Below are 57,671 nucleotides of genomic sequence, written 5' to 3'. Positions count from 1 at the left end.
CTCCATTTGGGCAGTAACTTTTCCAATCCGGTTCTGGTTCCTTCTGATGATCTCTTTTGGAGCCACACCATAGGAAATGTCTGCAATTTCATTTAACCTGAAAACCTGGTCGCCCGAGGTGATCAGGATCGAATTGATCTCATCGATTCCTTTCTCAGGTACCTTGATGGTAATGTCCTGCATTTCACCGCTCTTTTCGAGCTGTCCTGCATTCATCCCCTCGAGTTGTTCCTGAATTTGCGAAATAACCGTGCTGATATTCAGGTTGTACATACCGGCACGCATGCGGTCGACATGTACTTCTACTTCAGGAGCGCCATCTTCTATTGAAGTTTGAATATTGAACAAACCCGACATTGCCAGCATTTTTTCTTTTACTTGGTTGACGATGTTTTCGATCTCGTCGAGTTCTTCACCGCGAACTTCAACAACTACAGGCGACTCATCTGTTCCTAGTATCGACTGGAGTGCACTTTCCTCTTGCGAGAAAGTAAGTTCCAGGCCTTCAACATTGGCGGTTAAATTCGAAAGTGTTTTCACAATGCTTTCGGATGAAATGGTCGATTCCTTTTTCAGAATTACGGTGATTTGTGCGGTATTTTCTCCTTCAAATACGGCAGTTTCGTCACCGGCAATCCCGGTAGATGGACCTGCCTGCGAGTAGATAATATCCAGGTTATCACCCAGGTACCCCATTAGGATATCTTCTATATTTCTTACCGTTGCTTCGGTTCGCTTCAGTTTTGTCCCTTCCTGCAATTTCAGATCAATCGTCAACTCGCGGGTTTCAGTTTTGGGCATAAACTCCGTACCGATATAAGGTACAAGCAGCAATGAACCGCCAATAGCAACCGTAGCTAAAATTATTACCAGCCATTTTACATTCAAAACCCGGTTCAGAAAGCGGCCGTAACCACCCACCTGAATCGATTTGGCTTTTATCGGAGCTTTTTTGTGGCGGTAAAAACGGTGGTACATCATCGGGATAAGAAAGATGGCTACAACCAGCGACGAAAGAAGCGAGAATGCCACTGTCCAGGCCTGGTCTTTGAATAGCTCGCCCGATGCACCATGCAGGTACACGATGGGTAGAAATACTACAATTGTAGTAAGCGTTGATGCTGTAATTGCACCGCCAACCTGCGCAGTTCCGGTTACGGCAGCATCCTTAACACTCATGCCGTTTTCGTGGTTTCGGAATATATTCTCCATCACTACAATGGCATTGTCAACAAGCATACCCGCGCCGAGCGCAAGTCCTCCCAAAGTCATAATGTTAATGGTGAGGTGGTTGAAATACATCAGGTTAAAAGTAGCAATGATGGAGATCGGTATAGCGATACTAACGATCAAGGTAGTTCCAAAGCGACGTAAAAACAGGAACAGAATAAAAACAGCCAGCAGAATTCCCAGCAGGGCAGTTTCCTGAACTTCGCCAATGGCCGCACTAATAAAGCGTCCCTGGTTTGTTACTTTGGTCAATTTATATCCCGGTAAAGCTTTTTCGATATTCACAAGCGCTTCATCAATTTGCTCAACCGATTTTACGGTATTGTATTTGGTTTCTTTGTAAATCGACAAACCGAGGCACCGTTCGCCGTCGATATGTACAATGTTGTTCGGCTCTTTATTGGCTTCACGAATAAATGCTACATCTTTCAGATAAACCGGAGCCATTTCCACATCCGTTCCAGTTTGTTCTGTCGCTTGTGTCCTGACGGCTTTGTAACCCACGATTAGATTTTCGAAATCTTCAGTGGTCTGTAACATAGAAACACCTTTAACAATATACTGGATTCCCAAATCGCTGATGCGTCCGCCGGAAACATTCCGGTTAAAATTTTCGATGCGCGATGCAATTTCATCCATTGTCAGGTTCTGCGATTCCAGGCGATATACGTCAGTTTCAATAATGATCTCGCTTTCTTCCTGCCCCGAAAGTTCAACTTCGGCCACACCTTCTAAACGAACCAATTCGTTGCGGATGTAATTTTCCGCGACTTTTCTGAGTTCGTTCATGTCGGTAATTTCTTCGTGAGTTAATCCAATGGTCATTACCGGAGTTGTATTCGGATCGTGCTGGGTAATTTTCAGCTCATCGATTTCAGAGTTTTGAGTCAGTGTATTTAAGGCCTTTTGAAGATCAAGGAAAGCTTCGTCCATGTCTTTGTTCCAGGCATATTCAACCGTGATTTGTGCCGAACCTACCCGCGAAACCGATGTCACCTGGATTACATCCGACTGTCGAATCGCCAGTGCTTCGATGTTTTCCACAAACTGTTGTTCCATTTCTTCGGGTGGCCTCTCTCCTGAGGTCACCTCCACAAAAATGCGGGGCGAATTCAGATCCGGGAAAAGGTCAACACCGAGTTTATCGTAAGAAATGTATCCAAGGAGCACGACTCCAAGGACCACCATAAGCACGGTTACCGGGTAATTGACAGAAAATTGTGTTAATTTCTTCATGATATATCGTTAGAAGCACGAAGCACGAAGCACGAAGTACTGCTGACTTCCTGCTTACAGCTTCCGACTTATTATAAAATTACTTTTACTTTTGAATTGTCGCGCAGTGTTTCAAAGCCTTTGATGATCAGGCGATCGTTTGCGCTCAGTCCTTCCACAATTTCTATTTCATCCTGGTTAGAAATTCCGGTTGTAATTCGTCGGTCGTCGGCCGTGTTGTTACGTTCAACAACAAACACATATTTTCCACGCGAGCCCGACATGATCACATCTCTCGGGATCACAATTACGCTGTCCTTCTGAGCCGTAACAATGTTGGCTTTAATGAACATTCCGGGACGCAATTTCAGTTCAGGATTGTCAATTTCCACCTTGCCGGCAAAGGTACGTGTTTCGTTACTGATCACCGGAGAAAGTTCGGTTACATGCCCAATCAGTGTATCTTCGGTAAGTGTGTAGTTGGTGATCAGTGCTTCCTGACCGAGTTTAATTTCAGAAATATTTTTTTCGGGTAGGTTGATCTCCACATACATTTTGTTGTAGCTCATAAGCTTTACCATGCTCTCGCCGGTGCTAACTCGAACGCCTTTGGTGTAATATGGGAGTTCAACAATAACGCCTGAGAAAGGTGCAGAAACCTGCATTTTTGCCATCTGGATTTGTGCACTTTCGTAACTGTATTTGGCATCGATTGTCGAAACTTCGGAGTTACGCAGTTCGCGTAGTGTAACACCACCTTTTTCATACAGCGATTTTTGTTTTTCGTATTCCTGCTCCGATATTTCCAGGTTCAGTTTTTTCGACTCCATGGCAAGCCCGTTTTCGTACTCCTCGTTTTCGAGTTTAATAATTACCTGGCCTTTTTCAACACGGTCGCCAAGTTTGAATTTGCGCCCTGTTTTTGGATTGATCTGCAGGTAGTACTCGCCTTCAATTTCTGAAGTCAGTTCGGTTTCAGAAACCGCTTTTGCCGTTCCCGTTGTTGAAATGAACTGTTGAATGCTTTTAAGTTTGATGTTCTCAACAGATACCGGTACTGCAAGGTCCGACGATTCTGAAGAGGATTGGTTGTTGCAGGAAACAATGGTGGCAACAACAAAAGCAAGGAAAAGTAATTTTATATTCTTCATGGTTCAATTTTTTTCGGATGTTATTTTTTTTCTTCGTTCAGGTACAATTCGGATGGCAGAATAGCTTCCTGGCTCTCGAAATCGTACAAAGTCTGGATTTTCAGATTTAATAATTCAATTTTATAGTTGATAAGTGCCTGGCTGTATGAGATTTTATTTTGCGATAACTGGGTTTGATAAAGGTTAAGATCCATACCGGTTAAATCGCCGTTTTCGTAACGTTCGAGGTTGATCTCGTAAGTGAGTTGTGCATTACGCTCGTTTTGCCTGGCAATATCGATTTGGGTAAGCTGGTTTTGCAGGTTACGGTACACCTGGCGGATATCAACCACAATTTGCTTTTTCTCTTGCGAAAGGTTGAGTTCCTGTGATCTGATCGCGGCTTCAGAGGCTGCAATTCGTGCTTTCTTTTCACCCCAGTCGAAAATCGGGATATTAAAGGTCAGACCAACAGAAGGACTTCGGGTGGGTTGATCGAAAATTTTACCCAGCTTTTCGTTATCGCCGGTTATACCGACACGAAGATTGAGTTCACCCATAAATTCATTCAACGATTTGGTTTCAATGAGGTCGAACTGGCTGTTTTCGACATCGATTTCACGTTGACGGATTTCCATTCTTGAATTCAGTCCGTTTTCGATAGCCAGATCGAGGTCGACAGGAACAGGATTTGCAGAAATGTCGGCCAGGATCATAATATCCTGGTACAAGTCCATTCCGAGATAAAGTTTTAGCTGGTCTTTGGCATTTTCGAAGTTTACCTCGCTATTCTGAACAGTAGATTTTGCCGTTGATAAGTTCAATTCTGCCTGGTATTGTTCTTCTTTGGCAGCCAATCCGGCATCTACTTTATTTTTTATGATGTCGTAACTTTTTTGGGTATTGGCCAGTTCTTCTTTGGCAATGTTCAAGTTCATTTGTGTCATGTACACATTGTAAAAGAACTCGGTTACGTTTCGTTCCAGGTTCAGGCGCTGCATGGCATAACTGATCTCTGCATTTTCGAGGTTCAGTTCCAACTGGCGTAACTGAACTTTTAGTCGGTTATAAGTGAACAGCGGTTGATTGAAGTTGAGGTACAAGTTATTGTAGAAAACCTCACTTTCGTTGGTTGAATTGCTAAGGGTTGAATTACTGCTCGACCATCCAAATTCATTGATGAGCGATACAGTACCATCAGTTGGCAAAATGGGCTGCGAAACCCTGAATACCGTATTCGATTCAAAGTTTTCGTTGGTGTACCATTCTGAAAAGCGGGTATCGAAACGCCGTTGATTGCTGTAATTAACCGGATTTACCTCGAGCGAAAACCGCGACTTTAAAGCAGCGCGCTGAGCTTCCAGTGTTTTTTGGAAACGTTCGAGGTTCAGCAACGATTGCTGCAGATCCGGACTGCTTGTTTCGGCAATGGCCATCGCCCGGTTAAGTGTTAATGCTTCCTGGGCCTGTGCGGTGTAGCCTGTTAGCCCAAACAGAAGCAAGAGAACTGTTACTTCTTGAAGTAGTTTGAATTTAGTTCGTGTCATTATCTGTTTATTATTTTAATTTACAATTCAACCAGCTTAACAGCATCGGCAACTACCATGCGTTGCTGGGTTTTATTCGTGAGTTCAATCTTAGCTGTGTCCGCTGAGAAAGAATAGGAACCGAGGTGTATCCAACCCGTTTCTGCACTTTGCACATCAAGTGCAGCTTCTTCCGCTCCGTCGTCGCTGTGAATGATGAAATTATAATTGCCTTTGTCTTCTCCTCCTCGACGATGCGTTCGCACTTTATACAAGTGATAATATACATCGTAGTAACCGGCTTTTTTTAGCGGAACTTTCCAGGTAGCTACCTGGTCGCCATCGCCCCCCCGAATGTAGTAGCCCGAGCGAACATATTTGCCATAGAACTCATCGCTGGTAACAGCCGTCCAACTTGTTGCCGGTCGCCACCAACTGATGCCCTGGTACTTACTTGTTTTTTCATCTTCATGAATAATGAGCTTTTCGAGCAAGCTTATGTTTTCGTTTTTTGTTACTGAAAATTCGGGATCTTCGTTGTCGATGATAATTTCGCCCGGTTGTGTTTGCTGAACCGGAGTATCAACAATGCGCTCGCCTTCCACCGGTTTGGCTTTCGGATCTTCTTCGACATCTCTGAAAAACTCGATCATGGTTTGCGGGATGTTCTTCGAGGTCATGGTATTTACTACTACCATTCGCGGCGTACCATCAAGCAGGTAGCTCAACTCTTTTGTTTGATGTGATTCCAGGTAAATCAAGTTATCGATCATGTCGTTGTCGCCGCCTCCCGGTCCACGTCCACCACCACCCATTCTGAAGGTGAGTTTTACCAGTCCTTCTATGTCTGAAAAGTTAGTTATCTTCAAGCTCACCATGGTTTTCATGGCATCGCCGCTTTTTACTTCCACCGCCTTAATAGGAGATATTAAGTAGCCAGGCAGCGATTTTGCCTTAAACCAATCGTTCATCATTGGTATCAATTCAATTCCGAATTTTTCGTAGATCATGTGATCGAAATCCTGGAAAGAAATGTTTTTGTAACGGTTCTCGTCCAATATTTTTCTAAGGAAATCTTCAAATTCCTTTTGCCCGGCTTTCCACTCGATCATTGAGAAAAGTACATCGCCTTTCAGCTTAATTACATTGTCAACAATATCTTTCTGGTCGGGATCAGCGAGTATTTCTTCGAAGGTTTGATCTTGCAATGCCACATTGGCCAGCACATCTTCGCTTTCGCCATTCATATTGCTCATAAAAATCGAGCGCATGTCCATGGCTTGTCCTTTCAGATAGGCTTCGAAAATCCTGTTGGTTATCGGCCATCTGTCAGACTGGATGTTGTTCTGGAAATTGTATAACATTGGGAAAATGAAATACGGATTGGCTACTTGCTTCATTTCCATCTGTCCACGCGAGAAATTCCTGTCTTCTTCGTTTTCTTCGGTGAACTTACGCATGAAACCCTGAAATACGCGAATTTCTTTATCCAGGTCGGTCAAATCCTGGTCCCGTCGTCCCCAACGGCCAACACGTTCTTTTTGTTTTTCGAAATCGGCATCGCGCATGAGGTAGCCTTTTTCAGGAATGAGCACCTGTTGTGGCTGAACAACCTCCTGAACCGAAGTCCACATGCGTCGGTAAGTTTTAAATTGGGCAGGCACTTCAATCAGGTTGAAACGCGTTCCAGAGTAGTCGAGATTATACGAGCGTTTAAAATCTTCAAAACGTTCGTTGATAATGGCAGATAAAGTATCTTTCGATTCGGGGAACTGATCAGAAAAATAATCATGTCCGTCGACATACCAAACACCAAAGGTAACACTGTCCTGATCCAGCGTCTTCTGCTTGTAATTTCCAATGGCCAGTGAAAGCTGAGTGAGTGGATTTTCGTTTATACAGGTAAATTCTCCGTCCGATGTTTTTTCAATTTCACCCTGCGAAACCACCTGCAAACCAGGTGCAGTTTTTACTTTTAAATGGTAATTTACAAACTGAGGGTGATTCCAGCTTACATCTTTTGTACTGTAGGTTACTCCGGTTTTTGGATACCAGTTGGCTTCTTTGGTCAGCAGTACATATTCCGGCGTGATAAATGCGTATCGCTTGTCGACATTTAATACGAACTTGCCGTATTTCTCTAAACGGATCTCTTCTTCAATATCCAGGTAGCAGTAGGTTTCGTCGATTGTTCCGTTATACGTGAATTCGATTTGGGCTGAATCGCCTGCCGGAATATTGATATTATCAGAAAGTATGATCAGGTGTTTCTCGCGCTGGTAGGGTACATCGTTGTTGTTCAGTTTAATACCGGAAACTTTTAATCCCGCATTCAAACTAAAAATAAGTTTATTAAGCGCCTGATTTTTATCGTTCTGAATGGTTAACCGGGAAACTACATCGATCGAATTTCCTTTATGAACAACATCAAGATCGTGTGAAAGTATCGTTGGATAAGGTTCATCTACATATTTATTATTGAGTTCTACAATTTCGGCCCGTAATTTCTCATTCTGTTTAAAGGTCGTAATGTGTTCAACTCCAAGATAACCGGCGCCGGCAATAAAAATAATACTGATCACCAGCGAAAACCAGGTCATCGTCTCCGATTGGGGCAAGCGTTTTAACAGAAATATAGTCAGAAAAATAAAGCCAACTCCAAGCCCAAAATACATTCCACGGTGAACGAGAATTACATCGAGGTTTCCGAAGCCCACAATATCAGAACTCAACATGGGAATGTTAAAGGCCATGTAGTCGAAAATATAGTAGAACTTAGCCTGAAGCAGGAAAAGCGTAATACCAATGTATCCCAAAATCAGAACAAAGGTTATTGCCTGGTTACGAATTACACTCATTAACAAAAACGAAAGGCCCATAATAAAAACCAGTGTGGGGATACTGATAAGAACAAGGTAAACACCGTAAGACTCCCAGTTGATCATGGTTCCCTGCGCCAAGGCATTGAAAATAAGTGCCATGATCACCACCGCGATGTTCAGAATCATAAAGACCTGCATATTTCCCAGGGTTTTACCGATCACGTATTCGCCGTTGGTCATCGAACGCATATAGATTACTTCGGTCGTATCCAGTTTTTTATCTCGTTTCAAAAAGTCGGAGGCCAGGAAAACAGCGATAACAGCCTGTGCGATGTTCAGAATCAACAGGTTGAAATACGGGATGGCGCTTGGGATAGCGCGGATTGCCCATCCTTCATCGCCGCCGCCTTCAATGACCATTCCGAAGTTCATTCCGAACAGAACCAAAAGCGACAGGATACTGAAGATCCTGAAAAACCAACTACGAAAAAGCGTTTTACGTTCGTACTTGGCAATTGAAAATATATTGTGTAATGAAATCATGTTATCATCTTTATCAGGCCTTTGACCACTGGTTAAGTTTGTTTTCCATAAAATGTACATAGGCATGTTCGAGGTTTGGGCTGATTTGTTTGCCCTGGTAACCATTAATGTCGTTGCTTACTACCTGAATCTCCCAGCCGCCATCGATAGGAATAGTAGAAATAACCGGATACTTCTCGTTGATTTCGAGGTATTCGGTTTCGGTGGCTTGAATCTGCCAAACATTTCCCTCGGCTTCTTTTACCAGCTGTTCGGGCGAACCGTTAAATGCCAGTCTACCTTTATTCAGGAGGGCCATGTTATCGCAAGTACTCGAGATGTCGCCAACAATGTGGGTGGAAAGGATGATGATTACATCGCGTGTACTGATGGTGGAGAGCAGGTTACGAAAGCGGATACGTTCTTCGGGATCGAGACCGGTGGTGGGCTCATCCACGATAATTACTTTTGGATCGTTAATAAGCGCTTGTGCAATTCCAAGACGGCGTTTCATACCCCCCGAAAGTTTGTTGGCATTACGGTCGCGCGCTTCAAATAAACCCACTTCTTCCAGCATCTGGTCGACAGCGGTGCGACGAGCTGCACTGTTTTTCAGTCCTGCCAGACGTGCTGTATAATCGAGGAATTCGTAGGTTTTAAGTTTTGAGAAGAAGCTGAAATCCTGTGGTAGGTAACCCAGCATCGAACGAATTTCACGACGGTTTTTCGACAATTCCATATCGTTGAAATAGACTTTGCCGCTTGTAGGCTTCATAAGCGTTACAAGTATTCGCATGAGTGTAGATTTACCTGCTCCGTTAGGACCAAGCAAACCAAACATGCCGTTCGGAATTTCAAGGTTCAGGTTGTTAACCGCGTAACTACCCCCCTTGTATACTTTGTTGAGATTTTCAATTTTTATATGCACAATGCTAAATTCATTTTTTACAGAACACTGACTTTGACTCAGGAAGTATTCAATCGTTTAAAGCATCGGTCAATAAAAAACGTGAAAATTACAATTTAGAATGAAGAGACTGGCTGATCAAACATGATTACTGTTATATGTATTTCTTAGGTAGTTGAAAACCATTGATATGCCGGGTTCCCCTTGTGATTTTTGCAGATGGATTATTTTAATGCAATACCAAAAAACCCTGTCTGAAAACGCCAAATGCGATTCAAACAGGATTTTTTTCTGAAAAAATTGCTGTTATAATTCTGCTAGAAACTTGTGGTCGGTAATATGGTCGGTTACTACAACTTCGTATTCACCCGATTTCAAACTCGATAAATCAAGGCGTTTCTGGATAGCCAGATCATCACCCAGTTTAAATCCATCGACGTGTTGACCGTTTTTGTAAATATTTACATAAACCGGTTTTTGCGGGCTGTTAAAAAACGAGATGTTTAATTTCTTTTCCTCCAGGCAAAAATAGGGTTCGTAACAGCGCAACGGAGCACCAACGCCTATTTCTTCGCCTTCTACCATGAGGGTGCGTTTCACGCTTCTGTTACCGTAGTTTACACACATACAGTAGCTTCCATCATCCAGTTCAGAAAAATCGAATACCTGATTGTATTCTTTTTCTTTCTGATTGGTACGTTTGAAGTACAAAACCTCTCCGTGGCAATCGGTTAATGTTACTTCGAGTGTTGCTGCAGAAGGCGCTTTGTAAGCCAGCATGGCTTTATTCGCCTCTACAGGGATCACATTCATTGAGGGGAAGTCGGTGGCATTAACTGCTGATGCAATAAAAAATGCCAGGACCATTAAAATCCAGGTTCTTGTTTTCATGACTGTTTTCTTTTAAAAATTGTTTTAATTATTTTCTATGGCCTTATAAAACTACGAAGAAGAGAGGCGCCAGTCAACTAAATTCGGCTAAACAGCCCGAAAAAAAGACAAAAGGGTAGTTAATGAAGGTGAACGGCATTCGAAGATATTAATTGACGTTGATTTGTTGTCAATTTTACATGCGCCTGTTTACGGGGTTTTGGGAAAAGAATGTAAGGAAGGGGGTGTAATGCTGTTAGCGTTTCATAATGCCGTAGCAGATGATTTTCAGAATGGTGTCGACGCTACGCTCCAGATTTACATCGCCATAGTTGCCGGCTGTTAAAGGCATCTCAAGTCCTTTAATGGCGGTGGTAATTCCAATGGCAGCCAGGTTGAAATCGTATATCTCGAATTCGTTTTTACGAACTCCCTCAATCAGGATTCGTTTGATCATTCTGATTTCATCCTGTTCGTATTTTAACTTTACTTCGTCGATAAAACCAACAGCTGTAACATCGTTCTCAATAGCGTGATAGAAATTGGCCAGGTTGCGAAAAGTAGCCAGTTTGGTGAGAATATAATCGCGCAGCTTATCCACGGGATCGGTATTTCGGTTAATTACAATCTCGAGCTCGTAAGCCAGAATTTCAACCTCTTTCATGATCACTGCCTGGAAAAGATCTTCCTTACTTTTAAAGTAATAATACAACGAACTTTTTCCTTTCCGGACGGCATTGGCAATGTCGTCGAGTGTGGTTTTTTTAAAGCCGTATTTACTGAAGATTTCGCGGGCGATTTTCAGGATGTTCTCGCGATTCGCATCCTTTTTGTTACCGTTTTTGCTTAATTCCTGCATGTCAGATTTTAAACGAAAATATGAACAAATATAACTATTTATTTTACCTGCGAAACTAATTTTTGAATTTTAAACTTTTAGGGACGATAAAAGTCAATTTTCCTCAAAACACCTTTATTCGCTTGATTCTGAAAGCATTGTTATTCGAAAGTGTCCTATTTGCCTTCTTTTGCCAGCCTGAAATCCAGTTGTTTCCGTTCGAGATTGGTGCGCCACACTTTTACTTGGATGTTTTCGCCCAATTGGTAAGTTTTATGGGAATGTCGCCCTACAAGCGCATAATTTTTTTCATCGAAAACATAAAAATCGTCATCCAATTCGGCAATAGGTATCATGCCTTCAATTTTATTTTCGAGCTCAACATAAATGCCCCAGTCGGTAACTCCCGAAATAACACCCGGGTAAATTTGTCCCACATGATCCTGCATGAATTCAACCTGCTTGTATTTGATCGACGATCGTTCGGCATTGGCAGCTCGTGTTTCCATATCGGAAGAATGCTTACAAAGTTCCTCGTATTTTTCTTCGTTTGCCGAGCGTCCTCCGCCGAGGTAACGGTCGAGGAGGCGGTGCACCATCATATCAGGATATCGGCGAATGGGAGAGGTAAAGTGGGTGTAATACTCAAAGGCCAAACCGTAATGACCGATATTCCGCGTTGAGTATTCTGCTTTGGCCATCGAACGGATCGCAAGAGTTTCCACTACATTTTGCTCGCTTTTCCCTTTTACTTTATTCAGGAGGTTATTCAACGAAGTGGCAATGGCTTTTGGAGTGGTGAGTTGAATACCGTGCCCAAATCGCTGAATAAACGTATTGAGCGAAACCAGTTTGTCGGGATCGGGTTTGTCGTGAACCCGGTACACAAAAGTTTTGGGCTTTTTATGGCCCCAAACTTTGCCCACAAATTCGGCAACTCGTTTGTTAGTCAGCAACATAAATTCTTCGATGAGCTTGTTCGATTCTTTGGCCTCCTTAAAGAATACGGTAAGCGGTTTGCCGTTTTCATCGATCTCAAACTTCATCTCGATACGATCGAAAGCAATGGAACCGGAGTTAAAGCGTTTTTCGCGTAACAAAACGGCGAGTTCATTTAGTTTGAGCATTTCCTCTTTAAAATCGCCTTCACCGGTTTCAATAATTTCCTGGGCTTCTTCATAGGTAAACCGTCGGTCGGAATAAATTACGGTTCGGCCAAACCATTCTTTTAATACTTCGGCTCTTTCGTTCAGCTCAAAAACGGCCGAGAAACACAATTTTTCTTCCTTGGGCCGCAATGAGCATACTCCGTTCGATAAACGTTCGGGTAACATGGGCACCACACGGTCGACCAGGTAGACTGAGGTAGCCCGGTCGCGGGCTTCGCTTTCAATAATCGAATTGGTTTTAACGTAATGCGTAACATCGGCAATGTGGACACCGACTTCCCAATTGCCGTTTTTCAGTTTCTTCAGCGAGAGTGCATCGTCAAAATCTTTAGCGTCGGCAGGGTCGATAGTGAAGGTGGTTGTTTTTCGGAAATCGCGACGGTTTTTGATTTCTTCAGCCGGAATTTCCATCGGTATTTTTTCGGCAGCTTTGTCAACATTTTCAGGGAAGTGATGCGGCAACTCAAACTCAGCCAGAATGGCGTGCATTTCGGCGTCGTTGTTACCGGTATCGCCCAGCACTTCTTTTATAACACCAAAAGGGCTGCGTGCTTTCGATGGCCAGTCGGTAATTTCGGCAATCGCTTTTTGTCCGTCTCTGGCTCCGTTTAAATGTTCTTTGGGGATAAAAATATCGAAACTGACTTTTCCTGCCGGGATCAGAAATGCAAAGTTGCGTGATACCTGAACTGTTCCGACAAAAATTGATTTGGCCCGTTCAACAATTTCTATCACTTCACCTTCAAGATCGTGCTTTTTACGTCGGGCAAAAAGTCGGATCTGTACTTTGTCGCCTTCCATAGCGTGTTTCAGGTTGCGCGATGAAATAATCACCGGCCGGTCGAGTTCGTCGCTTACAACATTGGCGAATCCCTGTGGCTGCATTTCAACTATTCCGGTTGCAGTTCCGGTTTTTGCTTTCAGTTTATATTTGCCCCGTGAAATTTTATCGAGGTAATTGTCGTCGGCAAGTTCCTCTAAAACAATATTAACCAGTTTGCGTGTTTCAGGATCTTTTATGCCGAGCGTGCCCGAAATTTGCCGGTAATTAACTGCTTTCCCGGGCTCTTCGTAAAGCATCGACAGAATGGTGTTTTTGAGTCTTTTCTTGTTAAATGTGGTGGATTTCTTTTTTTTGAACCGCCTCTTGTTTTTCTTTTTCTTAGCCATTTATAATCTTTCAATATGCAATCCAAGTTAATATAATTCCGGAACACGCAACAGGATAATTCGAATTACTTTCAGAAAAAATGCAGTAGAACAAATACCTTTTTGTGGTGCCAATTCAGCATGGATTGTGCTTTTGCTATACTAACTTTATTTAACAAAGCACACGACAAAGAGTTAACAGGAATTTGTATGTTTGTAGACCAATTTTAGGACATGAAGTTTAAAAGCAAAATACCTTTTGCAATCGTTGCAGTTTTAACCTGGGTGGTTTTCATTTCGTCGTGTGCGAATATTGGTATGCCAAGTGGCGGGCCGAAGGATACAATTCCACCGGTTTTAGAAAGTACCGATCCTGAATTACGAGCGTTGAATTACAAGGAGAATGATGTTCGGTTTACTTTTAATGAATACATTAATACCGACGAGATTTCGGAAACCCTGGTCATTTCGCCACCTTTATCAAAGCGACCAACCATCCGTACAAAATCGAAAACGCTGATCATTCAGTTTAACGAAGACCTGAAAGACAGCGTAACCTATTCTCTCGATTTTAAAAATTCGCTGGTGGATAACAACGAAAAAAATCCGATAGAGAACATGCGGTTTTTGTTTAGCACCGGTCCGGAGCTCGACACGCTGCGGATTGCCGGTCAAGTTGTGGATGCTTTTAATATGGAACCCATCGAAAAAGGCCTTGTATTGTTGCAGCGTAATTTGCACGACTCAGCGGTTTTCAAAGTGATTCCCGATTACATTGCACGAACGGATGAAGAAGGCATGTTTTTGATGGACAATATTGCAGGTGGTGAGTATCGCTTGTTTGCACTGAACGACATGAACAGCGATATGATGTACAATGAGGGCGCGGAAGAAATTGCTTTTGCCGACGATTTGATTGTACCTCGTGCCGAGTTTCACGAAAATAGGGATACCATTGTTGAAGGTCTCGATTCGATGCTGATTTTAGGGCACACTCACTTTTATCCTGATCCTGTCTATCTGCGTTATTTTATGGAGGATATTTTTGAGCAATATGTTGAAACTGCAGAACGTGAGGCAAGAAACAAGTGCGTTTTCATTTTTAACGAATCAGTGAAAGATACTTTTAATGTGCGTTTGCTGGATTACGATGTGAAAGACTGGAACATCATGGAATATAACCCAAAAGTGGATTCCATTGTCATGTGGATTGCCGATACCACTTTGGTGAAACAGGATTCACTGTTTATGGAACTCTCTTACATTCAGCTCGATTCGGTTGGTCAGCCCTACGTTTACAAGGATACTATGCTGATGGAGTCAGAAAGTCTTAAAGCTGAACCCGAGAAAAAAAGAAAGCGTGACGAAGACGAGGAGGAAGAAGAAAAAAGTCCAAAGCCGGTTCCGCAGTTCAACTGGGTAAACAACATTTCAGGAACCATGGAATTGAATTCTACTATTCGAATCACTTCGCCCGAACCGATTGTCAGTTTCGATAGTACCATGATCTTGTTGTACCTGGCTGAGGATACGCTTAAAACACCGTTGAAATATGAGTTTAATAAAAACAAAAGGGCGTACCGCACTTACAATATTTCCTATCAATGGGAACCGCAAACCAGGTATACTTTAAGCATCGATTCGGCGGCTTGTTTTAATATTTACGGTATTTCGAGCAAAGAATTTACCAAAAGCTTTAATACACGTGAAGAAGATTATTACGGCGCACTCACCTTCGAATTTTCCAATGTGCCTGGACCAATGATCGTGCAGTTGCTGAAGAATAACGACGATGAAGCGGTGGTCCGTCAAAAGACATTCAATGAGGACGGCACGGTTGATTTTCCACTGCTTCCACCTGAAAAATATAAAGTAAAGGTGATTTACGATGCCAATGGAAATGGCAAATGGGATACTGGAAGTTACCAGGATAAATACCAGCCCGAACGTGTTTCCTACATCAACGAAGTAATAAAATTACGTTCGAACTGGAGCGAGACTCACGAGTGGGATGTTGCTCCGGATCCGGCCTTCCAAAAAAATATTATCGATAAGGAACTGGAAGAGAAGAAACGCAAGGAAGCACTTGAGAAAGCCCGTAAGGAAAAAGAGCAGGAAAGAAATAACAGCATGTTCAAACCCGGATCTTCGGGTGGTATTTCCGGAGGAGGGATCGGGCAATAATCAGGGAGATTAGTAATTAATTCCTGTAATTTTTGTATGTTTAATCAACTTAAAAACTAAGAAGATGGCAAGTGTCAGAAACCTAAAGAAAGACATTGACTTGATTATGTCGCTCACCTTAAGTGACTGTTTTTATGTGATGGAGTACAATTCGAAAGTTGACCAGGATGCTATATACCAAATCGCCGGGGAGGTGGTGACCAAGCATCGCGATTTGCGTCTTCGTGCCATGCATCCCGATGGAAAAGACAATCCGAAAATGGTAAAACAGTATTACAAAGGTCTCGTAAACGACATGCTTATGGCTGCCGATTCGGCGCTCGAAAAGCTCTCCAAAGAGGTAAAGAAAGCTGCAAAATAAAACCTACTTCAGATTAAAAATTTTATGGGCTACAACCTCACCTTTATAGTAGGTTGTTATTTCCCATTTTCCCAATTTGTCTTCAAGGGGCTCCCAGATGCAGTCGCCCAAATAAAACCGGTAATCGTTGGTGCGTATAAATTGCTCGCCGGTAAACGCCGGACGAATGTTTCCTTCATCGTCGGTAAACGGAGGATGATCGATCCTGAACTCCACGACTTCTCCCTTCCCGTTCTTAATGTGCAGGACATAACCAAATTCAGTTCCGATCCTGGCTTCAATATCAGTTTTGATATCCATTATCTTTGGAATTTCATGGCTATCGCGGTTCCATATAGAATATTCCCCGTAGCTGTACATCTTAAAAGTTGGTCTGCGTTTTCCCATTGTCAATATTCCGCAAAAATAAAAAATCTCTAATTCAGATTAATTATAATCTGCCAATTTTGCGTCAAATTCGTGTAGACGAGGTATATTTTTTGGGTTGAGAATCGGAAATATTTAGTGATCGTTTGAAATGGATAAACGGAGCTATATTAAAAATCACGACGAAGAAGAAAAGACGATTTATGCAGCTCCTGTTTTTAATTAAATAGTTTTATCCCGAAGTAAAGTGTTCTTGGTTTCGAAGGGCCATAAATATAACCGCTGTCACGATTTTTGCCACTGTCGAAATCGTCCTGGTAAGCATTGAACAGGTTGCTGACTCCACCAAAAAGTTCGATAGATGAATCGATGCGTTGAAGGTCGAAACGGTAAGCAACTTTAAGGTTGGTTTCCATAAATGACGGTGACTTAAAAAGTTCATCCTGTTCGGGTGTTCCGGCATCGCCCGCAAGACCATAATGCGGAACCAGCATACTTCCGGTATAAACTCCCGAAAGCGAAGTGCTTAAACGATCAGTCGGCGTCCAGCTTAGGGTATAATAACCGTAAATTTCCGGCGTTCGCAAATAATCCTTTTCGCCGGGCAATTCTTCCGACCAGGCTACCGCCTCGTCATAGGTGCTTTTTTGGGCAGTGAGGCCGCCTTCGACTTGCAATGTTCGGTTAAAATTGGCCCGGGCTTCAAAGGTAGCACCATAAACCTGGCTGTTTCCCCCGTTTCTTTTTTCAAGAATGGAATTTCCATCGGCTTCAGTTCCAATCTCCTCGAGAATAAAGGCATCGTTCAGTCGCGTATAAAATCCTTCCAGTGTAAATCCTACAATGTGCTTTTCGTTGGGTTTGTCCCAGTTAAGTGATGCACTTACACTTTGCGAGCGCTCTTCTTTTAGATTGTCGGCTAATTCAACGGTTTGAATACCGCCGCCTGCAAAAGCAATGTGCATATCGGCATCAAATGCCTGTGGTGCGCGGAATCCGGTCGACCACGAAACCCGAAGTTGAGTGTTCAGGTTGGGTTTAAGTAACAGGGAAACCCGTGGATTCAGAATAAGCTTGTCCACAAAATTGTGTTTGTCGGCTCTGATTCCGGCCAATAAAGTTGTTTTGCGAGTTATTGACCAGTCGCTTTGTACAAAAGCACCCAGGTTTTTGGTTTGCTGATCGATTAAATAATCATACGCCGATATCTCGTCAAATACATCATCGTAAACATATTCAGCCCCAAAGGTGAAAATATTGGTTCCGGCACCAACAAAATCATTGACAGCGTGATTTAATTGCGACCCGAACTGGATGGTTGAGTTTTTAGAATGTCCGTAAGGCGGTGCGTTGTTGTAATCCTGCAATTCCTGTCCGCCATCGGGCGAAATTCCGGTGAAATGCTTTCGTTTTGTGTACTGTCCGGCGCTGTAGATAATCAAACTGGTGTTATTGCTAATCGTATTTTCATAACCTGCACCACCCATAATAATATTGTGTGTTCGTTCTTCCGATTGTTTGGCCAGATAAGCCGGTCCATCAATCATCTCGCCACCGTAACGGTATTCATTCGTTGCCGAAAAATTAGCTTCAATTTTCTGGTCTTCATCAATCAGAAAAAATGAATTAATACCGAAAGAGTTGTTGGTAATTTCCGGGAGTTCCGAAAAATTATCACCGTTGTGGTCGTAGGCATCACGTTCGCGATGAAAAGCATACATGGCCATTCCGGCATTTCTTTTTTGAGAAAGTGCTGTCAGCGTTCCGTTTACATTATAATCCAGTGCATCGCCTCCAATTATCTGGTTTTTCGAAGTGACCTCATACGAATTCCGCTCCGGAAGTTTGGTAATTATATTCACCGTTCCTCCAATCGCACTCGATCCGTAAAGTGCGGAAGCCCCGCCGCGCACTACTTCAATGCGTTCAACCAGTGCAGTGGGCAACTGTTCCAATCCGTAAAGTCCGGTTAGCGGACTAAAAACGGCACGGCTGTTGATTAGTATCTGGCTGTAAGCCCCGCCCAAACCGTTCATACGAAGCTGTGTGTAATTGCAGGTCTGACAATCGGTTTCCATGCGCAGGCCCGGTTGAAAACTCAGTGATTCGGAAATAGTTTGTGCGGCTACTTTTTCAATGGTTTTCCCGTCGAGAACATTAACAATAACGGCGCTCTCGGTTTGTCGTTTAAAGGTTTTCGTTCCTGTTACAACAACCTCATCCATATGAATGACGTCTTCTTCCAGATCGAATTTTACTTCAATGGTATTACCGGCTTCAAGTATAACTTTTTCCTTTTTTTCTTTGTAGCCCACCATTTTGGCCACCAAAGTATATTCACCAACTGGTAAATCTACCAGCATATAGTGGCCGGTAACATCTGTGGTTGTGCCATATTTTGTTCCCTCCAGAAAAATATTCACGAAGGGGATATGTTCACCTTCCGAAACCACGTGGCCGGTAATAACCGCATCGCTGTGATCGGTTTGCGAAAATGTGATATTCGAGCAGAAAAGGCTCAATAATAAGAAGAGGAGAAAACTTATTTTATTCATGTTGATTTTCGATGTATTTTATTTGGCGACAAATGTAAGACCGATTCTCTATTTAAACAATTAATTTAGAAACATTCTAAATAGATAAATTGTTTTGATGATTGAAAGTGTCGATGGTCGGGCTTAAAATATCTTATTTTGTTTTAGTTGGCACCGGGTAAAAGATTATTAAATTTGCTGCGTTATTAAAACCGACTTGATACTGCAAAAATGAATAACGAAATAAATACCGGTACTAAAAAGAAGGACCTAAGAAACAACATCATTGTCATTGCATTGTCAGTAATTCTGGTGGTAGTTGTGGTACTTTATTTTCTGCAAAACCGTGAGCATAAGTCTATTGTGAGTGAGATCAACACCGAGAAAGATTCCATTCAGTTTGAACTGACTCAGATTGCATCCAGTTACGATTCGCTGAAAACCGAAAACGACACCATCAACGAGCAGCTTTTTGTGGCACAGGCCAAAGTTAAAGATCTGCTTTTGGAAGTGGAACAAACCAAAAAAGTGAGTTATTCCAAAATCTCGGATTATCAGAAACAGGTGTCTACACTTCGTGGAATTATGCGCGATTTTGTAGTGCAGATCGATTCACTGAACCGGCGTAACGAACAATTGATGGCTGAAAACCTGGAAGTGAAACAGCAATACAAGCAGGTAGAACAGAAAAACCAACAGCTGAACCAGGAGAAAGAGCGTTTACAACAAAACCTGAAACGAGCTTCGATGCTAAAGACACGTGATCTGATGGCTGAACCGATAAATTCCAGAAGTAAAGTCACCAAATTTGCACGAAGAGCCGAAAAGATTCAAATTTATTTTGTATTGGGACAAAATGTTGCGACTGAACGGGGAGCCAAAAATATATATGCCCGCATTATGCGTCCCGATCAACTGTTGATGAGCAAATCAGAAGACAACCTGTTTCAGTTTGAAGACCTGAAGATACAATACTCGGCCATGCGTGAAGTGGTGTACGAAGGGAAAGACTTGCCGGTGGCCATTTTCTGGGACAACACCGGCGAGCCCGAATTAATGACCGGAACTTATACCGTGAATTTATTTGCCGACGGTTTCGAGATTGGTGAAACAACATTTACACTTCAGTAGCAGTTGTTGGACTTTTTTTAACTGACGCCTGATAATCTGTTCTATGGCAACTTTCCTGTTTGATGAAATTATTTTTGGCCCCGTTGAGAGCCGGCGTTTAGGAGTTTCACTGGGAATCAACCTGCTGCCCATCAATGCCAAAGTCTGTTCGTTCGATTGCATTTACTGCGAATGCGGATTTACTCCAAAAGAATACGAAGAAAAAGTTACGCTGCCTACCCGCGAAGAAGTTCGTGAAAAGCTGGAAGCTAAACTCTTTGAGATGGGGCAGGAGAAACGCCTGCCTGATGTTATTACTTTTGCAGGAAACGGTGAACCAACGCTTCATCGCGAATTTGCCGGAATTATTGATGACACCATTGAGCTGCGCGATAAACTGGCCCCGAAGGCACGAATTGCCGTACTTTCGAATGCTACAATGTTGCACCGCAAACCGGTTTTTGATGCGTTACAGAGGGTTAAAGACAACATTCAGAAACTGGATTCGGCCTTTGAGGACACGGTTCGGATTCTGGATTGCCCCAAAGGTGTATTTGATCTGCAGAAAACAATCGACAAACTTATTGCTTTCAACGGAAAGGTGATCATTCAAACCATGTTTGTGCGTGGTTCGTTTAAGGGGCAGACCATTGATAACACCTCCGAAAAAGAAGTTTCAGCCTGGTTGCAATTGCTTAAAAAGATAAATCCCCTGCAGGTGATGATTTACACCATTGCAAGGGATACACCGGTTGAAACCCTCGAAAAAGTCCCTCTCGAAGAACTGAATTCAATTGCCGAACGAGTCCGTAAAGCCGGGTTCGATGTTCAGGTTTCAGGGTAAGTTAGTTTAAAGTTTAATGTTCAAAGTTGTTTTCGGATACTATGAACTCTAAACAAGGAACTTTGAACTAAAGTGTTGTTCTATACCACTCCGAGCTTTTGCCCATCCAGCGGATGCCTGCAACAAAACCTTTTAGTTTCAGCAGTTCATTGCTTTCCAGCCAGCCATAACAATCGTAAGTTTTACCTGATTTCGGATCGTAAATACTGCCGTCCTTCCATTCTTTCTTGTCGGCATTGTAAACAAATCCGTTCAGAATCTGCAAGCCCACAATCGAACGATCCCGTAGCTCCGGATCAGGATTTTCATCGTCTTTTGGTGGCTCTCCGTTCTCGTATTTCTCCGGAATCATATAAACAACGGTTCCGATGTATTTTCCGTCTTTTTTCTCCACCTCAATTTTTGAGGTTTTTTCTTCGTTCCACCACACACCAACAATTTTATCGGCTTCCTGGGCAAAGCTGGTCAGTGCATAAATCCCAAGGAAAAAAAGAATGATTAGTTTCTTCATAATGCTTAAATTTAGGTCAATAAATATAGAAATAATTGAAGTTCATGCTTTAAAAACCTTTTCTTTTTTCAAGTGTTCATAGAAATCAACAACAGCAAATTCCACACGAATATCAACATAACCTGACATGTATATGAAGACGATAAAGCGCATTTTAACCGGAATATTAGTTTTGGTGATACTCATCGTTATTTCCGTTATTGTATTGTTGCAATTCACGAAAAAGGCAGCTATTCCGGATTACGACAAAGATTTTGTTTTGTATGGACTGAAATCGGAAGTTGAAATTCTTCGCGATGCACACGGTATCCCTCATGTTTACGCTCAAAACGAAGACGACCTCTACCGGGCCGTAGGTTTTGCCATGGCGCAGGACCGGCTTTGGCAGATGGACCTGCTCCGACGAGTGACACAGGGAAGATTGTCCGAAATTCTCGGGAAAGATCAGGTTGAAACCGACCTGATGATGCGGGCTTTGCGTATCCAGGAAAAATCGCAAAAGATACTCGACAGTTCCGATCCCAAAATTGTGGCAGCACTCGAAGCTTTTTCCGACGGCGTGAACCAGTACATTGCGCAGTTTCCACTACCTCCCGAGTTTAAAATTCTGGGCTATCAACCCGAATGGTGGAAGCCGGTGCACTCAATCAACCTCATTGGTTACATGTCGTGGGACTTATCGGCGGGCTGGCAAACCGAGTATTTTCTGCATCAGTTGTGCGCTGAAGTTTCGGATGAAAAAATAGCAGAAATGATCCCCAATCTCGAAAATCACAAAACGCTTGTTTATCCCGAGTTTGGCTTGAATCAAATTTCAGGTGAATCCACTTTACTTTCCGCTTCTCAGAATTTAAAAGATCTTGGTATCGAAATTTTTAACGGGAGCAACAACTGGGCAGTAGCCGGCAAAAAAAGTACCAGTGGATTGCCATTAATGGCCAACGATATGCACCTGGGATTATTCGCACCGGGAATTTGGTACCAGATGCACCAGGTGGTCGACGGAAAAGTAAACGTTACGGGCGTTGTGTTGCCGGGGCAGCCTTTTATAATAGCCGGGCACAACGATCGAATTGCCTGGGGAATGACCAATGTGATGGTGGATGACCTGGACTTTTATATGGAAAAACTTAACGAGGATTCTACAAAATACCGGTTTGATGGCACCTGGAAAGATTTTGATATTCATCATGAAACGATTAAAACAAAAGAAGGCGACTTCCTGCAAGTTGATCTGAAATTTACGCATCGTGGCCCGATGGTTAACCGTTTTAAAAAAGAAAAAGAAACACCGCTTTCTATCCGCTGGCTGGGCAACGAAATGAGTAACGAAATACGATCGGTTTACCTGTTGAACCGCGCAAAAAACTGGGACGACTTTCGAGAAGCTTGCTCTACGTTTACATCTGTTAGTCAGAACATTGTTTATGCCGATGTGGATGGAAATATCGGTCTGCAATGCAGTGCAGGTTTACCCATGCGTGAAGGCTCTGGCATTGCAATTTATCCCGGCGACAGCAGCAAATACGACTGGAAAGGACTGGTCCCGTTTGAAGAATTGCCCTACGAATTCAATCCCGATCGTGGCTATGTTTCTTCGGCCAACAACAAAACCGTTTCAGCCGATTATCCATATTACATTAGTTATTGGTTTGCAACACCGAGCCGCATCGATCGCATTCGGGAAATGCTGGAAGCCAAGGAGAAACTCGGAATTGATGATTTTAAAGCCATGCATAGCGATTTTAAATCGAAAACGGCTGAACACATGACACAGTTGTTTCTTGCATCCTTGCAGAAATCCAGTGAATTTTCTGAAACAGAACAGGAGGCAATGAATCTGCTTGCCAACTGGGATTATAAGCTGACACGCGAAAGTCAGGCCGCATCAGTTTTTGAGGTCTTGTATCGCCAATCGATGCTGAACCTGGTAAAAGATGAGCTTTCTCCCGAGCTTTTTGAAAAAATAAAAGGGCAGCGGATGTTGCTCGAAAACCTGATGATAAATGTACTTCAGGATAAAAAATCGCAATGGATCGACGATGTAAATACATCGGGAAAAGAAAGCTTTGATGATGTAATTGTTCAGTCTTTTAAAGAAACGGTTGAAGAGTTGAACCAACAACTCGGTTCCGATGTCGAACAGTGGCAATGGGGAACATTGCACAGTTTCACGTTGAGTCACCCGCTGGGAATTGTGCCTGTATTGAATAAGGTTTTTAAACTGAATCGGGGACCTTTTGAAGTGCCGGGCAGTTACCACACCGTTTGTCCGTATTCTTATTCGTTTACCAATTTATATGAAACCAATCACGGGGCGTCGGAGCGGCACATTTTTGATACCAAAAACTGGGACAATTCACAGACGATCATTCCAACGGGTACCAGTGGAATTCCTGCCAGCGAGTTTTACCTCGATCAGACTAAATTATACCTGAATAATCAATACCACGATGATCCGTTTAGTAAAAAATCGGTTGAAGAAACTGCTGCTTTCAGCATGAAACTAAAACCGGAGTAAACACTGTTTGGCAGTTTGGTGTTTTTAGTGAAAGGACTTCAGGAGCATGGGAAAAAAGAAAAAGAAAAAAAGTGCACCGATATTTGTTATTTCCGGTGGCCGCGGAATTGCCGGAAACAACCTGGTTCAATCCATTTTGATCCAGTATCCGAACAATAAAATTCCGGTTGAGATTTTTGGCGATGTCGATTCCGAAGACAAGGTTTTCGATATTGTAATGAAAGCCAAAAATGACGGTGCATTGGTGACCCATACCATGGTTAATCCCGACCTCAGGTACAAAGTGAACGAGTTGTGCAACGAATTTAAAGTTGAGGTGATCGATCTGATGGGTGAACTGGCCAACTACCTCGATCGAACACTGGATGTGGAACCGCTTCAACATCCCGGATTGTATCGTGAATTGAACCAACAATATTTCGATCGTATCGAATCGATCGAATTTACGTTATCGCGCGACGACGGTATGAATCCGCAGCGACTAAAAGAAGCTGAAATTGTATTGACCGGAGTATCGCGTGCCGGGAAAACTCCGCTGAGTGTTTACCTCGCCATGTACGGCTGGAAAGTAGCAAATGTGCCGCTTGTTCCCGGAGTACAACCACCCGATGAATTGTTTAGTATCGATCCGAACCGGGTTTTTGGTTTACACATCGGAGCCGGGCAGTTGATTACTCACCGCGTAAAACGCATGCAGGACTGGACCAATCACCGCAGCGAATCATACATCGATCAGCGCTCAGTGCGGGAAGAGATCAGAAATGCCATGTTTGTTTTCGATCGCGGAGGATTCACCGTTGTCAACGTGTCTAATAAACCGATTGAAAGCACAGCCAACGAAATTCTGAAGCACATGTCGAAACGGTTTATGTACCGTGGCCGCAAACTCGAATCACCTTATCACGATCAAAAACCGGATTTGCCCGAATAACAACGCAAGTTTTTTTTAAGACCCGTGTCATACTGTTATTGTAAACTTAATTTCATAATACGTATGAGCGGAAAATTTAGCTGGAGAGCGTTTATCAGTTTTGGATTGACCTATGCAATGGTGATACTTTTAGTGTCGGGTTTAATTCTGTATGTATCTCCTCCGGGGCGCTATGCATACTGGGTAAACTGGACTTTGTGGGGATTGACAAAAGAAGAATGGCAAGGCTTGCACACACTTTTTTCATTTAGTTTTATTATACTTTCCATATTCCATTTGTTTTCAGCTAACTGGAGAGCTTTTCTGAGCTATTTTCGTGCAAAAAGAAAAAACGGATTCAATAAGAAGAAGGAGTTTGTCTTTTCTACCTTGTTGATTTTAATTGTCTTTTTCGGAACCTTCTTTTCCATTCCACCATTCGAAAATGTGATGACATTGGGCGAGGATCTTACCGAATCGTGGGAAAAAACCGAAGACCGGGCACCGGTGCCTCATGCCGAATTGCTTACTCTGGCAGAACTGGCCGAACAGCTTCACCTGGAATCGACCGATGAAATGACACGGAAGCTCGAAAACCATAAGATTATATTTAAAGACGTGCAGACACAAACTTTGCAGGAAATGGCGGCAGCCAATAGTACAACTCCTGTGGAACTCTACGAAATAGTTTCGAAAAGAGCCGGGAATTCGATGCAGGGATCGGGTGTTGGACGAAAAACGCTTGAAGATTTTGCAGCAGAGTTAAATAAGAATGCCGATGATCTGCTTGTAATTCTGAAAAATAACAACATTGAGGCAGATAAAAAGCAAACGCTTCGGACCATTGGAGAGTACAATGATATTTCACCGCGCGATGTGTACGAATTGATAAGTAAATGATTTTAAAAACGAGGCAATTGTAGTAAATTTCACAGGCGAATGTCGGATCACGAAATCATAGAACAGCTGAAACAGGGCAACGAGCAGGCTTTTAAACGACTGGTTGAAAACTATCAAAAACTCGTTGTTAACACCTGCTATGGAATGTTGCAGATTCGCGAGGATGCCGAGGATGTGGCGCAGGACGTTTTTATTGAAGTTTATCGTTCTGTTGAAAATTTCAGAGCCGATGCCAAATTATCCACCTGGTTGTATCGCATCGCAGTCAACCGGTCTTTAAACCACATTCGCGACAATAAAAAACACCGCTGGTTCAGTTCTTTCGATTCGGATGTAAAGGCCGAAAATAAAAAGCTGTTGCAGGTTGAATCGAGTCGTACTGATCAGCCGGAGTTCGAATTGGAGAATCAACAGCGGTCCATCATATTGCATGAGGCGATAAACAGTTTGCCGGAAAATCAAAAAGTTGCTTTTTCGTTGAGCAAATACGAAGAACTTTCGTACCAGGAAATTGCCGAAGTGATGGAACTCTCGATTTCGTCGGTTGAGTCCTTGTTGTTCAGAGCAAAGAAAAACCTGCAAAAAAAATTATATACCTGCTACAAAAAAAAGTGCATGTAGCGCAAGTTTAATTAAAAGATTGTGTCTTACTAATAAATACTGAAAAATGAAGTGTAAAGATGTACAGAGTAAATTAATTTTCTTCCTCGATGAAGAGCTTCCGATAAAGGAAATGCAGGCTGTTCAGGAGCATTTGAACGACTGCACCGATTGCGCGCTCTTTGCTGAAGACATGAAGAAGACACTCAGTATTTTGGAAACTGAAAAAACGCCGGAGCTCAATCCGTTTTTCTACACCCGTGTGAAAGCGAAAATGGAAAATCGGGAAACAGAACGGGTAATCAATCGCCGACCAGTGCTGGTGAGAGTTTTACAGCCGGTTGCGTTTTCAATTGTACTATTGATTGGAATTTACGCCGGAATAAAATTGGGTGCCAGCGGTTCGGCAAAAACGTCAAATACAGTCTTGGCTCAGCAGGAAATGATTCCATATTGGAACGGACTGGATGCGGAGCCCATCGAAACATTCTTAATGGAATAGAACATGACAACAAAAAATACATACCGCATATTGGTTTGGGTGATTGTTATTTTGGTGGCAACCAACCTGTCGATGGGACTGTCGTTTTGGTACCATAAACACCAGGATAAAAAGGCAGTAGAAACAGTAACCGAGAAACAGGTTCAGATGCCATCGGAACAACGCACCCGTTTTTTTCGCGACCAGTTGAATTTGAGTATGGACCAGGTGGATGTATTTCGCGAATTAAACCGCACTTACAATCAGAATGCCCGTCAGATTTCAAATCAGTTGGAACGATTACGAATAGAGATGGTAGAAGAAATGGCACAAGACGAGCCCTCGGAAGAAATGCTCGATTCAATCTCAGACAAAATAGGAGAATTGCATAAAGAATTGAAAAAGGAAACAATTGATTATTACCTGGGAATGAAGTTGGAGTGCGACAGTACACAACAGGAAAAACTGGAGGAATTGTTCCTGAGCCTCTCAAAAACAAAAGAAGATGTATCGCTGCCAGGAAGAGGACGCGGTTTTGGACGAAAACGAATAGAATAAAAACCAAATAAAAGATATAATCTGCCCGGAACGTCGGGGAGGTTTCAATAAACAAAAGTTACAAATTTTAAATACTAAAAACATGAAAACAAGCAACTTACAAAAGTTTGCCTGGGTGTTCTTTGCCCTGGTATTAACAACAACAAGCGTTTTTGCACAAGGTTGGAGAAGAGCCAACATGGTACAATCAAATCAGAATCTGCCTTGTCTGACTCAGATTTCGAATCTGAGTGAACAACAATTAGAAAGCATTCAGGAACTGGAAGCGGATCACCAGGAAGCTATGGGTGAATTACGTGAACAACGACGTTCGACACTAAATGCCGTTGAGAAAAGTGAAATCAGAACAGAAATGTTGAAAAATGTGGAAGCACACAGGAATGAAGTGAAGTCATTATTGACTCAAGAACAGCAACTTCAATACGATCAGTTGCAGGCCTCCCTCGATAATGGCAGAAATCAGGTCTACAACCAAAGACGGGGAAATGCCAGTTTCAATCGACAAGGTCGTGGCAACGGTAATGCCGGTTTTCGCGGACAAGGGAATGGATGTGGAAATCGCACCTACGCCAGAGGCCAGGGACAGGGTCGTGGAAATCGCGGATGGAACCAGGGACGACGCGCAAATTGTATTCGATTAGATAATAACAAAAGTCATTCTGCCGAATTGATGATAGATTAATAAACTTTAAAAATTTTAAAAGATGAAAACAAAAATTGTATTTGGATTAATGGCAGGATTGGCAATGCTTTTCAATGCCTGTTCAGAATCGGCAACCGATGTAGTTGATGAAGAGATTTTAGCCAGTGAAGAAGTAAAAAGCTCGGAAGTAACAGTTCTGCTGGGCGACAGCTGTGATTTTTCGGCCGAATTAAGCGACGCCGAAATTGAAGGACTTTTGCTGATGCGCGAAGAAGAAAAGTTTGCCCACGATGTGTATGTAACGTTTTATGAAGTTTACGGGATACCTGTATTTAATAACATTTCGAAAGGCGAAACCGCACATACTTCAGCCATGCTGCATTTGATTGAAGGATTTGGATTGGAAGATCCTTATGTTGAAGGTATAGGGAATTATTCGAACCCAGCATTTACTGAACTTTTTGCGCAATTAACCGAGCAGGGCAGTGCCGGCCTGGTTGAGGCTTTAAAAGTCGGTGCATTTATCGAAGAATACGATATTGCCGATTTGGAGGAGTTGATTGAATCAACTGAAGATGCAACCATTAAACGGGTTTACGGTAACCTGTTGCGTGGATCAACATTTCACATGAAGGCTTTTACCGCTGTTTTAAACAGCATGGGCGAGAGCTATACCCCAACAGTTATTTCCCAGGAAGAATATGATGAAATTCTTGAAGGTAATGTGAATGATGATGACGGAGACAGCAATGGAACTTTTGTCCCGGGAACGGGAGAATGCAACGGAACAGGACCAAACGCCTGATGTATTGAAGTTGAAGATTTCCTGAAACAGGTAATTGAAAAGGAAAGGCTCCGGATTTTTAATTCGGGGCTTTTTTTGCACAAGTTTTTCGCTGTTCCGGTGTCAAAACAATAAATAAAATTCTTAGAAATGAAGACATTAAAGTTTTATGTTGGCCTTTTGTTGCTGACGTTTATTTTTTCTGTTTATACCACGTTTGCAAACACTTTAAGCGAAAAGGAAAAAGCAGGATTGCAATTGATGCGTGAAGAGGAAAAGCTGGCGCACGATGTTTACACGGTACTTTACGAGAAATGGCAGTTACGGCCATTCAGTAATATTTCACAAAGCGAAACCCGTCATTTCGAGGCGGTAGGGGTTCTGCTCGAAACCTACAATTTGGAAGATCCTGCTTTTGAGAAGCCCGGGAAGTTCAAAAATCAGGAACTGGCTGCGCTTTACGATTCGCTGGTTGCCATAGGTTCGGAAACATTGGTGGCAGCGCTCGAGGTGGGAGCCTTTATTGAGGAAGTGGACATTAAAGATTTGCAGGAATTGCTTGATGCAAAACCCGAATCACAGATCGCCACAGTCTACGAAAACCTGCTGTGGGGTTCAAAAAATCATCTTAGGGCATTTACCCGCAATTTGTCTATGCGTGATCAAGAGTACACACCCAAAGTTTTATCGGCAGCAACTTATTCTGAAATTGTTGGAGCTAAGCAACAGCCCGGTTGTGGTGGAAACGGGATGAAGCAAAGAGCAAGACGCGGTTGCAACAATGGTGGCCCCAATTGCAGGAACAGATAAACGAATTAAAAATGAAGCGTTTAAGATTACCGGACCTGCTGAAAGGAATTGCCATCTTTTTTATGATCCAGGTGCACATCATGGAACTTTTTATCGATTATCCGGGACAATCATCCGTAGTAGGCAAGATTTCGCTTTTTCTTGGCGGGCCTTTTACTGCCATGGTTTTTATGATGGTAATGGGATATTTTGTGGCGGCAAGTAAAAAATCTCTCCGACAAAATATGTCGCGAGGTATAAAGATATTCGTACTTGGGTTTTTGTTGAATATCGGTCTCAACTTTCATTTGTTGCTTAAAATAAAATATGCCGACTGGCCGTACAATTCTTGGGAATATATTTTTGGTGTCGATATTTTGTACCTGGCCGGATTGAGCATCATTATTCTGGCAGTGATAAAGAGGCTTCCAAAAAAATTACAGCTTCCGGTTTCTTTTGGTCTTTTGGCTGCTGTGTTGCTACTTACCGGTACGATGAACATCTGGCTCACTTTTCCCGAGAGAAATTACATCACTCCTTTTATCGGCGGTACTTATTCCTGGTCGTATTTTCCACTGTTTCCCTGGCTGGCTTATCCGCTGGCCGGTTACTTTTTCTTTTTTGCTCAAAACGGCATTCAGCAATTCATATCCGGGAAAAAAGTGTTCACGTCCTCCGCTTTTCTCCTTATTGTTTTTCTGTTAATGTATTTCAGTAAAATGGGCTTTGATACCACCATTAATTTGCAGGCCTACTATCATCACACATTGAAATATGGAATTTGGGCATTGGGATTGCTAATCATCTGGAGCAGTATTTTTTATTTGATCGTAATAAAATACCAGGCCAGCCTGTTTGAGAAGTTCCTGGCCTGGATGGGAAAAAACATCACTTTAATTTATGTGGTACAGTGGCTGATTATCGGAAATATTGCCACTGCGATATTTCAAACACAGCCGCTAAATCGCTTTCCACTCTGGCTGTTCGGAATTCTCGGAGTAACTCTATTTGTGAGCTGGTTACTGGCTAAAACAAAGATCAGGCTGGCATAAGTTTCATTGGATTACCAGTTTTTGAGATGGAGATTTTTGTCCTTCATTCTCAATAAAATAGAAATAAACTCCACTGGCCAGCGATGAGACGTTTAAATCAAGATGATCGGAATATCGATCTACATTAAAATGATTGATCGGTTGACCTGAATTATCCACCAGATGCAAAGTTGCTGAGAAAAGGTTAGCCGGAAGTGAGTATACTACTTTTACCGTCTCAATTCCCGGATTCGGATAGGCGTTCAGCGACCAGTCTTCATTCGAATCAAAAACAGAAGCATTTACAAGCGGAGCTCCGGGCAATGAATAAATGTTGGTCCAGATCACTTCCGGGAAAATTGAAAAATTGTAACAATACGAAAAAAGTTTGTATTCATTTTCACCCGTTTTGTTGATGTAATTGTACAAAGCGCCATCGATGAACACAATCTGACTCCCATCTTCGTTGATAATTTTGCTGTCGTATTCGTAATAATCCGATCCCGAATAATATTTGTAATAGGAATAAAGCAGTTCAATTCCGGCATCATTATCGAATGTTTTTTCAGATAGAAATTTAACATCAAACAGAAAGCAGCCGGAAGGAACCGCGCATGAAATGGTTTTGTACAATGAATGGTCCATGTTGTAGATCCGGCATTCGGCGCGCGGAACATCCATAATGTAGTACTTGTAACCAAGCGTTTCAAAATTCACAACCGTTGCAGAGTAGTTGTAGGTATGATCGAGTGTAACCTGTGCATACGTGCCAAAATAAAGCACAGTCATTAATGCGGATAAGATTAGTTTTTTCATGGTATTGATTTTATTGGATGAGATTGAGTCCCTCGTTTGCCGAAGCATCGTTAGGATTATAAAGTTTTACTTTGTTGAACAGCACCTTCGCCTGGTTGTAGTTACCCAGAAAATACGAAGTCCAGCCCAGCATCAGCAATCCATCGTAACCAAATGGATAGAGATCGACCACCTTTTTGAACAGCGGATAGGCTTTGTCGTAATCTTTTCGTCCGTAGTAAACCAGCCCGAGCCGGTAAATCGCTACCGTATTGTTCGGGTTGATTTCGAGTATTTTATCATACAGGTCTATCACTTCGTCCCAGCGTCCCAGCGCTGCTTTGGGCAGTATCAGTCCAAAACGGGCTTCTTCTGAATAGGGCTTCAGTTTTTGTGCTTTATTGTAGAAAATGATTGATTCATCAAAAAGGCCGGCGTTGTAGTTGAGCCAGCCCAAACGCAGGTTGATCTCATACGACGATTCATCGTATACCTTTTTTAGTGGATCCATGGCGGCTGAAAAATCACCGCCTTTCTCAAATTCATAACTTTTACCGAAAGCATTTTCCAGTGCCTCCTGATTTGACTGTGCAAAAACGCTTGTTGCCGTTGCCGCAAAAAGGAGCAAGGCAAGTAGTTTATTCCTTAAAATGTCCATGATATTCCTGCTGTAATTGTATGTTTTATATAACTGTATTCTATTTCATTGTCGAGGGCGGTATTTCGGTAAACCCGATATTTTTCGAACACATCCTGGTTGAGGTAGCGCACCACGAACTGGTACCTTTTCGCAAAAGGGAAATAAATGCTTCCCATGTATTTTCGTGTTGAACGGCCGGGGAAGTTGGCTATTACATAACCTCCAGACTCGATAAAGTTTTTCATCTCGCCGTTCAGGTAGTTGCCGTAAAAATGGAACTGCCCCAACTGAAATCCACCAGAGAATCCAAAAGTGTTGTAGCCAAAACTGTTTTCATTATCGCTTTTGAAATAAATGCGCGGCGTGAAATAAAGATTGCTGTTTGACAGCGGATACCAGGTTAGCCAAAGCGATGCCTGAGTAAGTCCTTCGTCGGCTATGTTGGCGATATTGATTTCTGCTCCCGGCGAAAAATTACCCCGGTTTGTCCAGGTGGAAGCAGTGAATATAAGATCGGAAAATTTAAAGCTGGAATTATAAAAAGTATTTGGATCGTAGTTCCCCAGCACCAAATCCGACTTGCCCCAAATAACGTTTGCTGAAGGAGAAACATACCATTTACCGAGCGTAAACAACGGATTCAGAAAATACTGGTTTTGACTGATGTCAATTGGGAAATTGTTGCGCGAACCCCAGAAAAGTTGCTCCGTTCGGTTAACGCCGATGTGGGTGAAATTGTGATTCAGGATCACACCTGGGGCAATCTGGTGACTGTGGTCTAGCGATTCAAAATGATAATTTTTAAAAAAGAAAGCTTCGCCGTAATCCGAACCAACTTCCGCCTCAACATCCAGTTCGCTGTTTAAAAGCTGATCGATATCGGGATTCCAACTATAGCCTCCTTCAAGGGCCATCCGGAGCGGTTTCATTTTCTGAAAATCGATTTTTTGTTTTAGCTGAGGCGTGAAATTCACGGCCAGCTTACTTGCTTCAGCGTACCTTCCGGAATACAAAAGGCTATAGTAAAGGTATTCTTGCAGCCATTCCAGGTTCTCGTCGTTTTCCCAGGCCTTGAAAAACCAGGTGCTGGCTTTCCGGTATTTTCCGAGATTGTAATAAGAAATCCCGGTGCGCGCCTGAAGATTGAAATATTCGATGCCTTTTTCACAGGCCTGATCGTTAAAAGCAATCAATTCTTTCCACTTCTTTTGCTGAAAAAGCTCGTACGACTTTTTGTCCACTTCGGCGTAATTCCATTTTTGCTGTGCATTCAACACAGAAAAAATGGCTATAAATATTATCGTTATTCCAATTCGTTTTGACATGTTATGTTGATCTTTGCTTCGTTAAAATTCACTGAAACCTGAACTACATTTTCCTGCGAGATTTTGATGCCCATTTCGTAAGTATTTACAGTTTTTCCGAGAATCTTTTTGTTGATTTCAGCCTTCATCTCCACATCGCCCGACGAAAGAATGTCGCCGGCATCTTTCATCACCAGCAGATAATCGATGTTCAGGAAGAGATAAATGGGTGCCACAAAATCCTGCAAGAATTTCAGGACTCCTGAAAACATCAGGTTAATTGGGATGGAGTCGTTGATTCTGCTGTTGGGTAAAAAGCCTATAGGAACTTTGAACAATGCCACAAAAAACCAGAATAGCGGCGAATATTTGGTGCCCGTAAAGTTGGTAAAATAATGAAGCTCGTCATTATTGTGCAGATAAGCCAATCCCGTGTCTTTTTCGCATTTAATAAAGGTGTTGTTATATAAATCAGTCTGTACCAGCCACGAAAAATCGCCGGCCATTTTTCGCCACCTATCTTTGGGAGAATCAACTTCCACATGAATCTGCATTCGCTGACCCGGAATAAAGTGCAGCGCTTTTGAAAGCAACTCATTCTTAGCCGGATTGACAACGATGTCTTCTTTCTTTGGGAACTCGAAATTCTTTTGTGCATAACCTCTATTTTCTTTCAGCAGATAATTGCCAAAAGGATAATCGAGTGTTACCGAGCCGATATAAGGTGTAAGCTGAAACTGAAAGTGTAAATGCGGATAAGGCGACCGCCCTGAATTTCCGCATCGGCCCAGCAGTTGACCCTTTTTTACCTGGTCGCCTGCTTTAACTTCCAGGGAGAGGTATTTCAAGTGACTGAGTTTGGCATACAGGTAATCGTTGTGTTTGATAATGACTGTATTTCCCCAGTTTTCTTTGGTGTTTACATCTCCGATGATGTTATCTTCGGTGTGGTTTACAGCTTCAACCACTGTACCGTTAAAAGGAGCGAGTACCGCCTTTCCAAAGCAGAAATAGTCTTCATGAAAATCGCCTGAACCTTTGTACTGTTCCCCTTTTCTATCAGTGATCACAAAATCCCAGGCATGTCGCCAGGCACCTTTGTGGGTGTGTTCTCCACTGTGTCCCTGGCTGACGGTCCATTCGCCTAAAAACGGCAAAGTAGCCGATACCGGGTAAGCGGCAGGAAATCGTTTTAAGTTGCCCGAATACAGGTAAAGATTTTTTTCGGGTTTGCCTAACTGTACCGGAGTTTCCAAAAGTTTTCGCGGTCGTTTTTCACGCAGTTTTAGTGCGTACAAAAACATTAAAACAACAATGTTAAAAGGTAGTGAATAAGCCGAAATTTTTAGCAAAATAAATATCTGTTGTGTACTGGTGGTGATCAAAACTACTGCCGGCAACATCAGTACGATCCAGCCAAAACTTATACGCCCCGGAACGAGGTAGTAGCCGCCGAGTGCTATGGCAGTAAGTACATAATTAAAGCCAATAAAGGTGTAGCCCAGCGAACTGAATTCGATGCCTACCAGCTGGTAAAAAAGGAAGGCCACCGAAAATCCAAGGATGGAAAGTACGAAAGTAATTCGAGAATAGATCAGCAATCCGATAGCAATGATAATACCCGCCAACAAATGCGTTTGGAAGAAAATTGCTCCCAGCGAGTGAAAATAGATCCTGACAAAGGAATTGGATATGTGTTTTTCCAGGAAGTCGTAAAAGTCCACAAAATTTTGTCCGCCCAAAGCATACAGTTCGTTGTATGTAAAAATACCGCGTTCACTGATATTCAGTGCCGACAGATCGCCTCCAGACAAGGCCACGATCCAGATTCCAAAAAGGAAGGGTATACTTAAATAGGGCAATCCGTATTTACCCAGTACGCCCTGAAAAACGATGGTAATGAAAAAGGTCAGAACCGCAGCAATAATGATCAGCACATAAACTTCAACGGAAGGCTGATAAAAAAGCCCAACTCCCAAGCCGACCAATAGTGCGTTGTACCCGTAAAGTCCGGAGCTGATCAAGTATTTGTTATAACCCAATCCCCAGGCCAGCAGGTTGGCTATCAGCACAGATAAAAGCCCTCCGATACCGGCCCCGTAATCAAAAAAACTAATGATGATTAGTAGCACTGCCAGTAAATTTGAGGTCGAGAAAAATACCTGCGAGTAACTATTTAGTACAGACTGGACAATATCTTTTTTGTTTATGGAAGGCAAGGCGATCATTTATCTTTTCGGATTTTGTTCGAAGCTTTGAAGGGAATCCAGGTTTTCCTTTTTACGCACAATGTGCATTTTCCCATCCAGATCGATCATCACCACGTTGGGTCGGAATGTGATGAATTGCATCCATTGAGTCATATTGTATGCGCCGACCCGCTCGATGACCAGTTTCTCTCCTGTTTTTACCTGCGGAAAGTTAATGGCGTCGCGGATCACATCGATGTTCATGCAAAGCGGTCCGTAAATCGTGCTTTCTTCCAGGTGATTTGATAATTGCCGTGTTGGAAAAATTCCCAGGTTGTACCAAAAGGAGGTAAAAAGCAGGTTTACTCCGGCATCGATTACCATAGTTCTCCGCCCCTGAGTCGATCGTTTGTTGGCCAAAACAGTTGTCAGCAAATATCCGGCATCGTCGATCAGTGCGCGGCCGGTTTCCAAAAACAGCACCGGAAGATTTTCGTGCGGTATTTCTGAGGAGATCAACGCGTTTGAAATGGCTTCGGCATATTCATCAAACGAAGGACAGGTTTCCGAGCCCGGCATGTAAGCTCCTTTTAGCGTATTTTTCGATGCAAAACCTCCGCCCAAATCGATGTACTTCAACCAGTGATCGAACTTTCGGTGCGTTGCCATGTAAAGGTTTGCCAGTTTAGATGCTGCAACGGCATAGGCATTTGCCGACATGATGTAAGTGCCAATGTGCGTGTGCAAGCCAATCAAATCAAGTTTTTCGGCGAGCATAATACGGTTGATGGCATTCCAGGCCTCTCCGTTTTCATAGTTAAACCCAAAACGGTCCCAAATGGGATAAATTCCTGCATCGAGGTTGATGCGAATGGCCACCCGTGCTTTTTTGTCCAGTTCGCGGGTAACTTTTATCAGCAAATACAGCTCGTCAAAATGATCGATATGGATACAGGCATTGTGTTCGATGGCCAGTTTAAGGTCTTCTTCCGATTTTTCGGGTCCGTTAAAAAGAATATTGGAACCGTTCACACCCAGTGATAGAGCTTTCTCAAATTCAAATGCCGAAACTACCTCAGCCCAGGCACCTTCGTCGTGGAAGATGCTGCAAACTGCGTCGAGGTAATTGGTTTTATACGACCACGCAAACTGAACTTTCGGATAACGGGTTTCAAAGGCCTGTTTCGCTTCAGCAATGGTATTTCGTATTGTTTTTTCTGAAAGAACGAATACCGGCGAGCCGTATTCTTCCATGATTTTTTCAACAGGAATTCCGTCGATTTCGGGAATGATCTTTTGCCTGGTAGGCAACCCAAATTTATTGGGAACGCCGGCGGTTATTTTACTGATTACAGGTTTTTCGTATGCTAATTTTGTCATGATTTCTGAGTGTTATATTTCCTTATTCATTGAAATGGCCGCAAATTTCTCGAGGTCAACTATGGCGTCGTACGAATAGCGGACGAACATTTTTCCGATTTTATATTCAGTCATGGGTAGTACGTCCATTCCGAGGGCCAGTTTTACAAGTGCTTCCGGTATGTTTTGGCCGGCACCAACTGCCAGGTAAACCCAGGCCGGAATGCGCGGATTAATCTCGATGAGGTAATATTCGCCTCCATTGGTTTTTATTAACTCGAGTTCCATTCCACCTTTCCATTTGGTTTTTGAGATAATCGAACGGGTAAGTTCCATCATCTTCTCGTCGGCGAGCGTAATGCCGCCCCAGGCTTTTCCTTTATCGGTGATGTACTGTTTTCGCATGGGAACTGCGGCAATGGTATTTCCCTTGCCGTCGCCCAGCGCAATTACGTTTACCTCGGTTCCTTTCACAAATTCCTGTGCAATTACCGGGAAACCCCACTTCGATGCGATTTTATGAAAAGCCTGTTTTACCTGTTCTTTGTTGTCGGCTACATATGCATCGTAGAACTGGCCTTTTACCATCACCGGGTAATCAAATTTATCCTCCAGATCGCTGATCTGTCCCAGGCTACCCATGTTGATGCTTCCCGGCACCTTGATTTCGTATTTCTTGCCAAACTCCTGAAGTTTGTCTTTTTCGCGTTCCCGAAACTGTTTCAAGTTGGGCAGGAAAGTGTGTATGCCCTGGCTGCGCAATCGTTCTTCATTTTTCATAAATGAGAAAAGCTCGGCATCCAGGTTAGGAATCAGAACATCGATTTGTTCTTGTTGGTGAATATTTTCAATGCGTTCTATCAATTCATCCGAACCGGATGAGGGATAGGGGATTTGAAAAATACGATCGCACAAATCTTCCATGTAAATTCCCGGTTCCAGGTTTTCGTAAACCAGGCCAATTATGCGGGCATTAAATTTTTCCGATTCATTAATGCCACGAATAAAAGGTACCCCGGGACCCGGATTGTCGGTGTTGTTTAATCCGGTTACGGCAAGTGTGATTTTCTGTTTGTTCATGGCTGCTATTTAAAATCGAGCGGATTGTCCTGTGAAATGATTTGATGATGTTTCAGCAAAGCACAGAAATCATAAAAATCCTTTTCAAACGACAAGTCGTCGATGTCGTACTTTTCCAGAATCTGCGCTTTAATCTGATCAAAATCGTTTTCTGCTTCAATGTATTTCATGAGTTCGAGGCCAAAAGGATTCAGATTAAAAGAATCGCCCGTTCTCGAGTTAAAAACAAAACCATTATCGCTAATCTTAATTTCACCTGTTATTTTCATCTGTTTAAAATTTTCAACATAAGTTTGACACAGCCGAATTCAAAAACTTGCGTTAGCTCACATTTTTTTGTGACATAATTTTTTAAAGGAGTTGATTAAACTATGGCTTTATACGATCGCAATTAAAATGGGTTTATCTGATTTAATTACTCGGTCGCGAATTACATTTTAAGGCGTATTTCATTTCAGTATTAAAAATTGGTCGAAAATGAAGAAGGGCGTCAGATAATTGCCAATAAACTATAAATTTGTATGCTTTATTTACAACGGAGAGTTAATTGCTTCTTCGGGATTACAGAATAACATACAGATTTAAGAAAGTAGAAAGATCATGACACGTTTGAAGATTAAAGAAATTTTGACAAGTGGAAAAGCAGGCAGCGAAGCAGTTGCCAAAGGATGGGTACGAACAAAACGCGGTAGTAAAAATGTGAATTTTATTGCCTTGAATGACGGCTCTACTATAAATAATCTTCAGGTTGTAGTTGAAGTGGAAAGTTTTGATGAAGCGCTTCTACGCGACATCAATACCGGTGCAGCAATAGCTGTTACCGGCGAGTTGGCCGAATCGGCAGGAAGCGGACAGAACATTGAACTGACCGCAAAAAAGATCGATCTACTGGGGAAAGCCGATCCTGATAAATTTCCTATACAGCCTAAAAAACACTCGCTTGAGTTTCTGCGCGAAAATGCGCACCTGCGTTTCCGTACCAATACTTTTGGAGCGGTATTCCGCATTCGTCATGCCATGGCTTTTGCCATTCACAAATATTTTAACGAAAAAGGATTTAATTACCTGCATACTCCAATTGTAACGGCCAGCGATGCCGAAGGCGCCGGACAAATGTTCCGGGTATCAACACTCGATCCTAAAAATCCGCCATTAACTGAAGACGGGGAAATTGATTATGCTCAGGACTTTTTTGGCCGTGCCACTAATCTCACTGTTTCAGGTCAGTTAGAAGGCGAACTTGGTGCTTTGGCACTGGGCGAGATTTATACCTTTGGGCCTACATTCCGTGCCGAAAACTCGAACACCACCCGTCACCTGGCCGAATTCTGGATGATTGAACCGGAAATGGCTTTTTACGACCTGAAAGACAATATGGATCTGGCCGAGGAATTCCTGAAATCGTGTATTCAATATGCGCTTGACAACTGTATGGATGATCTTAAATTCCTTGCTCAGCGTTTGGAGCAGGAAGAAAAGAACAAACCACAGGATCAGCGTTCGATGAACCTGATCGAGAAACTTGAGTTTGTTCTGAACAACGATTTCATCCGCATTTCGTACACCGAGGCCATCGATATTCTAAAAAACTCAAAACCATATAAAAAGAAGAAATTCCAGTTCCCGGTAGATTGGGGCGTGGACCTGCAAAGTGAACACGAACGTTACCTGGTTGAGAAACATTTCAAATGTCCGGTGATCCTCACCGATTATCCAAAAGAAATTAAAGCGTTCTACATGAAACAGAACGACGATGGTAAAACGGTTCGTGCAATGGATGTGCTTTTCCCGCAGATCGGCGAAATTATAGGCGGGTCGCAGCGTGAAGAAGACCTCGTAAAACTGGAAACCCGGATGAAAGAAATGGATATTCCGTCGGAGGAAATGTGGTGGTACCTCGATACCCGACGTTTTGGTTCGGTTGTTCACAGTGGTTTCGGACTCGGTTTCGAACGTTTCATCCTCTTTGTCACGGGCATGGGAAATATACGCGATGTAATTGCGTTCCCAAGGACTCCAAAAAATGCCGAGTTCTAAGAAAGTTTAGAAGCTTTGCTCCGAAAAAATATTAAATTTACGCAATTAAGCATTGGGAAATGGAGCAGAGACTAACATTACAGCAGAAGCTTTTACAAAAGCTGTCGCCTCAGCAAATACAGGTGATCAAGCTTTTGGAGATCCCAACGATGCAACTCGAACAGCGGATCAAAAAAGAACTGGAGGAGAATCCGGTTCTTGAACTCGAATCCGACAGCCCGGTAGTGGATGATCAGTCCGATTTTTCCGATGATAATGAAAATCGCGATGTCGATAACGAAGAGTTTTCGATGGAGGATTATTATGAGGATGAGGAGATTCCAACCTATAAATTAAACACCAGCAATTATTCGAAGGACGATAAATACGAGGATGTTCCATTTTCAGTAGGAACTTCGTTTAATGAATTTTTAACGGAACAACTCAGTCTTTCTGATTTGGATGAGCGTCAACGTCAGCTGGCCGAATACATTCTTGGTAATATTGATGACGACGGATATTTGCGTCGTGATTTAATGTCGATCAGCGATGATCTGGCGTTCAACATGAACATGGATGTTCCGGAAGAGGAGCTTGAAAAGATCCTGAATGTTATTCAGGACTTTGATCCGCCGGGAGTTGGAGCGCGTGATCTGAGGGAGAGCCTCATGTTGCAGCTTGATCGGAAGGAAGGTCCTGAATACGATTTGGCAAAAACCATTGTTAAGGATTATTTCACCGAATTCACCAAGAAGCATTACGAGAAAATTCGAACCAAACTGGAAATTTCGGAGGCGGAACTCAAGGCAGGTATTCAACAGGTATTAAAATTAAATCCCAAACCGGGTAGCTCTTACAGCAATCCGCTAAATAAATCGAATCAGCATATTGTCCCCGACTTTTTGCTTGAAAGTGTTGATGGAGAACTGAGTCTTTCGCTTAACCAGAGAAACGTGCCTGAGTTAAAGGTGAACGATGCCTACCAGGAAATGTTAAAGACGATGAGCGAAAACCAAAAGGCCAAAAAGAATGATAAGGAAGCCCTGCTTTTTGTCAAACAGAAGCTTGATTCGGCCAAGTGGTTTATCGATGCCATTCTCCAGCGGCAGACGACTTTATTGCTCACCATGTCGGAGATCATCAGTTTTCAGAAAGAGTTTTTCCAGGAAGGCGACGAAACCAAGTTGAAGCCGATGATCCTGAAGGATATAGCCGAGCGTACCAACCTCGATATTTCTACCATTTCAAGGGTGTCGAACAGCAAATACATACAGACACATTTTGGCATTTATCCACTGAAATATTTCTTCTCTGAAGGTTTGCAAAAAGACGACGGCGAGGAGGTTTCGACCCGCGAGATCAAGAAGATACTGACAGAATGTATCGAGAACGAAGACAAACGCAAACCGCTTACCGACGAGAAACTGGCCACCATATTAAAACAAAAATCCTACAACATTGCCCGCCGAACCGTGGCAAAATACCGCGAGCAACTCGATATTCCGGTTGCCCGGCTACGAAAAGAACTCTGATATGCAGGAACGTTTAGCCAAAATTATTTCCATTGTTTTTCATCCTGTTTTGTTACCCACACTCGGGATCTTATTGTTGCTCCACTCAGGATTTTATTTTTCGATGTTATCATGGGAGGCCAAGCGTTTTGTTTTGCTGGTGGTATTCTTCACAACCTGTATTTTGCCTTTGCTGATGGTGTCTATCCTGGCCATCAATCCACGCTTCGATATCAGCATGTCGAAAAGTACCGACCGGGTAATTCCATTGCTGGCATCAGCTATATTTTACTACCTGGGTTTCATCCTTTTGGGAAAGATGAATATTTTTCCGGTGTTTAAATTGTTTATGCTGGCAAGTGTTCTGGTGCTGGTAGCGCTTCTTATCATTTCTTTTAAATGGAAGATCAGTAATCACATGGCTGCTTTGGGTGCGCTGGCCGGTGTATTTTTTGCGCTTTCTTTTCGAAAGGGATTAAATCCCATCTATTCAATACTTATCGTTGTGCTGGTATCGGGACTGGTCGGAACAGCGCGTCTTGCGTTGAAAAAACACAGCATCTGGGAAGTGATTGCCGGCTATGTTCTGGGTTTCTCCATCCTTTATGTGATTGTATATTTTGTGTAATTCGATCAATCTGAATATATTTTGTTTGTATAATTTCAAGGGAATGAATTTTGTCCTGAAAGGACTAAATGTGAATAACCGTGCGTAAAACGCACGGTAGAACTCGACTTGTGTGATCCAGCCCTGAAAGGGGTGAATAAATACTGTGAAGAATTAGTACAATCCCAACAAACAAACTAAATTAGTAAGCCTTATTCGTTAACTAAACAATCACTATGTCCAGCTATCGACAAATTCTTTATCAACTTATTTTCCGTACCAAACACAGTCAAAAAACTTTAGTACTTGAGCACAACGAAATGCTCTTTAAATATATTTGGGGAATAATTAAAAATAAAAATTGCCATTTATTCAGGATCAACGGCATGGAGGATCATCTGCATATTTTAACAGATCTTCACCCCAGCATTGCCTTGGCAGACTTTGTCAGAGACATTAAAACTGCATCATCTATTTGGTTAAAAACTTCCGATTATTTCCCAGACTTTGTTGGATGGGCAGACGGATATGCCGCTTTGAGTTATTCATATTGGGATAAAGACAAGCTGATTAATTATATTAAAAATCAGCAGCAACATCATAAAACAGAATCTTTTGAAACAGAGTACAGAAGACTGCTGGAAGAACACCAAATTAATATTGACGAGCGTTACTTTTTAAAATAACGGAGTTGGTTCAACCCTTTCAGGGCTGAGATTCCTGTTATTTATCTGCCACCGGTTTTACCGGTGGTTAATCATATTTAGTACCTTCGGGACAATTTATTTAATAATGACGATCTGGTTTCAGGCTAATTAACGGATATATAAAAAGCCCCATCCGGATGGACAGGGCGTATATCATTTCGAATAATTCAAATCAAATAGCAAGAGGCTACTCCACAAATTTATAACCGATTCCTTTTAAGGTTTTGATGTGGTTGTTGCCGATTTTTTCACGGAGTTTACGAATATGCACGTCGATGGTACGATCGCCAACTACTACATTCTCTCCCCAAACCGAAAAATAAATTTCTTCACGGGTAAATACCTTGCCTGGTTTTGATACCAGCAACGATAACAGTTCAAACTCTTTTCGCGGAAGGATCATTTCATTATCGCCAATACGGATGAGGTAACGTTCCTTATCGATCATCAGGTTTCCTATGCTAATGATGTTCGAATCGACCACCTCGGCAGCTGTTTGCGTGGCTTCACCTGTACGTTTCAGTAAGGCTTTTACCCGGCTGATAAGCACCTTCGGACGAACCGGTTTGGTGATGTAGTCGTCGGCACCGGCTTCAAATCCTGCAATTTGCGAGTAATCTTCTCCCCGCGCTGTCAGAAAAGCAATAACTGTGCTGCTGAGCGACGGTATTTTACGCAGCTCTTCGCAGGCAGCGATACCATCCATTTCAGGCATCATAACATCCAGGATAATAAGGTGAGGTGTCTGCTTTTCGGCAATCTTAATGGCTTCAACACCATTTTTGGCGGTATATACTTTGTACCCTTCTTTTTCGAGGTTGTAGCTCAAAAATTCCAGGATATCCAATTCATCGTCAACTAATAAAACTTTAAACTGATTTTCGCTCATAACTACTCAATTAAGGTGGCAAAGTTAGGTAACAACTATTAAGAAACCATTAACTTTTCAATACAGTTAAGATAAACACAAAGTTAGGTGATTATTTGGCTTTTTCAAGTGTAAAATTAAATGTCGTTCCCTTATCAACGAGGCTTCGAACATTAATCGATTGGTTGTGCGCCTCGATGATGTGTTTTACGATCGATAAACCCAGTCCTGTACCGCCCTGTTCCCGCGATCGCGATTTATCTACACGGAAGAAACGTTCGAATACGCGGGGCAGGTCTTTTTTCCCGATTCCAATACCGTCGTCGCTGACTTCAACAATAATATTGTCTTCCAAATCGTGAAACGAGATGTTCACATTTCCCTTTTTCTTGCCGTATTTAATGCCGTTTCCTACCAGGTTAGTAAGTACTTCAAGGATTCGTTTTTTATCGGCCAGTACGTAAATCGGTTTTTCGGGTTTATTGACCACCTGCACGCTGATTTTACTCTCATTGGCCTGCCACTGCTCCATTTCAATTACCTCTTCAGCAGTTTTCACAATGTCGAATCGGGCCATATTAAGTTTCAGTTCTCCCGATTCCAGTTTTGTGATCGATTCCAGGTCTTCAACAATCGATACCATCCTGTCGATACTTTTTTCGGTACGTTTCAGGTAGAGTTTATTGATTTTCGGATCATCCAAACCACCCTCGAGCAAAGTCAATACATAGCCCTGGATATTGAATATCGGGGTTTTCAATTCGTGCGATACATTACCCACAAAATCTTTACGGTAGCGCTCCAGTTCTTTCAAACGTTCAATCTCTTTCAGCTGGGTTTTTGCCCATTCTTCAACTTCGTATTTTACACCCAGCAGCAGGTTGTTGGGATCCAGTTCAATCTTATCCATTTTGTTGCCACTCACCGGCAAATCACGAATGGTATTGTAAATGGGTTTGATACGGTCGATAATGTATTTTCGGATGATAAAGGAAATGCTGAAAAAAGCGGCTCCGAAGAACAGGACCGTCGGGATCACAATTACCAGAAAGTAGTGACCGTAGTATTTTACCAGAAGCATCATTGCCAATGCCAAAATCGTTAGTGTAGCGGCTACGACAGACGCCAGAAATTTTGAAGAATATGTTTTCATTTGAAGTAAAGTCACTTGAAATCGATTAAGATTATACTGTTATTGTTGTTCTAAATTAAGCTGGGCAAATGTATAAAATTTACGAAACTTCCTGATTAACAGAAAATTCACGGTTACTTAATGTTTTTTTAATATTTGGTGAATGTGGGTATTCCCCGAGAGCATTTATATTTGCCGACCCACTTTCGGGGGCACCTTCTTTAAAGTGTGGTGTTTACAGTATAAAACAGACGAGCGAAGGATTTTCGATAAGACTTTAGCCTACCGAAAATAAATTCGTGTAATAAATTGAAGAATGATTTTGTAGATATTCGGAAGTGGTTAATTTTAAAGACTCAAGTTAAAGACACTAAACCGAATTGAAAGAACAGTATTGTACCTTTTCAATGACATTAAACTCTGCATAAATGGATAACTTTTATTTGATTTTAGTTGTCGTGCTTTTCGCATTGGCAATTTCCGACCTTATTGTGGGTGTAAGCAACGATGCTGTAAATTTTTTAAACTCTGCTATCGGTTCAAAGGCCGCCCCAAAATGGGTGATTTTTCTGATGGCCAGTATGGGGGTGCTGGTCGGCGCCACTTTCTCGAACGGAATGATGGAAGTAGCTCGAAAGGGAATATTTCATCCCGAGATGTTCTATTTCTCCGAGATCATGGTCATCTTTCTGGCTGTAATGATCACCGACGTTATTCTGCTCGACATGTTCAACACCTTTGGAATGCCAACCTCAACAACGGTTTCCATCGTTTTCGAGTTGCTCGGATCAGCAGTGGCAGTTTCGGCGGTAAAAATTAAAACTGCCGGCGGTTCGATCGTTATGGAACTGGCACAGTACATCAATTCCGGGAAAGCACTTGCAATTATCTCCGGGATACTTATTTCGGTGTTTATCGCCTTCTCGGTCGGTGCAATTGTACAATACCTTACCCGAATGGTGTTTACGTTTAAATACCGGCAGCCCATGAAATATGTGGGAGCTATTTTTGGAGGATTGGCCATTACAGCAATTACGTATTTTATGTTGATCAAAGGTCTCAAGGGTTCGTCGTTTGCTGATATTCAACTTGCTGACGGCGGAACTTTACAAGACTTTTTTAAACACAATACCTGGTTGATCATGTTGTACAGTTTCATATTCTGGACGATACTCATTCAGTTATTACGTTGGATATTCAAAATAAAAATATTGAAAGTGGTTGTTTTGGCCGGTACATTTGCCCTGGCCATGGCCTTTGCAGGCAACGACCTTGTAAACTTTATCGGGGTACCGCTGGCCGGGTACAATTCGTTTAAAGCCTGGGTAGCCGCAGGCAGTGCCGCACCCGATTCATTTACTATGGAAATGCTGGCCGGTAAAGTGGGAACACCTACTTACATGCTGCTTATCGCCGGACTTGTCATGATCATCACCCTTATCATGTCGCGAAAAGCAAGGTCGGTAGTCGCTACTACTGTCGATCTTTCGCGTCAATACGAAGGTGAGTCTGAGCGTTTCGATTCGTCGATGGCTGCCCGCGTGCTGGTGCGTTCTACAACCCGTTTTAATAAAAAACTGGTGCAGGTGATGCCCGGTGGGGTAACCCGTCTTGTGCAGTCGAGGTTCGAGCCACATTCATACGTCAGCGAAGACGAAACCGACGGCCCTGCTTTCGACAAAGTAAGAGCTGCTGTAAATCTGGTAGTGGCCAGTATATTAATTGCCATTGGTACTTCTCTTAAACTGCCTTTATCAACCACTTATGTCACATTTATGGTGGCCATGGGTACCTCCCTGGCCGACCGGGCATGGGATCGCGAATCGGCAGTTTACCGTATCTCGGGTGTGTTCTCTGTAGTTGGTGGCTGGTTCCTGACCGCACTGATCGCCTTTTCGGTTTCGGCCGTTATCGCATTGCTGATTTCGGTTAGTGGCAGTTTTATGATCTTTATTTTCGTCGCCATCGCTATTATTATGGTTATTCGCACGCAATTGTTCTTTAAAAAACGCGCTGCTAGCAAGGCCGCTGAAGAAGAAGAAGATATTGTTGCGGAAGATGCCAATGAGCAGATCATTGAAAAAAGCTCGAAACAGGTGCTGAAAGCGATTGTATCGAGCAACCAGGTGCTGGCTATGGGAATTGAAGGATTTGTGAAGGAAGACCGTGCGGCCCTGAAGAAAGCGCAGGAAGCCTGCCGTAATTTCAATAAGAAGGCAAAACGAAATAAAGAGAAGGTGTATACCACCATAAATAAAATTGCCGGCGGAACGCTTGAAACCAGCCATTTCTATGTGCAGATGATCGAGCACCAGCGCGAAATGGCACACGCCGTGCACTTCATGCTCGAGCCACTGATCAAGCATGTCGAGAACAACCACAAACCGTTTGTTAAGGAGCAAATCGACATGTTGAATGAACTCACTTCACAAATTGATTCGCTTTACAATTTTATTCTGCATACCATTAAGGAAGAAAACTACGACGATCTGGATAATATTGTTAAGGAGCGCGACGACCTGATTGAAGTATTGAAAAAGATGGAGAAGAACCAGATTAAACGAATCAAGACCAAGCAGGTAAACACGCGTAATTCTCAACTTTTCTTTAAAGTCATTTCCGAAATCGAGTACCTGCTGTTGCACACCGTGAACCTGGTAAAAGCACAACGCGACTTTATTCAGTTCACACGACAGATTAAATAGGAGCTTAATAGAATAGTATTCAAAGCCCAGCCATTTTTGGCTGGGCTTTTTTTTGTTGTTACAAAATTATTACGAAATCTTTGTTGTTGACGAACAAGATGTTAGGGATGATTTAAGTTGAAATTTAATCGTTTTGTAACAATTTTGTAACTGCGCTGTAATTACCTTCCACCACTTTTGCCCTCGAAATATTAAAATTCAATCTTAAGTTAAAATGAAAAAAATGTATTTGCTGTTGTTAGTGATGACAACAATCATTACAGCAGGATTTAGTCAGGAAAAACCGGAAGAATTCAAACCAAATGGAAAACCACTCGCATTGATTTTCACAAACTTTAATACAAGTTTCTCAGACGGTGAGTCAACAAAGTCTTTTGAAATCACGAGAGCCTATTTGGGGTACGAATACAACTTCAGTAAAGAATGGTATGCGAAATTAGTATTGGATGTTGGTGATCCAAAGGTTGGAGGTTTGCAAATGACCGCTTATCTCAAGAATGCCTATATTCAGTACAAAAAGAGCAACTTCAAGGCTTCTTTTGGGATGATTTCAACTACTCAGTTCAAAGTGTCGGAAAAAACATGGGGGCTGCGGTATATCGAAAAATCGTACCAGGATGCCTATAAATTTAATGCCAGCGCTGATATAGGGTTTAACTTAGATTACAAGTTTGCCGATTTTGTAAGTGCTGATTTCTCTCTTATCAACGGGGAAGGATATAAATTGATTCAGGCAGATGAATTTGTTCGTCCCGGGCTTGGAGTTACTGTAAAACCGGTTGATAATGTTGTTGGCCGGGTTTATGTCGATACTTACGGCAAGGACGTAAAACAGCAGTCGCTTGCAACATTTCTTGCTTATTCCGGTGAAAAGTTAACCGTAGGTGGCGAGTATAACTACCAGAAAAATCATAATCGGGTTGAAGGACAAGATATTTACGGTACCTCTTTTTATGCAACATATCAGGCTGCCGATAAATTTAAATTGTTCGGAAGGTTTGACGACCTGAAATCGAAAGCACTGGAAGGAGAATCTGATCCGTGGCAATTAAATAAAGATGGCCAGTTATTAATGGCAGGCCTTGAGTTTAATGCTGTAAAAGGTGTGAAATTTGCACCAAACGTGAGGTATTGGAATCCTGCCGATGAGTCGATTCCGGCTACTACGTACGCTTATCTAAATCTCGAATTGAAATTTTAACCTTTAAATTTTATAAAATGAAAAACTTATTTGTTTTAATTATAGTCTTATTGTTCTTAGGAGCTTGCTCAAATTCATCGAAAAAGAATTCAGGTGAAAAATCGGCAAGCAGCAGTAATGTAACGCTAACAGCAGCGGGAGCTACTTTCCCAATGCCATACTATAACCTTGTTTTCAAGCAGTACACATCCGAAACCGGAACACTTCTTACATATGGTGGAATCGGATCAGGCGGAGGTATTCGCAGCTTAAGCGATAAAGTGGTTGATTTTGGAGCCACCGATGCTTATCTCGATGATGCAAAGCTTGCTGAAATGCCAGCCGAAGTTGTACACATCCCAACAGTTCTTGGAGCTGTTGTTATTGCTTACAATCTTCCAGGTGTCGATGGTCTTAAACTTTCTGACGAGTTATTGGAGAAAATCTTTATGGGTAAAATTACCCGTTGGAACGATCCTGCTTTAAAAGCAAATAATCCGGAGTTGAACTTACCGGACATGGAAATTACTTTCATTCACCGTTCAGATGGCAGCGGAACAACCTACATTTTTAGCGATTTCATGAGTAAAATAAGTGCTAACTGGGCTGATAATGTTGGAAAAGGAAAGTCGTTGCAGTGGCCCGTAGGAATGGGAGCAAAAGGTAACCCGGGTGTAGCCGGTACCATCAAACAAACCGAGGGAGCCATTGGTTACATCGGTTCTGAATACGCATTCGCTCAAAAAATTCAAACTGCCAAGGTGCAAAACAGTGCCGGCAATTACATTTTGCCATCGATTGCGTCGGTTAGTGCGGCTGCCAATGCCGAGATTCCTGCAGATACTCGTGTTATGCTCACCAACTCGTCCGATCCGGAAGCATATCCGATCAGTGGATTTACCTGGATTATCTTGTATAAAGAGCAGAACTATGATGGACGTTCAAAAGAGCAGGCACTTGCAACAGTAACTTTTCTTGATTGGTTGATGAGTGACGAAGCTCAGGGTCAGGCTGAAAAAGTTCATTACGCGCCACTCCCTGCATCAGCAGCCGCAAAAGCAAAAACGATTTTGCGTTCGGTGACTTACGACGGAACTGCTTTATTGAAATAATACGATATGACAAATAAATGTACGTGGGAATAAGTTTTCCATGTACATTTTTTTCTCCTCTATTAGCTGATTTAATGAACAGTGAAAAAATAACTAAAGCCGTTCTTTTTGCTTCTTCCTTTGTGATTTTGTTGATTGCAGGAGGAATGATTTTCTCGCTGGCAGAAGGTGCAATTCCGGCCATCAAATCTTTTGGGATAAAGTTTATCTGGACAAATGACTGGAATCCAACGAAGGGGCAGGAGAACTATGGCGCTTTGCCATTTATTGCAGGAACGATACTTACTTCCGTTGTTGCCATTTTAATTAGTTTACCACTGTCATTTTCAGCCTCACTTTTTCTCGGGGAATACTTTCATGGTACACGCCTTGCAAAAATACTGGGTACGATGGTCGACCTGCTTGCCGGTATTCCTTCGATCGTTTACGGATTATGGGGGTTTTATGTACTCCGCCCGTTACTGATTTCTTTAGGTCTACCCAACCAGGGATTTGGAATTTTTACGGCAAGTATTATTCTTGCCATCATGATCATTCCTTATGCCACGTCACTCAGTACCGAGATTATTACTATGGTTCCCGGTGAATTGAAGGAAGCAGCTTACTCTTTGGGAGCGACCCGAACGGAAGTGATTTTTAGCGTGATAGTTCCATCGGCAAGATCAGGAATTGTTGCCGGATATATCCTGTCGTTTGGCCGGGCACTTGGCGAAACCATGGCAGTTACCATGCTTATAGGAAATGCCAACCGGATACCGGAAAGTTTATTCGGAACGGGAAACACAATGGCATCTGTTATTGCCAATCAATTCGGAGAAGCTGACGGACTGAAATTAAGTTCGTTGATTGCTGTTGGTTTGCTGCTGTTTCTTATTACCGGCCTGATTAATAGCCTGGGTAAATTCATCATCAAAAAAATGGAGTAGGAAATGGAGACGCTTGGAAAACTTTCGACAAAGAACCTTGAAAGAAGAAATTTAAAGGACAGGCTTTTCAAAATTCTGGTCATCGTGTTATCGGTGGTCACAATTTCCCCCATTGTTCTGATCATTTATAAACTCATTGAAAAGGGGATTCGACAAATCAGCCTTGATTTTATTATTAAAACTCCGCCCGATACATTTCAGGCCATGACTGCCGTAAGCAACGGGGAGCTTATTCCCGGAGGGATTGCAAATGGAATCACGGGTACGCTTTTAATGGTTGGGCTTGCATCTGCAATAGCAATTCCTGTTGGAGTAATTACCGGGATTTATTTGTACGAGAATCCGGATAAATTTATGGCGAGCCTTACCCGAAATATTTCTGATATTTTACAGGGAGTTCCATCCATCGTGCTGGGTTTGATTGCCTACATCTGGGTAGTAAAACCCATTACCAGCGGATTTTCGGCACTGGCCGGAAGTGTTTCTCTTGCGATTATGATGTTACCTATGATTGTTCGCTCGACTGAAGAAACATTAAAAATGATTCCGCAAAGTATAAAAGAAGCAGCTCTGGCATTGGGAGTACCTTATTACAAGGTTTTACTGAGGGTACTTATCCCAACGGGATTTAGTGGTCTGCTAACCGGTATATTACTGGGAATTTCAAGAATTTTGGGAGAGACAGCACCATTAATGCTGACAGCATTGGGAAGTTCCGTAATCAACTTCGATATTACAAAGCCGACGAGTGCTGTACCTTTGCTTATTTGGGAATTCTATAACGATCCGAATATGGTGGATTTAATTTGGAGTTCTTCGCTCTTGTTAATGGCCATGGTACTGGGGCTGAACCTACTTTCAAAAAGGATAGCAGCCCGAACAAAATAGATTATAACAATGAACGAAAATACGGTAAAAATAAAAGATCCGGTTCTTTCCATTCGCAACCTTTCGGTTTCATACGAGAAAGGGAAGTTCGCGGTAAACGACGTTTCTGCCGACATTAAACGAAACGCGGTTACAGCAATAATGGGACCATCGGGCTGCGGGAAAAGTACAATGTTGCGTGCAATTAACCGCATGCACGAATTGTATGAAAACATCGAGACAAAAGGGTCGCTGATTTTGAACGGGAAAGACATTACGCACATGCCTACTATTCAACTTCGGCGAATGGCCGGGATGGTCTTTCAGCGTCCGAATCCTTTCCCGACAATGAGTATTTACGATAACGTAGTTGCCGGATACAAATTAAACGGTATACGAATGAAACGATCGGAGCGTGATGATATCGTTGAACGCTCATTACGCGACGTAACGCTTTGGGATGAGGTAAAAGACAACCTGCATAAAAAAGGAACATTCCTTTCAGGAGGGCAGCAACAACGATTGTGTATCGCTCGCGCGCTGGCATTCGATCCGGAAGTGATATTGCTGGATGAGCCAACCTCGGCCCTCGATCCTGTTGCTACTGCAAAAATCGAGGATCTGCTGGTAAAATTGAAGGAGAACTACTCCATACTGATGGTTACACATAACATGGCACAGGCCGCAAGGATCTCTGACTACTCCATGTTTATGTACCTTGGAGAATTGGTAGAGTACGATAAGACAAAAGACATGTTTACCAATCCCAAAGACAGAAGGACAGAGGAATACCTGACAGGTAAATTCGGTTAAAATTTTTAACTTCACTTAAATTAAGAAATTATGACTTTAAGAAAGGATGATGCCATAAACAGTATAATGAGCGATTTCGAAGATTTCGCAAATCAGGTATTGCATCAACTCGATCTGTTGGAAAATTTTGTTGCTTCAGGAGAAGTTTCCTTTTCGAAAACACTGACAAAGGAAATAATGGACAACGAAAAGAAACTGGATAAACTGGAAGTGAAGATCAGCGATAAAATTATCAATACCATTGCTCTTTATCAGCCGGTAGCTTCCGAAATCCGCAAAATATTTGCATGTTATCGCATTGTGATCAGTCTGGAGCGTGTTGGAGATATGGTCGTCAACATTCATAACTTAATTGAAAAGATAAAGACACCAAAAGTTTATCAGGAACTGTCGGAGGTGATTTCCAACATGCTGGTGCAAAGCTCGAACATGGTTAATAAAGCACTACTGGCTTATACCAACGACGACAAAGACTATGCGATCTGGACCATTAAAAATGATTCAGTGATTGATGAGCTTAACAGGAAAATGTTGAAAAAGGCCATTAAAAAAAGTACGAACACCGATGAAGATAAACAGTTGATGACCAGTTTCATTAACCTGAATAGTATGCTAACAACCATCGAGCGTATTGCTGATCAGGCCACCAATATTGCTGAAGCGGCTATATACTCGATTGAAGGAAAAGATGTTCGCCACAAATCACATGTAAAATAAATATGGCTAATTCCATTCCAAAAATACTGATCGTAGACGACGAAAAAGATTTGTGTGAGATTCTTGAGTTCAACCTTTCGAGCGAAGGATTTCAAACAACAGTTGCCCATTCAGCCGAGCAGGCATTGAAACTCACACTCGACGATTTTGATCTGATTCTGCTTGATGTGATGATGGGGGGAATCTCAGGGTATAAGATGGCAGATCGTATTCGAAAAGAAATGCAGCTTGCTGTCCCTATTATTTTTATGACTGCTAAAACCGCTGAAAATGATATCCTTACCGGATTTAATGTTGGAGGCGATGATTATATATCCAAACCTTTTTCAATAAAGGAAATGGTTGCACGTATTAAGGCAGTCCTTAAACGCGGACGGCAAGATACCGGCCAGGTGCGGGTATATAAGGAAGGTGGGCTCGAACTTGATGTAAACAGCAAAATGGTTAAGGTTGACGATAAAACCATAAGCTTAACCCGGAAAGAATTCGAAATTCTTACCATGTTACTCAAACATCAGGGGCAATACATTAGCCGAACTGAGATCCTGAATCGGGTATGGAGCGACGATGTAATCGTAACCGAACGAAATGTGGATGTTAATATCGCTCGTCTCCGTAAAAAAATAGGGGATTATGGAAATAAAATTAAAGGCAAATCAGGGTTTGGTTATGCTTTCAAAAATTAGTTACACACAATTAAAAATTTGATACTGTGCCAATTCAGCAATCATTTAGAAGAAAAATATTCTACTATTTCATAGCAGTATTTTTATTGTTTACGGTAGCAATATTGTTGTTTCAGCTGCAGCGGGAGAAAAATTATAAAACCGGCCAGCTTGAAAACACGCTAAAAAACGTAACCGAGGTTACGCACAATTTTATTGAGCATTACGACTTGATGAAAACCGGCAATTTTAGTAAAGCCGATACCCTAAAGGAATTAATTCCGCAAAGTAATATTCGCTTGACCATTATCGATAAGAAAGGTGTTGTCCTGTATGATAGTTTCGTATATGACTACAAGAATATGGAGAACCACTTCGAAAGGCCGGAGATCCAGAAAGCACTCTATTCCGAGGAAGGAGCGAACATAAGGCATTCGGAAACCACTGGTAAAGACTTCTATTATTACGCCCGCAACTATGACGAGTACTTTGTCAGAACTGCCATGCTGTATAATGTTGAGGTAGAAAATTTTCTGAAGGCGGAACGCATGTTCATATTTTTTATCATTGCCATTTTCTTAATTATATGGCTGGTAATTAATGAACTTACAAAGAGGTTATCGATATCGATAACAAAACTGAAAGATTTTGCGATTAAAGCAGGACATAACGAAGCGATAAACGAAGAAGAAGCAAGGTTCCCGGATAATGAATTGGGGGAGATCGGTTCTCAGGTAGTTAAGATTTACAACAATCTGCGAATCGCTAATCAGGAAATTGCACTCGAAAAAGAACGCCTGTCCAATCACATGAATATCCTGAACGAGGGAATCGGATTTTTTAATCCGGCAAGAGAGAAAATGATGGTAAACAGCCATTTCATACAAAACGTGAGTATGATTTCTGATACTTCAACCATTTCAGCCGAAAATGTTTTTTTGATTCCGGAGTTTGAGAAAGTTAATGCGTTTTTAGATGAGAATCTTAAAAAAGAGACTGAGTTTCTGGATCACGAATTGCCACAGATCGAGTTCACGATAAATAAAAACGAAAGGTATTTCAAGATTCAGTGTATCGTTTTTGCCGATAAAAGTTTTGAGGTACTGATAACAGATATTACCCGCCCGGAAAAGCGTCGTTTGCTCAAGCAGCAACTTACATCAAATATTGCGCATGAGCTAAAAACACCACTTTCCTCCATAAAAGGATATTTGGAAACTCTGATGGGTAATTCGAAAATTGACAAAGAAAAACAGCGATATTTTATCGAGCGTGCAAGTGTTCAGGCAGAACGGTTAAATTTGCTCTTGAATGATATTTCGTTGCTGAATAATATTGAAGATGCCGGTGAGCTTTTCGAATTCAAGACAATCAACATTAAGAACATTGTTTCTGATGTGATTGAGAACCTTGAAAACCGACTTTCGGCGAAAAATATTAAGTGCAAGATAAACATCGACAATGAGGTAGAGGTTAACGGAAATGATTCTTTGCTATCCTCCGTTTTTCAAAACCTGATTGAAAACTCCATTAATTATGCCGGCGAGAATATAAAAATTGAAATAAAAAACTACCTGGAAGATAAGAATTACCATTATTTCAGTTACACCGATTCGGGGATTGGAATACCTGAAGAGCACCTGCACAGAATTTTCGAAAGGTTTTATCGGATTGATTCCGGCAGAACCCGTGAATTAGGCGGTACGGGTTTAGGTTTGTCAATTGTTAGAAATGCTATTCAGTTGCACAAGGGCAGTATCTCTGCACGAAACAAACCCAAAGGTGGAATTGAATTTCTATTTACGCTGTCAAAGAGATAATTACAGTTCACAGCATATGGAAAGAGTCTTTAATTAAGTATTAAAGACTCTTTTTTATTTAAAGAAAGATTAAAGAAACACGCGATAAATTACAATTCGATTAAAAATATGTAATCCAAGTTTCATTCATATGTAATTAGGCTGTAACATAAATACGGTTGGTTTGCGGTGGATATTTAAGTATACGATTTTAAACACTGCATATTTTTATGAAACAGCTTATTATTGGAAGCCTGTTACTCATCCAAACAATTTATTCGCTTGCCCAAACCGGAACAATTAAGGGGCAGGTAACCGACGCAAACACCAAAGAGTCTCTAATCGGTACTACCGTAATGTTAAAAGGGACTACTATAGGAACAATCACTGATTTCGATGGAAATTACATCATTCCGAAGGTTGAGACCGGAACGCACACACTGCTTATTTCGTTTATTTCATACGATCCGCAAGAGTTCGAGATTGAAGTAAAAACCAACGAAGAAACCGTAGTGAATGCCGAACTGAAGTCGGCTACCATTGAAGTGGAAGGTGTTGAAGTGGTGGCAAAAGCCAACCGCGAAACCGAAAGCATGTTGCTGCTCGATCAGAAAAACTCATCGGGTATTAAAGAAAGTATCGGATCAAAAAGGCTGTCGAGCCTGGGGGTTTCGGATGCTGCCGGGGCAACTTCAAAAATTTCGGGAGTGACCAAAAACGAAGGATCAGGCGATGTTTATATCCGTGGTCTGGGCGACAGGTACCTGTCGACAACCATGAACGGGCTGCCCATTCCATCCGACGATGTGGAAAAGAAAAACATCGATCTAAACCTGTTCTCAACCGATGTGATCAAAAACGTGGGTATCAATAAAACTTACACGACCGAAGGTTATGCCGATCAGTCATCGGGAAATGTTGATATCAGTTCTAAAACACTGAGTGAAAATATATCACTGAAAGTTTCGGGTGGATCGAACAGCAACATCCTTAGTAATGATGTATTTGGGAATTTTAAATCCACGCAAAACCTAAATGATGCCACAATGGGATTTTACAGTGCTCCGTATACCACGAAAGATGCTTTAAAATACCAGAGCTGGAATACACTGGATCGCAGTTTCCCCATCGACCGAAGTTTCTCCGTTCTTGGCGGTAAAAAATTAAAATTATTTGATAACGATTTTTCTGTATTTGCTACGGTATCGCACTCCAACGAATCGGAATATGAAAAAGGTATTTACAAAAAATACCGTTCAAACGTATTGAATAACTCATTTACCGATGCCGAAAATTATGTGACCGAGTTCAATACAACAGGACTGCTGAACCTGGCTTACGACTTTAATAAAGATCATTCAATCAATTACAACGGTTTGGCTGTATACAAAACCATCGACCAGTTGTACGAACAGGGAAGAAATGGTGAAGGTTATGCCTACGACCAGTTGCCGCAGCAGGAGCAGGCATTTGTTCGCGACCAGAACCTGAAAGAGACACAGATCTTTATTAACCAGTTACTGGGTACACACAACATTACGGAGAAGAACCGCCTGGAGTGGGCTGTGGGTTACAATATGGTAAATGCCGATGAACCCAACCGTATTCGTAACGAAGTAAACATGCTGGATGAAAACACGGTAGGTTTTGCCTACGTAGGCGACTTTCAGCAAAAGAAATCGATGCAGACCATCAGCGACGATGAGTTGAACGGTTACCTGAAAGACATCATCACTTTTGTGGATGAGGATAGCAAAGTGCTGAAGCTCAATTATGGCGGAACTTTTAGAATGAAAGGCAGAGATTTTTATTCGTTACCTTATGGAGTTAGAGCTAAGGACGCGAGAGTCCAATCGATTGATAACCTCGATGAAGCACTTAATAACCTGGATTTGTATGACAGCGGCGAGTTAAGGATTCGCGAGGTAAAGCCCGACTCGTACGACGCTACACTGAATGTTTATGCGGGATTTTTAAATGTTGATTTTGGCAAGGAAAAATTCTCGGGAAATGTGGGTGTGCGTTACGAACGCGACGAATTGAATATTAACTGGGATGTAACCAACTATGTTGGACGTACCGGAAGTTTGGACGAGGTATACGACAATATTTTACCTGCCCTGATGTTGAAATACCAGGCGGGAGAGAATAGTTCTTTCCGTTTTGCGGCAAGT

At 42.2% G+C, this 57,671-nt stretch carries 48 protein-coding genes (2 of these 48 running past the window's edge); 28 read left to right on the top strand and 20 right to left on the bottom strand.

Annotated features, from left to right (window positions below):
- From WFY05_RS04595 to rnr, 8 genes are all read right to left on the bottom strand, one after another.
- On the bottom strand, positions 1 to 2,466 hold the 5' portion of the coding sequence (locus tag WFY05_RS04595; protein WP_340111553.1) for an efflux RND transporter permease subunit. 651 nt of this gene lie to the left of the window's left edge; the window shows 2,466 of its 3,117 coding nt (coding positions 1-2,466); the start codon lies at positions 2,464 to 2,466; its stop codon lies beyond the left edge, outside the window.
- Positions 2,467 to 2,537: 71 nt separating this feature from the next.
- On the bottom strand, positions 2,538 to 3,596 hold the full coding sequence (locus WFY05_RS04590; RefSeq protein WP_340111552.1) for an efflux RND transporter periplasmic adaptor subunit: 1,059 nt from the start codon (positions 3,594 to 3,596) through the stop codon (positions 2,538 to 2,540).
- Positions 3,597 to 3,616: 20 nt separating this feature from the next.
- Positions 3,617 to 5,122: a TolC family protein gene (locus WFY05_RS04585; protein WP_340111551.1), complete on the bottom strand. Its 1,506-nt coding sequence runs from the start codon at positions 5,120 to 5,122 to the stop codon at positions 3,617 to 3,619.
- A 20-nt stretch (positions 5,123 to 5,142) separates the two neighbouring features.
- The gene (locus tag WFY05_RS04580; protein ID WP_340111550.1) at positions 5,143 to 8,466 is read right to left on the bottom strand and encodes a golvesin C-terminal-like domain-containing protein; all 3,324 of its coding nucleotides are present in this window, start codon (positions 8,464 to 8,466) and stop codon (positions 5,143 to 5,145) included.
- Positions 8,467 to 8,479: 13 nt separating this feature from the next.
- Positions 8,480 to 9,373: an ABC transporter ATP-binding protein gene (locus tag WFY05_RS04575; protein ID WP_340111549.1), complete on the bottom strand. Its 894-nt coding sequence runs from the start codon at positions 9,371 to 9,373 to the stop codon at positions 8,480 to 8,482.
- A 285-nt stretch (positions 9,374 to 9,658) separates the two neighbouring features.
- The gene (locus WFY05_RS04570) at positions 9,659 to 10,243 is read right to left on the bottom strand and encodes a T9SS type A sorting domain-containing protein (RefSeq protein WP_340111548.1); all 585 of its coding nucleotides are present in this window, start codon (positions 10,241 to 10,243) and stop codon (positions 9,659 to 9,661) included.
- Positions 10,244 to 10,478: 235 nt separating this feature from the next.
- Positions 10,479 to 11,081 (bottom strand): TetR/AcrR family transcriptional regulator, encoded by a 603-nt coding sequence (locus WFY05_RS04565; protein ID WP_340111547.1) that lies wholly within the window; start codon positions 11,079 to 11,081, stop codon positions 10,479 to 10,481.
- 155 nt (positions 11,082 to 11,236) lie between these two features.
- The gene (gene rnr / locus WFY05_RS04560; RefSeq protein WP_340111546.1) at positions 11,237 to 13,399 is read right to left on the bottom strand and encodes a ribonuclease R; all 2,163 of its coding nucleotides are present in this window, start codon (positions 13,397 to 13,399) and stop codon (positions 11,237 to 11,239) included.
- 213 nt (positions 13,400 to 13,612) lie between these two features.
- Here rnr and WFY05_RS04555 point away from each other — a divergent pair, with 213 nt between their 5' ends.
- A complete protein-coding gene (locus WFY05_RS04555) occupies positions 13,613 to 15,562 on the top strand; it encodes an Ig-like domain-containing protein (protein ID WP_340111545.1) in 1,950 nt (649 codons plus the stop codon).
- A gap of 64 nt (positions 15,563 to 15,626) precedes the next feature.
- Positions 15,627 to 15,923, top strand: a complete 297-nt coding sequence (locus WFY05_RS04550; RefSeq protein ID WP_340111544.1) for a hypothetical protein — start codon at positions 15,627 to 15,629, stop codon at positions 15,921 to 15,923.
- Positions 15,924 to 15,926: 3 nt separating this feature from the next.
- Here WFY05_RS04550 and WFY05_RS04545 read toward each other — a convergent pair whose 3' ends face one another.
- Together WFY05_RS04545 and WFY05_RS04540 are read right to left on the bottom strand one after the other, a co-directional pair.
- Positions 15,927 to 16,310 (bottom strand): DUF3859 domain-containing protein, encoded by a 384-nt coding sequence (locus WFY05_RS04545; RefSeq protein WP_340111543.1) that lies wholly within the window; start codon positions 16,308 to 16,310, stop codon positions 15,927 to 15,929.
- A 197-nt stretch (positions 16,311 to 16,507) separates the two neighbouring features.
- Positions 16,508 to 18,844 carry a TonB-dependent receptor gene (locus WFY05_RS04540; protein WP_340111542.1) on the bottom strand — a complete coding sequence of 779 codons (2,337 nt, stop codon included), beginning with the start codon at positions 18,842 to 18,844 and terminating at the stop codon, positions 16,508 to 16,510.
- Positions 18,845 to 19,054: 210 nt separating this feature from the next.
- Between WFY05_RS04540 and WFY05_RS04535 the strand changes: the two genes are divergently transcribed.
- Together WFY05_RS04535 and WFY05_RS04530 are read left to right on the top strand one after the other, a co-directional pair.
- Positions 19,055 to 19,954: a DUF8429 coiled-coil domain-containing protein gene (locus tag WFY05_RS04535; RefSeq protein ID WP_340111541.1), complete on the top strand. Its 900-nt coding sequence runs from the start codon at positions 19,055 to 19,057 to the stop codon at positions 19,952 to 19,954.
- Positions 19,955 to 19,997: 43 nt separating this feature from the next.
- Positions 19,998 to 20,777: a radical SAM protein gene (locus WFY05_RS04530; RefSeq protein ID WP_340111540.1), complete on the top strand. Its 780-nt coding sequence runs from the start codon at positions 19,998 to 20,000 to the stop codon at positions 20,775 to 20,777.
- A 67-nt stretch (positions 20,778 to 20,844) separates the two neighbouring features.
- Here the strand turns inward: WFY05_RS04530 and WFY05_RS04525 are convergent, their stop codons facing one another.
- Positions 20,845 to 21,288, bottom strand: coding sequence for a DUF2147 domain-containing protein (locus tag WFY05_RS04525; protein WP_340111539.1), 444 nt, complete (start codon positions 21,286 to 21,288; stop codon positions 20,845 to 20,847).
- Between the two features lie 133 nt (positions 21,289 to 21,421).
- On the opposite strand from WFY05_RS04525, the gene WFY05_RS04520 reads away from it, so the two are divergent.
- The 10 genes from WFY05_RS04520 to WFY05_RS04475 all read left to right on the top strand — a co-directional run bounded on the left by WFY05_RS04520 (position 21,422) and on the right by WFY05_RS04475 (position 30,526).
- Positions 21,422 to 23,809 (top strand): penicillin acylase family protein, encoded by a 2,388-nt coding sequence (locus WFY05_RS04520; protein WP_340111538.1) that lies wholly within the window; start codon positions 21,422 to 21,424, stop codon positions 23,807 to 23,809.
- A gap of 46 nt (positions 23,810 to 23,855) precedes the next feature.
- Positions 23,856 to 24,740 carry a pyruvate, water dikinase regulatory protein gene (locus WFY05_RS04515; RefSeq protein WP_340111537.1) on the top strand — a complete coding sequence of 295 codons (885 nt, stop codon included), beginning with the start codon at positions 23,856 to 23,858 and terminating at the stop codon, positions 24,738 to 24,740.
- A 63-nt stretch (positions 24,741 to 24,803) separates the two neighbouring features.
- Entirely contained in the window at positions 24,804 to 25,619 is an 816-nt protein-coding gene (locus WFY05_RS04510; RefSeq protein ID WP_340111536.1) for a DUF4405 domain-containing protein, read from the top strand.
- Between the two features lie 39 nt (positions 25,620 to 25,658).
- The gene (locus WFY05_RS04505; protein ID WP_340111535.1) at positions 25,659 to 26,240 is read left to right on the top strand and encodes an RNA polymerase sigma factor; all 582 of its coding nucleotides are present in this window, start codon (positions 25,659 to 25,661) and stop codon (positions 26,238 to 26,240) included.
- Between the two features lie 46 nt (positions 26,241 to 26,286).
- Positions 26,287 to 26,721: a zf-HC2 domain-containing protein gene (locus WFY05_RS04500; RefSeq protein ID WP_340111534.1), complete on the top strand. Its 435-nt coding sequence runs from the start codon at positions 26,287 to 26,289 to the stop codon at positions 26,719 to 26,721.
- Positions 26,722 to 26,724: 3 nt separating this feature from the next.
- A complete protein-coding gene (locus tag WFY05_RS04495) occupies positions 26,725 to 27,258 on the top strand; it encodes a periplasmic heavy metal sensor (protein WP_340111533.1) in 534 nt (177 codons plus the stop codon).
- An 82-nt stretch (positions 27,259 to 27,340) separates the two neighbouring features.
- Complete coding sequence (locus tag WFY05_RS04490; protein WP_340111532.1) at positions 27,341 to 27,940, top strand: Spy/CpxP family protein refolding chaperone; 600 nt, start codon at positions 27,341 to 27,343, stop codon at positions 27,938 to 27,940.
- Between the two features lie 22 nt (positions 27,941 to 27,962).
- Complete coding sequence (locus WFY05_RS04485) at positions 27,963 to 28,706, top strand: DUF2202 domain-containing protein (RefSeq protein ID WP_340111531.1); 744 nt, start codon at positions 27,963 to 27,965, stop codon at positions 28,704 to 28,706.
- Between the two features lie 129 nt (positions 28,707 to 28,835).
- A complete protein-coding gene (locus WFY05_RS04480; protein WP_340111530.1) occupies positions 28,836 to 29,495 on the top strand; it encodes a DUF2202 domain-containing protein in 660 nt (219 codons plus the stop codon).
- Between the two features lie 11 nt (positions 29,496 to 29,506).
- The gene (locus WFY05_RS04475) at positions 29,507 to 30,526 is read left to right on the top strand and encodes an acyltransferase family protein (protein WP_340111529.1); all 1,020 of its coding nucleotides are present in this window, start codon (positions 29,507 to 29,509) and stop codon (positions 30,524 to 30,526) included.
- Positions 30,527 to 30,529: 3 nt separating this feature from the next.
- Here WFY05_RS04475 and WFY05_RS04470 read toward each other — a convergent pair whose 3' ends face one another.
- From WFY05_RS04470 to WFY05_RS04440, 7 genes are read right to left on the bottom strand one after another with little or no spacing between them, the layout of a single operon-like run.
- Positions 30,530 to 31,321 carry a T9SS type A sorting domain-containing protein gene (locus WFY05_RS04470; protein ID WP_340111528.1) on the bottom strand — a complete coding sequence of 264 codons (792 nt, stop codon included), beginning with the start codon at positions 31,319 to 31,321 and terminating at the stop codon, positions 30,530 to 30,532.
- A 10-nt stretch (positions 31,322 to 31,331) separates the two neighbouring features.
- The gene (locus WFY05_RS04465; RefSeq protein WP_340111527.1) at positions 31,332 to 31,958 is read right to left on the bottom strand and encodes a tetratricopeptide repeat protein; all 627 of its coding nucleotides are present in this window, start codon (positions 31,956 to 31,958) and stop codon (positions 31,332 to 31,334) included.
- Entirely contained in the window at positions 31,946 to 33,265 is a 1,320-nt protein-coding gene (locus tag WFY05_RS04460) for a tetratricopeptide repeat protein (RefSeq protein WP_340111526.1), read from the bottom strand. Before WFY05_RS04460 ends, WFY05_RS04465 begins: the two co-directional genes overlap by 13 nt.
- Complete coding sequence (locus WFY05_RS04455; RefSeq protein ID WP_340111525.1) at positions 33,244 to 35,472, bottom strand: urea transporter; 2,229 nt, start codon at positions 35,470 to 35,472, stop codon at positions 33,244 to 33,246. Before WFY05_RS04455 ends, WFY05_RS04460 begins: the two co-directional genes overlap by 22 nt.
- Positions 35,473 to 36,813, bottom strand: a complete 1,341-nt coding sequence (locus tag WFY05_RS04450) for an alanine racemase (RefSeq protein WP_340111524.1) — start codon at positions 36,811 to 36,813, stop codon at positions 35,473 to 35,475. It abuts the gene before it with no gap.
- A gap of 12 nt (positions 36,814 to 36,825) precedes the next feature.
- The gene (locus tag WFY05_RS04445; RefSeq protein ID WP_340111523.1) at positions 36,826 to 37,872 is read right to left on the bottom strand and encodes an ATP-grasp domain-containing protein; all 1,047 of its coding nucleotides are present in this window, start codon (positions 37,870 to 37,872) and stop codon (positions 36,826 to 36,828) included.
- Between the two features lie 5 nt (positions 37,873 to 37,877).
- Positions 37,878 to 38,141, bottom strand: coding sequence for a PqqD family protein (locus WFY05_RS04440; protein ID WP_340111522.1), 264 nt, complete (start codon positions 38,139 to 38,141; stop codon positions 37,878 to 37,880).
- Between the two features lie 331 nt (positions 38,142 to 38,472).
- Here WFY05_RS04440 and asnS point away from each other — a divergent pair, with 331 nt between their 5' ends.
- The 4 genes from asnS (at position 38,473) to tnpA (ending at position 42,692) form a co-directional block, all read left to right on the top strand.
- Entirely contained in the window at positions 38,473 to 39,909 is a 1,437-nt protein-coding gene (asnS, locus tag WFY05_RS04435; RefSeq protein ID WP_340111521.1) for an asparagine--tRNA ligase, read from the top strand.
- Between the two features lie 59 nt (positions 39,910 to 39,968).
- Entirely contained in the window at positions 39,969 to 41,420 is a 1,452-nt protein-coding gene (rpoN, locus tag WFY05_RS04430; RefSeq protein ID WP_340111520.1) for an RNA polymerase factor sigma-54, read from the top strand.
- A gap of 1 nt (position 41,421) precedes the next feature.
- A complete protein-coding gene (locus WFY05_RS04425; protein WP_340111519.1) occupies positions 41,422 to 42,027 on the top strand; it encodes a phosphatase PAP2 family protein in 606 nt (201 codons plus the stop codon).
- A 215-nt stretch (positions 42,028 to 42,242) separates the two neighbouring features.
- A complete protein-coding gene (gene tnpA / locus WFY05_RS04420) occupies positions 42,243 to 42,692 on the top strand; it encodes an IS200/IS605 family transposase (protein WP_340111518.1) in 450 nt (149 codons plus the stop codon).
- 208 nt (positions 42,693 to 42,900) lie between these two features.
- On the opposite strand, the gene WFY05_RS04415 is transcribed toward tnpA, so the two are convergent.
- A complete protein-coding gene (locus WFY05_RS04415) occupies positions 42,901 to 43,602 on the bottom strand; it encodes a response regulator transcription factor (protein WP_340111517.1) in 702 nt (233 codons plus the stop codon).
- Positions 43,603 to 43,693: 91 nt separating this feature from the next.
- Entirely contained in the window at positions 43,694 to 44,734 is a 1,041-nt protein-coding gene (locus tag WFY05_RS04410) for a sensor histidine kinase (protein ID WP_340111516.1), read from the bottom strand.
- A gap of 407 nt (positions 44,735 to 45,141) precedes the next feature.
- On the opposite strand from WFY05_RS04410, the gene WFY05_RS04405 reads away from it, so the two are divergent.
- From WFY05_RS04405 to WFY05_RS04360, 10 genes are all read left to right on the top strand, one after another.
- Positions 45,142 to 47,418: an inorganic phosphate transporter gene (locus WFY05_RS04405; RefSeq protein ID WP_340111515.1), complete on the top strand. Its 2,277-nt coding sequence runs from the start codon at positions 45,142 to 45,144 to the stop codon at positions 47,416 to 47,418.
- A 214-nt stretch (positions 47,419 to 47,632) separates the two neighbouring features.
- Entirely contained in the window at positions 47,633 to 48,619 is a 987-nt protein-coding gene (locus WFY05_RS04400) for a hypothetical protein (protein ID WP_340111514.1), read from the top strand.
- A 17-nt stretch (positions 48,620 to 48,636) separates the two neighbouring features.
- On the top strand, positions 48,637 to 49,710 hold the full coding sequence (pstS, locus tag WFY05_RS04395) for a phosphate ABC transporter substrate-binding protein PstS (protein WP_340111513.1): 1,074 nt from the start codon (positions 48,637 to 48,639) through the stop codon (positions 49,708 to 49,710).
- A 74-nt stretch (positions 49,711 to 49,784) separates the two neighbouring features.
- On the top strand, positions 49,785 to 50,636 hold the full coding sequence (pstC, locus tag WFY05_RS04390; RefSeq protein ID WP_340111512.1) for a phosphate ABC transporter permease subunit PstC: 852 nt from the start codon (positions 49,785 to 49,787) through the stop codon (positions 50,634 to 50,636).
- A gap of 3 nt (positions 50,637 to 50,639) precedes the next feature.
- Positions 50,640 to 51,524: a phosphate ABC transporter permease PstA gene (pstA, locus tag WFY05_RS04385; RefSeq protein ID WP_340111511.1), complete on the top strand. Its 885-nt coding sequence runs from the start codon at positions 50,640 to 50,642 to the stop codon at positions 51,522 to 51,524.
- 9 nt (positions 51,525 to 51,533) lie between these two features.
- Positions 51,534 to 52,316, top strand: coding sequence for a phosphate ABC transporter ATP-binding protein PstB (gene pstB, locus WFY05_RS04380; protein ID WP_340111510.1), 783 nt, complete (start codon positions 51,534 to 51,536; stop codon positions 52,314 to 52,316).
- 30 nt (positions 52,317 to 52,346) lie between these two features.
- Positions 52,347 to 53,033, top strand: a complete 687-nt coding sequence (locus WFY05_RS04375; protein WP_340111509.1) for a phosphate signaling complex PhoU family protein — start codon at positions 52,347 to 52,349, stop codon at positions 53,031 to 53,033.
- A gap of 2 nt (positions 53,034 to 53,035) precedes the next feature.
- Positions 53,036 to 53,719, top strand: coding sequence for a two-component system response regulator PhoB (gene phoB / locus WFY05_RS04370; protein ID WP_340111508.1), 684 nt, complete (start codon positions 53,036 to 53,038; stop codon positions 53,717 to 53,719).
- Between the two features lie 26 nt (positions 53,720 to 53,745).
- Complete coding sequence (gene phoR, locus WFY05_RS04365) at positions 53,746 to 55,518, top strand: sensor histidine kinase (RefSeq protein ID WP_340111507.1); 1,773 nt, start codon at positions 53,746 to 53,748, stop codon at positions 55,516 to 55,518.
- 209 nt (positions 55,519 to 55,727) lie between these two features.
- On the top strand, positions 55,728 to 57,671 hold the 5' portion of the coding sequence (locus WFY05_RS04360; RefSeq protein WP_340111506.1) for a TonB-dependent receptor. The gene runs 795 nt beyond the window's last position; the window shows 1,944 of its 2,739 coding nt (coding positions 1-1,944); the start codon lies at positions 55,728 to 55,730; the stop codon falls past the right edge of the window.

Source organism: Maribellus mangrovi (assembly GCF_037646455.1).
GTDB lineage: Bacteria > Bacteroidota > Bacteroidia > Bacteroidales > Prolixibacteraceae > Draconibacterium > Draconibacterium mangrovi_A.
Note: the sequence above shows the minus strand (reverse complement) of the source record. Positions and strands in the feature narration are given on the sequence as shown.

Coding starts and splice junctions, on each gene's coding strand:
- WFY05_RS04480 (WP_340111530.1), top strand. CDS start 28,836: ATGAAGACATTAAAGTTTTATGTTGGCCTTTTGTTGCTGACGTTTATT.
- WFY05_RS04505 (WP_340111535.1), top strand. CDS start 25,659: ATGTCGGATCACGAAATCATAGAACAGCTGAAACAGGGCAACGAGCAG.
- WFY05_RS04400 (WP_340111514.1), top strand. CDS start 47,633: ATGAAAAAAATGTATTTGCTGTTGTTAGTGATGACAACAATCATTACA.
- WFY05_RS04515 (WP_340111537.1), top strand. CDS start 23,856: ATGGGAAAAAAGAAAAAGAAAAAAAGTGCACCGATATTTGTTATTTCC.
- pstB (WP_340111510.1), top strand. CDS start 51,534: ATGAACGAAAATACGGTAAAAATAAAAGATCCGGTTCTTTCCATTCGC.
- WFY05_RS04590 (WP_340111552.1), bottom strand. CDS start 3,596: ATGAAGAATATAAAATTACTTTTCCTTGCTTTTGTTGTTGCCACCATT.
- WFY05_RS04425 (WP_340111519.1), top strand. CDS start 41,422: ATGCAGGAACGTTTAGCCAAAATTATTTCCATTGTTTTTCATCCTGTT.
- rnr (WP_340111546.1), bottom strand. CDS start 13,399: ATGGCTAAGAAAAAGAAAAACAAGAGGCGGTTCAAAAAAAAGAAATCC.
- WFY05_RS04540 (WP_340111542.1), bottom strand. CDS start 18,844: ATGAATAAAATAAGTTTTCTCCTCTTCTTATTATTGAGCCTTTTCTGC.
- WFY05_RS04410 (WP_340111516.1), bottom strand. CDS start 44,734: ATGAAAACATATTCTTCAAAATTTCTGGCGTCTGTCGTAGCCGCTACA.
- WFY05_RS04580 (WP_340111550.1), bottom strand. CDS start 8,466: ATGATTTCATTACACAATATATTTTCAATTGCCAAGTACGAACGTAAA.
- WFY05_RS04460 (WP_340111526.1), bottom strand. CDS start 33,265: ATGTCAAAACGAATTGGAATAACGATAATATTTATAGCCATTTTTTCT.
- WFY05_RS04465 (WP_340111527.1), bottom strand. CDS start 31,958: ATGGACATTTTAAGGAATAAACTACTTGCCTTGCTCCTTTTTGCGGCA.
- pstA (WP_340111511.1), top strand. CDS start 50,640: ATGGAGACGCTTGGAAAACTTTCGACAAAGAACCTTGAAAGAAGAAAT.
- WFY05_RS04455 (WP_340111525.1), bottom strand. CDS start 35,472: ATGATCGCCTTGCCTTCCATAAACAAAAAAGATATTGTCCAGTCTGTA.
- rpoN (WP_340111520.1), top strand. CDS start 39,969: ATGGAGCAGAGACTAACATTACAGCAGAAGCTTTTACAAAAGCTGTCG.
- WFY05_RS04565 (WP_340111547.1), bottom strand. CDS start 11,081: ATGCAGGAATTAAGCAAAAACGGTAACAAAAAGGATGCGAATCGCGAG.
- WFY05_RS04485 (WP_340111531.1), top strand. CDS start 27,963: ATGAAAACAAAAATTGTATTTGGATTAATGGCAGGATTGGCAATGCTT.
- WFY05_RS04415 (WP_340111517.1), bottom strand. CDS start 43,602: ATGAGCGAAAATCAGTTTAAAGTTTTATTAGTTGACGATGAATTGGAT.
- WFY05_RS04555 (WP_340111545.1), top strand. CDS start 13,613: ATGAAGTTTAAAAGCAAAATACCTTTTGCAATCGTTGCAGTTTTAACC.
- WFY05_RS04535 (WP_340111541.1), top strand. CDS start 19,055: ATGAATAACGAAATAAATACCGGTACTAAAAAGAAGGACCTAAGAAAC.
- WFY05_RS04375 (WP_340111509.1), top strand. CDS start 52,347: ATGACTTTAAGAAAGGATGATGCCATAAACAGTATAATGAGCGATTTC.
- pstC (WP_340111512.1), top strand. CDS start 49,785: ATGAACAGTGAAAAAATAACTAAAGCCGTTCTTTTTGCTTCTTCCTTT.
- WFY05_RS04520 (WP_340111538.1), top strand. CDS start 21,422: ATGAAGACGATAAAGCGCATTTTAACCGGAATATTAGTTTTGGTGATA.
- WFY05_RS04525 (WP_340111539.1), bottom strand. CDS start 21,288: ATGAAGAAACTAATCATTCTTTTTTTCCTTGGGATTTATGCACTGACC.
- WFY05_RS04440 (WP_340111522.1), bottom strand. CDS start 38,141: ATGAAAATAACAGGTGAAATTAAGATTAGCGATAATGGTTTTGTTTTT.
- WFY05_RS04490 (WP_340111532.1), top strand. CDS start 27,341: ATGAAAACAAGCAACTTACAAAAGTTTGCCTGGGTGTTCTTTGCCCTG.
- WFY05_RS04530 (WP_340111540.1), top strand. CDS start 19,998: ATGGCAACTTTCCTGTTTGATGAAATTATTTTTGGCCCCGTTGAGAGC.
- WFY05_RS04475 (WP_340111529.1), top strand. CDS start 29,507: ATGAAGCGTTTAAGATTACCGGACCTGCTGAAAGGAATTGCCATCTTT.
- pstS (WP_340111513.1), top strand. CDS start 48,637: ATGAAAAACTTATTTGTTTTAATTATAGTCTTATTGTTCTTAGGAGCT.
- WFY05_RS04470 (WP_340111528.1), bottom strand. CDS start 31,321: ATGAAAAAACTAATCTTATCCGCATTAATGACTGTGCTTTATTTTGGC.
- WFY05_RS04550 (WP_340111544.1), top strand. CDS start 15,627: ATGGCAAGTGTCAGAAACCTAAAGAAAGACATTGACTTGATTATGTCG.
- WFY05_RS04495 (WP_340111533.1), top strand. CDS start 26,725: ATGACAACAAAAAATACATACCGCATATTGGTTTGGGTGATTGTTATT.
- WFY05_RS04405 (WP_340111515.1), top strand. CDS start 45,142: ATGGATAACTTTTATTTGATTTTAGTTGTCGTGCTTTTCGCATTGGCA.
- WFY05_RS04545 (WP_340111543.1), bottom strand. CDS start 16,310: ATGGGAAAACGCAGACCAACTTTTAAGATGTACAGCTACGGGGAATAT.
- asnS (WP_340111521.1), top strand. CDS start 38,473: ATGACACGTTTGAAGATTAAAGAAATTTTGACAAGTGGAAAAGCAGGC.
- WFY05_RS04570 (WP_340111548.1), bottom strand. CDS start 10,243: ATGAAAACAAGAACCTGGATTTTAATGGTCCTGGCATTTTTTATTGCA.
- WFY05_RS04445 (WP_340111523.1), bottom strand. CDS start 37,872: ATGAACAAACAGAAAATCACACTTGCCGTAACCGGATTAAACAACACC.
- WFY05_RS04585 (WP_340111551.1), bottom strand. CDS start 5,122: ATGACACGAACTAAATTCAAACTACTTCAAGAAGTAACAGTTCTCTTG.
- WFY05_RS04500 (WP_340111534.1), top strand. CDS start 26,287: ATGAAGTGTAAAGATGTACAGAGTAAATTAATTTTCTTCCTCGATGAA.
- tnpA (WP_340111518.1), top strand. CDS start 42,243: ATGTCCAGCTATCGACAAATTCTTTATCAACTTATTTTCCGTACCAAA.
- phoB (WP_340111508.1), top strand. CDS start 53,036: ATGGCTAATTCCATTCCAAAAATACTGATCGTAGACGACGAAAAAGAT.
- WFY05_RS04450 (WP_340111524.1), bottom strand. CDS start 36,813: ATGACAAAATTAGCATACGAAAAACCTGTAATCAGTAAAATAACCGCC.
- WFY05_RS04510 (WP_340111536.1), top strand. CDS start 24,804: ATGAGCGGAAAATTTAGCTGGAGAGCGTTTATCAGTTTTGGATTGACC.